Origin of the sequence: Hymenobacter elongatus (assembly GCF_004745955.1) — a bacterium.
Classification (GTDB): domain Bacteria; phylum Bacteroidota; class Bacteroidia; order Cytophagales; family Hymenobacteraceae; genus Hymenobacter; species Hymenobacter elongatus.
On sequence record NZ_SRLD01000019.1, the window covers coordinates 56,324 to 97,337 of the forward strand.

At 57.0% G+C, this 41,014-nt stretch carries 42 protein-coding genes (1 of these 42 only partly in view); 16 read left to right on the top strand and 26 right to left on the bottom strand.

The window, feature by feature from the left end:
• The 3 genes from E5J99_RS11075 to E5J99_RS11085 form a co-directional block, all read right to left on the bottom strand.
• Positions 1-564, bottom strand: partial view of a glycoside hydrolase family 13 protein gene (locus E5J99_RS11075; RefSeq protein ID WP_135497853.1) — the beginning only. It extends 1,332 nt beyond the left edge of the window; the window shows 564 of its 1,896 coding nt (coding positions 1-564); its start codon is at positions 562-564; its stop codon lies off the left edge, out of view.
• A 244-nt stretch (positions 565-808) separates the two neighbouring features.
• Positions 809-2,521 carry a helix-turn-helix domain-containing protein gene (locus E5J99_RS11080; RefSeq protein ID WP_135497855.1) on the bottom strand — a complete coding sequence of 571 codons (1,713 nt, stop codon included), beginning with the start codon at positions 2,519-2,521 and terminating at the stop codon, positions 809-811.
• Positions 2,522-2,620: 99 nt separating this feature from the next.
• Positions 2,621-2,836: a hypothetical protein gene (locus E5J99_RS11085; RefSeq protein WP_135497857.1), complete on the bottom strand. Its 216-nt coding sequence runs from the start codon at positions 2,834-2,836 to the stop codon at positions 2,621-2,623.
• Positions 2,837-2,987: 151 nt separating this feature from the next.
• Here E5J99_RS11085 and E5J99_RS11090 point away from each other — a divergent pair, with 151 nt between their 5' ends.
• The 5 genes from E5J99_RS11090 to E5J99_RS11110 all read left to right on the top strand — a co-directional run bounded on the left by E5J99_RS11090 (position 2,988) and on the right by E5J99_RS11110 (position 9,376).
• The gene (locus E5J99_RS11090) at positions 2,988-3,512 is read left to right on the top strand and encodes a thermonuclease family protein (RefSeq protein WP_245318899.1); all 525 of its coding nucleotides are present in this window, start codon (positions 2,988-2,990) and stop codon (positions 3,510-3,512) included.
• 65 nt (positions 3,513-3,577) lie between these two features.
• Positions 3,578-4,324, top strand: a complete 747-nt coding sequence (locus E5J99_RS11095; protein ID WP_135497861.1) for a hypothetical protein — start codon at positions 3,578-3,580, stop codon at positions 4,322-4,324.
• Between the two features lie 87 nt (positions 4,325-4,411).
• Complete coding sequence (locus E5J99_RS11100) at positions 4,412-4,855, top strand: hypothetical protein (RefSeq protein ID WP_135497863.1); 444 nt, start codon at positions 4,412-4,414, stop codon at positions 4,853-4,855.
• Positions 4,856-4,992: 137 nt separating this feature from the next.
• Entirely contained in the window at positions 4,993-6,027 is a 1,035-nt protein-coding gene (locus tag E5J99_RS11105; RefSeq protein WP_135497865.1) for a PDDEXK nuclease domain-containing protein, read from the top strand.
• Positions 6,028-6,193: 166 nt separating this feature from the next.
• Positions 6,194-9,376, top strand: coding sequence for a DUF3427 domain-containing protein (locus tag E5J99_RS11110; protein ID WP_167852081.1), 3,183 nt, complete (start codon positions 6,194-6,196; stop codon positions 9,374-9,376).
• Between the two features lie 196 nt (positions 9,377-9,572).
• Here the strand turns inward: E5J99_RS11110 and E5J99_RS11115 are convergent, their stop codons facing one another.
• Positions 9,573-10,577 (bottom strand): helix-turn-helix transcriptional regulator, encoded by a 1,005-nt coding sequence (locus E5J99_RS11115; protein WP_135497869.1) that lies wholly within the window; start codon positions 10,575-10,577, stop codon positions 9,573-9,575.
• Positions 10,578-10,927: 350 nt separating this feature from the next.
• On the opposite strand from E5J99_RS11115, the gene E5J99_RS11120 reads away from it, so the two are divergent.
• The 4 genes from E5J99_RS11120 to E5J99_RS11135 all read left to right on the top strand — a co-directional run bounded on the left by E5J99_RS11120 (position 10,928) and on the right by E5J99_RS11135 (position 14,064).
• Positions 10,928-11,341, top strand: a complete 414-nt coding sequence (locus E5J99_RS11120; RefSeq protein ID WP_135497870.1) for an exodeoxyribonuclease X C-terminal domain-containing protein — start codon at positions 10,928-10,930, stop codon at positions 11,339-11,341.
• A 321-nt stretch (positions 11,342-11,662) separates the two neighbouring features.
• Entirely contained in the window at positions 11,663-13,000 is a 1,338-nt protein-coding gene (locus E5J99_RS11125; RefSeq protein WP_135497872.1) for a reverse transcriptase domain-containing protein, read from the top strand.
• A 3-nt stretch (positions 13,001-13,003) separates the two neighbouring features.
• Complete coding sequence (locus E5J99_RS11130) at positions 13,004-13,804, top strand: hypothetical protein (RefSeq protein WP_135497874.1); 801 nt, start codon at positions 13,004-13,006, stop codon at positions 13,802-13,804.
• Positions 13,804-14,064 carry an AAA family ATPase gene (locus E5J99_RS11135; protein WP_135497876.1) on the top strand — a complete coding sequence of 87 codons (261 nt, stop codon included), beginning with the start codon at positions 13,804-13,806 and terminating at the stop codon, positions 14,062-14,064. Before E5J99_RS11130 ends, E5J99_RS11135 begins: the two co-directional genes overlap by 1 nt.
• Position 14,065: 1 nt before the next feature.
• Here E5J99_RS11135 and E5J99_RS11140 read toward each other — a convergent pair whose 3' ends face one another.
• The 7 genes from E5J99_RS11140 to E5J99_RS11170 all read right to left on the bottom strand — a co-directional run bounded on the left by E5J99_RS11140 (position 14,066) and on the right by E5J99_RS11170 (position 20,033).
• Entirely contained in the window at positions 14,066-17,074 is a 3,009-nt protein-coding gene (locus E5J99_RS11140; protein WP_135497878.1) for a WD40 repeat domain-containing protein, read from the bottom strand.
• 87 nt (positions 17,075-17,161) lie between these two features.
• Complete coding sequence (locus E5J99_RS11145; protein ID WP_135497880.1) at positions 17,162-17,803, bottom strand: PD-(D/E)XK nuclease-like domain-containing protein; 642 nt, start codon at positions 17,801-17,803, stop codon at positions 17,162-17,164.
• A 92-nt stretch (positions 17,804-17,895) separates the two neighbouring features.
• Positions 17,896-18,624: a hypothetical protein gene (locus E5J99_RS11150; RefSeq protein WP_245318901.1), complete on the bottom strand. Its 729-nt coding sequence runs from the start codon at positions 18,622-18,624 to the stop codon at positions 17,896-17,898.
• A gap of 64 nt (positions 18,625-18,688) precedes the next feature.
• Positions 18,689-19,003 (bottom strand): DUF3846 domain-containing protein, encoded by a 315-nt coding sequence (locus E5J99_RS11155; RefSeq protein WP_135497882.1) that lies wholly within the window; start codon positions 19,001-19,003, stop codon positions 18,689-18,691.
• A 70-nt stretch (positions 19,004-19,073) separates the two neighbouring features.
• On the bottom strand, positions 19,074-19,277 hold the full coding sequence (locus E5J99_RS11160) for a hypothetical protein (RefSeq protein ID WP_135497884.1): 204 nt from the start codon (positions 19,275-19,277) through the stop codon (positions 19,074-19,076).
• A 47-nt stretch (positions 19,278-19,324) separates the two neighbouring features.
• The gene (locus tag E5J99_RS11165; RefSeq protein WP_135497886.1) at positions 19,325-19,720 is read right to left on the bottom strand and encodes a hypothetical protein; all 396 of its coding nucleotides are present in this window, start codon (positions 19,718-19,720) and stop codon (positions 19,325-19,327) included.
• The gene (locus tag E5J99_RS11170; protein WP_135497887.1) at positions 19,713-20,033 is read right to left on the bottom strand and encodes a hypothetical protein; all 321 of its coding nucleotides are present in this window, start codon (positions 20,031-20,033) and stop codon (positions 19,713-19,715) included. Before E5J99_RS11170 ends, E5J99_RS11165 begins: the two co-directional genes overlap by 8 nt.
• Before the next feature lie 1,069 nt (positions 20,034-21,102).
• On the opposite strand from E5J99_RS11170, the gene E5J99_RS11175 reads away from it, so the two are divergent.
• Together E5J99_RS11175 and E5J99_RS11180 are read left to right on the top strand one after the other, a co-directional pair.
• Positions 21,103-21,384, top strand: coding sequence for a hypothetical protein (locus E5J99_RS11175; protein ID WP_135497888.1), 282 nt, complete (start codon positions 21,103-21,105; stop codon positions 21,382-21,384).
• Positions 21,371-21,832 (top strand): M15 family metallopeptidase, encoded by a 462-nt coding sequence (locus tag E5J99_RS11180; protein ID WP_135497889.1) that lies wholly within the window; start codon positions 21,371-21,373, stop codon positions 21,830-21,832. The genes E5J99_RS11175 and E5J99_RS11180 overlap by 14 nt, the downstream gene beginning before the upstream one ends.
• Before the next feature lie 61 nt (positions 21,833-21,893).
• Here E5J99_RS11180 and E5J99_RS11185 read toward each other — a convergent pair whose 3' ends face one another.
• Together E5J99_RS11185 and E5J99_RS11190 are read right to left on the bottom strand one after the other, a co-directional pair.
• Entirely contained in the window at positions 21,894-22,673 is a 780-nt protein-coding gene (locus E5J99_RS11185; RefSeq protein WP_135497890.1) for a nucleotidyl transferase AbiEii/AbiGii toxin family protein, read from the bottom strand.
• Positions 22,666-23,289 (bottom strand): type IV toxin-antitoxin system AbiEi family antitoxin domain-containing protein, encoded by a 624-nt coding sequence (locus E5J99_RS11190; protein ID WP_135497891.1) that lies wholly within the window; start codon positions 23,287-23,289, stop codon positions 22,666-22,668. The genes E5J99_RS11185 and E5J99_RS11190 overlap by 8 nt, the downstream gene beginning before the upstream one ends.
• 145 nt (positions 23,290-23,434) lie before the next feature.
• On the opposite strand from E5J99_RS11190, the gene E5J99_RS11195 reads away from it, so the two are divergent.
• Positions 23,435-24,385, top strand: coding sequence for an HNH endonuclease (locus E5J99_RS11195; RefSeq protein WP_135497892.1), 951 nt, complete (start codon positions 23,435-23,437; stop codon positions 24,383-24,385).
• 58 nt (positions 24,386-24,443) lie between these two features.
• Here the strand turns inward: E5J99_RS11195 and E5J99_RS11200 are convergent, their stop codons facing one another.
• The 10 genes from E5J99_RS11200 to E5J99_RS11245 form a co-directional block, all read right to left on the bottom strand.
• Positions 24,444-25,853, bottom strand: coding sequence for a hypothetical protein (locus tag E5J99_RS11200; RefSeq protein WP_135497893.1), 1,410 nt, complete (start codon positions 25,851-25,853; stop codon positions 24,444-24,446).
• On the bottom strand, positions 25,853-28,120 hold the full coding sequence (locus E5J99_RS11205; protein WP_135497894.1) for an ATP-binding protein: 2,268 nt from the start codon (positions 28,118-28,120) through the stop codon (positions 25,853-25,855). Before E5J99_RS11205 ends, E5J99_RS11200 begins: the two co-directional genes overlap by 1 nt.
• Position 28,121: 1 nt before the next feature.
• Positions 28,122-29,417 (bottom strand): DNA methyltransferase, encoded by a 1,296-nt coding sequence (locus tag E5J99_RS11210; RefSeq protein ID WP_167852083.1) that lies wholly within the window; start codon positions 29,415-29,417, stop codon positions 28,122-28,124.
• A gap of 268 nt (positions 29,418-29,685) precedes the next feature.
• Positions 29,686-30,315, bottom strand: a complete 630-nt coding sequence (locus tag E5J99_RS11215; protein ID WP_135497896.1) for a hypothetical protein — start codon at positions 30,313-30,315, stop codon at positions 29,686-29,688.
• A 67-nt stretch (positions 30,316-30,382) separates the two neighbouring features.
• Positions 30,383-31,828, bottom strand: coding sequence for a replicative DNA helicase (dnaB, locus tag E5J99_RS11220; protein WP_135497897.1), 1,446 nt, complete (start codon positions 31,826-31,828; stop codon positions 30,383-30,385).
• A 6-nt stretch (positions 31,829-31,834) separates the two neighbouring features.
• A complete protein-coding gene (locus E5J99_RS11225) occupies positions 31,835-32,686 on the bottom strand; it encodes a hypothetical protein (protein ID WP_135497898.1) in 852 nt (283 codons plus the stop codon).
• Positions 32,683-33,270 (bottom strand): hypothetical protein, encoded by a 588-nt coding sequence (locus E5J99_RS11230; protein WP_135497899.1) that lies wholly within the window; start codon positions 33,268-33,270, stop codon positions 32,683-32,685. The genes E5J99_RS11225 and E5J99_RS11230 overlap by 4 nt, the downstream gene beginning before the upstream one ends.
• 65 nt (positions 33,271-33,335) lie before the next feature.
• The gene (locus tag E5J99_RS11235; protein ID WP_135497900.1) at positions 33,336-33,731 is read right to left on the bottom strand and encodes a hypothetical protein; all 396 of its coding nucleotides are present in this window, start codon (positions 33,729-33,731) and stop codon (positions 33,336-33,338) included.
• A complete protein-coding gene (locus E5J99_RS11240) occupies positions 33,728-34,114 on the bottom strand; it encodes a hypothetical protein (protein ID WP_135497901.1) in 387 nt (128 codons plus the stop codon). The genes E5J99_RS11235 and E5J99_RS11240 overlap by 4 nt, the downstream gene beginning before the upstream one ends.
• 27 nt (positions 34,115-34,141) lie before the next feature.
• Positions 34,142-34,366 carry a hypothetical protein gene (locus E5J99_RS11245; protein ID WP_135497902.1) on the bottom strand — a complete coding sequence of 75 codons (225 nt, stop codon included), beginning with the start codon at positions 34,364-34,366 and terminating at the stop codon, positions 34,142-34,144.
• A 72-nt stretch (positions 34,367-34,438) separates the two neighbouring features.
• On the opposite strand from E5J99_RS11245, the gene E5J99_RS11250 reads away from it, so the two are divergent.
• Together E5J99_RS11250 and E5J99_RS11255 are read left to right on the top strand one after the other, a co-directional pair.
• Positions 34,439-35,185 carry an XRE family transcriptional regulator gene (locus E5J99_RS11250; protein WP_135497903.1) on the top strand — a complete coding sequence of 249 codons (747 nt, stop codon included), beginning with the start codon at positions 34,439-34,441 and terminating at the stop codon, positions 35,183-35,185.
• Between the two features lie 139 nt (positions 35,186-35,324).
• Positions 35,325-35,543: a type II toxin-antitoxin system Y4mF family antitoxin gene (locus tag E5J99_RS11255; RefSeq protein ID WP_135497904.1), complete on the top strand. Its 219-nt coding sequence runs from the start codon at positions 35,325-35,327 to the stop codon at positions 35,541-35,543.
• 399 nt (positions 35,544-35,942) lie between these two features.
• Here the strand turns inward: E5J99_RS11255 and E5J99_RS11260 are convergent, their stop codons facing one another.
• From E5J99_RS11260 to E5J99_RS11265, 3 genes are read right to left on the bottom strand one after another with little or no spacing between them, the layout of a single operon-like run.
• Complete coding sequence (locus E5J99_RS11260; RefSeq protein ID WP_167852084.1) at positions 35,943-36,230, bottom strand: DUF1376 domain-containing protein; 288 nt, start codon at positions 36,228-36,230, stop codon at positions 35,943-35,945.
• The gene (locus E5J99_RS21270) at positions 36,227-36,373 is read right to left on the bottom strand and encodes a hypothetical protein (RefSeq protein WP_167852085.1); all 147 of its coding nucleotides are present in this window, start codon (positions 36,371-36,373) and stop codon (positions 36,227-36,229) included. The genes E5J99_RS11260 and E5J99_RS21270 overlap by 4 nt, the downstream gene beginning before the upstream one ends.
• Before the next feature lie 32 nt (positions 36,374-36,405).
• On the bottom strand, positions 36,406-39,645 hold the full coding sequence (locus tag E5J99_RS11265) for a PAS domain S-box protein (protein ID WP_135497906.1): 3,240 nt from the start codon (positions 39,643-39,645) through the stop codon (positions 36,406-36,408).
• Positions 39,646-40,268: 623 nt separating this feature from the next.
• Between E5J99_RS11265 and E5J99_RS11270 the strand changes: the two genes are divergently transcribed.
• On the top strand, positions 40,269-40,670 hold the full coding sequence (locus E5J99_RS11270; protein ID WP_135497907.1) for a hypothetical protein: 402 nt from the start codon (positions 40,269-40,271) through the stop codon (positions 40,668-40,670).
• 42 nt (positions 40,671-40,712) lie between these two features.
• The coding region (locus E5J99_RS22260; RefSeq protein WP_135497908.1) for an IS1/IS1595 family N-terminal zinc-binding domain-containing protein at positions 40,713-41,014 on the top strand (302 nt) is incomplete at its 3' end.

Consider the following 41,014-nt stretch of genomic DNA (forward strand, 5'->3'; position numbering starts at 1 on the left):
CAGGTAATCAAAGTGCTGCTCGATGCCCTTCAGGTCGCCGCCGTGGCGGGCATACATGGAGTCGCGGGCAATGGTACGCGCCCGGTTGCCTTTTACCACGTCGTTGGTCGGGTCGCCGTTGGCAAACCGGTCGGGCATGAGCAGGTAAATGAAGTCGGCGCTGCTGATGCCCTGCACCTTGGTCTTGTCGCCGGGCGTGGTGCGCGCCCGCAGCTCGTAGGAGTAAGTGGTTTTCCGCTTTCCCCGGAATTCCAGCTGCAGCTTGCCGGGCTTCGCGGCAGGGTCTATGGTGAGATTGACGACCAGGTAGTTGGGGCTTTCCAGCCGCTGAAAGCCGTCCAGCGTGACGCCGGGGTAGCTGGCCAGGGTCACCTGGCTGGCGGCCAGGCCCGGCCCGTGCACCAGCAGCTGCAGCTTGGGGTTCTTCATGCCCACCCACCAGAACGTCGGGTCGATGCGGCTGATGGGCGGGGTGCCGGGGCCGGCGCCGTGCGCGGTGGCCGTGGCACGGAGGGGGCTGCCGGCGAGCAGCAGCAACAGAAGGAGCAGTCTGGCAAAGGACATGGGGCGTAAAAACAGCGCGGCATCAGGGGCCGCCGGGTGGGAGAAAGTGTGCGCCCTGCTTCGGCCGGCCAACGCCTTGCCAAATCGGGTCAGCAAACCTAGCCCCCTGTTTTTGGGGCCGCGCCCCACTTTGCAAAGCCGGGTCCTTATGCCCGACGATATTTACCAAACACGTGCTGGTGAATTATTTATCTGTTTTAAATTCTGGTACCTCTGTCCGAAAGTGGAACTTCGATGGCTGGCGCTACTCCTCGCGGATGCCGCTGAAATACTCGCGTGGCGTCTGGTCGGTTTGCTTTTTGAAGGCACGGTTGAAGGCCGTCTTGGAGTTGAAGCCCACCTCCAGGGCCAGGGCCAGCAGCGTGTACTGCCGGGCCTGCGGGACGGCCATCACCTGCTTAAACTCGTCGACCCGGTAGGAATTAACGAAGTCAAAGAAGTTCTGGCCGAAGCCCTCGTTGATGACCTTGGACAGCACGTGCGGCGGCAGCTGCAGCCCCATGGCCAGCTCGTGAATGGTCAGGCTCGGGTTGAGGTAGGGCTTGTGCTGCCGCATGTAACCGGCCACAGTGGCCTGCGCGGCAGGCAGGTCGAGCGACCCCGGCGCGCCCGGTGGGCGGGGTGGGCGAGGCAAAGCTGGCAGCGGCTCCGTAATGGCCACCCCGGCCACCTCGGCCATGACAGGCATTGGCGCCGAAACGGGTACCCCGGCAACCGCTGCCCCGGCCGGCAGCGCGCCCAGGTCCGCTGGGGCCGGTACCAGCCGGAAAATTTCGGGCTGATGCAGCACGACGTAGCCCAGAAAATAGGGCAGCGTGGAAAACACCAGCCAAATCAGGGCTTGGTTGCGGGCCACGAGGGTGTACACATCGAACGTGGCCCAGCGGCTGGCCAGCACAATGCCGAACAGAAAGCTCCACAGCAACAGGCACACCGCTTGAATACCGAGCACGGTGGTGAGGTAGCGCAGGTTCTGGGCATACGACACGCTTGCCTCGTACTGCCGGGTGTAGGCCCGGATAACCTGGCGGCACGCTAGCCAGTAGGCCGCGTTGGTGAGCAGCGCCACGAAGCCGGTGGTCAGCAGCACGGCCCGCAGGCCCGCTTCGTGACTCACCAGCCGCAGCTGAAACTCGTAGCTGTCGAGCAGAAAGTACGGCAGGTACACCAGCAGCTGCAGCACCGCGGGCAACAACTGCAGCCACTGCCGTGGCCGCGGCGCCTCGTTGAACAGCAGCCGGCGGATATAGCCGTAGAACAGCGGCCCGTAGACAAACCAGATGAAGTCGGGTACCAGCGTCAGCTGCGGGTAGGCATTGGCCACCGTTCGGTCGCTGCTGACCACCGTGAGCAGGGTGCAGCCGGCTCCCAGGCCCAGCAGCCAGAGCAGCCAGCGGTTAGCCGCCCGGTTGGCGTGCTGAAGGCTAGGAATGGCAATCAGCAGCAACACTCCCTGGAAGCACGAAAACAGCAGCAGCAGGTCGTAGAGCGAATAAAACTGGAAGGTGCCGGTCAGGTCTTCCCAGCTTTGCACGCGCACCTCCACGTCGCCGGCCTGCGCTTGCTGGCGCGTCGCTACGCGGTTGGCCCGCACCTGCCCGTGCCCGCTGCCCTCAATGGCCGCCCAGCTCCCCCGCGACACTTTGTATTCGAGCCGGGCCTGCTCCGTGCGCAGCGTAAGGCCAAACAGGCCGTTGGCCTGCCGCCGAAACCGATACTGCGTATCGGCGGGCTGCCAGTTGTTGAAGGACCCCACCAGGTAGAGCGCCGCATCGCCGGGGGTATTGGCCGGCAAGCTGGTGAGAACGAAGTGATAGGCTATCGGCCGCTGAACTGTGTCGCTGACAACCGGGACGAGCGGCGCGGGCGGCGAGGCTGCCTGCCCGGCCCCAGGCAGACCCACTACCAGTAGCAAGGCGAAGAAGAAACTAAATCGGGCCCGGGCAAACGCAAACACTGTGAAAGAAGATAACTGTTAGAGGAACCGCAAATTAGGCAAATAAGCAGACGGCAGCAGCGGCGCGGGAAGTGGCTGCAGATTGCCTCCGTCCTGCCTTCAGCCCCGGTTGGCTGATGCCGGCGACCCGTTGAGGGCCGCTTGTACTTCGGCCTCCGGCAGACGGGTGTAGGCGCAGAATTCGGCGACGGAAATGTAGGCGCGGGCGGGCTTGCGCAGCTGGGTGCGGATACGCTGCAGCAGGCGCTTGCCGGCGTCGTAGCCGGTACCGGTGAGCTGGGCAACGTCCTTGGGATAGAGGCAGACCTGGGGCATGTGGGGGCGAATTGGGACTACTTGGACAGACGAATATACAACGACTGAAAGTCGGCTGTAGGTTCGTGCCATGAAAGATAAAGCACTGTATATCAGCGGGTGGTTGCTTCTGGTTGCGACTGGTTTGACTAGCGTCTTCCTTCGGGTCGGGTTGGGTGAAACTGCTTTTCAAAGCCTGATTCCGGCCCGCTCTACGACCACCACGCTACCGGAAGAAGCGGGCCGGGTGGTGCGGGTGGTGGACGCCGATACTTACGACGTGCTGGCCGGTGGCACCACGTACCGGGTGCGGCTGCCGGGCGTGGATGCGCCGGAGCGAGACCAACCATTCGGGCACCAGGCGGCAGACTCGGTGGCACGGCTACTCGGCTCAGATCGAACGGTGCTGCTGACGCGGCGGGGCGTGGACCTCTACGGGCGGACCCTGGCCTCAGTGCGGCTGCCCGTAGCCGGCGGCCCGGCGCTGGCGCTGGATTCTTTGCTGGTGGTACGGGGCTGGGCGTGGGCCTTCGACCCAAAGCGCCGGGTAGCGGGCCGGGCTACGCAGCAGGCGGCGGCCGTAGCCGCCCGGCGCGGACTCTGGAAGTGTGGGGCGGTGGGCGTGCTCACGCCGCGGCAGTGGCGGCAATTCAACTACAAAAACAAGCGGCGTTACGGGGTGGGCTGCACCTGGTAGCAAAGTCGCGTAAGCGCAAGCAGCCAACAACACGGTTTTTTCACTCTTAACGACAACTTACCAGCATGGCACGTCAGACAGGTATCATTGGCATTCAGGGCACGGTCGGGGGCCTGGTGTTCAGCAAGAACGGGAACATCTCCCAAAAACCGGCCAGCGACAAAGCGGCTTTCGCCAACGCCCCGAGCCGGGCCCGGACCCGCGAAAACGCGGCCGAATTTGGCCTGGCTGCGAAATACAGCAAGCTGCTCCGCGACTCGCTGCGCGTGGCCATTGCTTCGGCCAGCGACAGTCAGCTGGCGGCCCGCCTCACGAAGGTGATGCGCGAAGTCATTGGGCTCGACGACACGAATGACCGGGGCCAGCGCGTGTTCGACTCGGGCAACTCGGCTCCCCTGCTGGGCTTCAACTTCAACGCCGGGGCCGGCATCGGGCAGACCATGTACTTCCCTTACGAAGTGACGGGCAACGGAACGGATGTGACCATGAGCATCCCGGCCCTGAACCCGGCCTCGGATATTGCCGCGCCGCAGGGCGCGACGCACTTCGAGGTGGTGTTTGCGGCTTCGGACCTGGACATGGAAACGCTGACCTACACCAACGCTGTGGTGGCCGCTCCGCTGGGCATCCTGCCCATCAACAGCGCGGCCCTGGTCAACCTGTCGGTGGTAGCCACCTTCCCGGCGGCTCCGGTGGCGGCTAATCTGGTGGTGGGCGTGGTAGGCATCAACTTCTACCAGCAGATCAACGGCAAGTTCTACGCCCTGAACAACAACAGCACGAACCCGCTGGCCATTGAGTATGTGGCTTAACCCTGGGCACACCCGGTAGGATGGCCGGCCGGTAGCGGCTGGCCATTTTTCTTTCTTCACCCTTTCATCCCCTAAACTTTTGTAATCATGGCACTCACTGCTTATCAAACTCAATTCAAGCGGCGCATGAAGCGCGCTATTCGCTTACGGGCCAAAGCCGACCAGAAGGCCCGGCGCTACACCAAGCTGCTCTCGGATGCCATCGGCGCGGCCGAGGACGCAGCTATGCAGATGAACGCGCTGAACCTGCTCTACAATGTCGACGTGAGCACCTACACTCTGCTCACGCAGGCGCTGCACGCCAACAGCGGTCAGGAAGTGCTGGAGGACCACCTGGCGCAGAGCACGCCCGGCGAGGAGGAGGTTATTTTCAACCAAGTGCCGGATGGGAACGGCGGGCAGCCTCTTCCGAATGACCCACTGTTTGGGGAGGTTGTGGCAGGCACGCCGATTATCGTGCCTGCGCAAGCGGTGGCTCCGGAAAGGGAGGCCGCGCCGATAGCTGCGCGGGAAACAGAAACGCTGGATTAGCCGCTTTCCCGGGTTTCCATAACTGGTAAGGCCGGCTCCTACTCGGTAGGGGCCGGCCTTTTGTATGCTGGGGTAATAAGACGGGGTAATTTCGGGGTAGGCTTTTGCTTGCCCTGGCCGCTTTCTATCTTCGCCGCATGTCGACTCTCACGCTACCATCTGACTACCCGCAGTTCTTAACCGAGCTGAAAGGCCATATCCGCGAGACGCAGGTGCGGGCGGCGCTGGCCGTGAATTCGGAGCTGGTGCAGCTGTACTGGCGCATTGGTCGCAGCATACTGCAGCAGGAACAACAGCAGGGCTGGGGAGCAAAAGTGGTTGCCCGGCTAGCAACTGACCTGCGCACTGAATTTCCGGCTATTACCGGCTTTTCTGCGCGTAACCTGCGGTATATGAAGGCTTTTGCAGAACAGTGGGCAGATGAAGCAATTTTGCAGCAGCTTGCTGCAAAATTACCCTGGTTCCACAACTGCATCCTATTGGACAAGGTGAAAAACCCGACCGAGCGGACCTGGTACGTCCAGCAGACCATTGAAAACGGCTGGAGCCGCAACGTGCTGGCCGCGCAGGTGGAAAGCGGCCTCTACCACCGGCAGGGTCGGGCGGTGAGCAACTTCAGCCGCACGCTGCCCGCGCCGCAGTCGGAGCTGGCGCAGCAGATTCTGAAAGACCCGTACACGTTCGATTTCCTCTCGCTGGGAGCCGAGGCACAGGAGCGGGATTTGGAACGGGGGCTGCTGGAGCATGTACGCTCGTTCCTACTAGAGCTAGGTAAGGGCTTTGCGCTGGTGGGCAGCCAGTATCACCTGGAAGTCGGCGGGCAGGATTATTATCTGGACCTGGTATTCTATCACCTCAAGCTGCGGTGCTTCGTTATCATCGACCTGAAGATGGGCGAGTTTAAGCCCGAGGACAGCGGCAAGATGAACTTCTATTTGGCAGCGGCCGACGACCTACTGCGCCACCCGACCGACCAGCCCACCATCGGGCTGGTGCTGTGCAAGAGTCAGAACCGGGTGGTGGCTGAATACGCGCTGCGCGGGCTGAGTCAGCCGATTGGAGTGGCCGAATGGCAGCTTACGCGGGCCCTGCCCGCTGAGCTGCGCCGCAGCCTGCCTACGTCGGAAGAACTGGATGCTGCCCTTGGGGAGTCAGAGCCCCCGGAGGCCTAGCGGCCAGCGCGGTGTAGCCAACGTAGTGGGAGCTCTGTAGTAGCAAAAGCCTGTCGGTAAACTAGTGGCGGCGCTTCTCAGGAGTACAGGCAGAGCTTATTCAAAATCGATTCATATTGCGCTGGGTACGCGAATTTGCGCGCACAGCTACTCTATCCATACTGTATTGGAAACTGGTCATTACGAAACCCTCGTCACGCAACAGCTGCGGGGCCAGCTGGCTACTTTGGAAACGGCGGTTTATGCCATTGCAGAGAAAAATTTAGGGGCCGATGATGCCGCCGTGTTTATCACGCGGCACCTGACGCAGCTGTTGGGCAGCGTGCTGGGGCAGCTGGCGAAGAATGAGGAGGTGGGCGAGCAGCTGGCGCTGGCTAACGGGATAATTGTTTACCTGCAGGAAAAGTCGGATGTGTTGGCGGCGGGTAGCCACCTGGCGCCGGAAGGGCAGCTGTTGCGGGCGGTGCTGCCGCGGCTGCAACTGCCGCTGGCGGCTCAAGGCGATTTGGGCAAGCACCTCGATGGGATAGAGCCGGCGCTGCGGTTTTCGCAAAGCGACCTATTCAGCGGGGGCAATTCGGAGTTGTCGTTGGAAGCGGAGTTGAAGAAGGAAATTGCCACGGCCGACCGCATCGACTTCATCGTAAGCTTTGTGAAGTGGAGCGGGTTGCGGCTGTTGCTGCCCGCGCTCCGGGCGTTTGCCGAGCAGGGCAAGCCGCTACGGCTGCTCACGACCACCTACATGGGGGCCACCGAACAGAAGGCGGTTGACGCCCTGGCTGCGCTGCCGGGGGCGGAACTGCGCATCAGCTACAATGCAGAGCACGAACGGCTGCACGCCAAGGCCTACCTATTCAGCCGCAACTCGGGGTTTGATACGGCCTACATTGGGTCGAGCAACATGAGCCGCTCGGCGCTGACCAGTGGGCTGGAGTGGAACGTGAAAGTGACAGCGCAGGACAACGTGGCCATTTTGAACAAGTTCCGGGGCACGTTTGAGACGTACTGGAACTCGCCGGAATTTGAAGAGTACAGCAGCTTGCCCGAACAGCGCCTAAAGCTGGCCCGGGCCCTGCGCCAGGAGAACAGCGGCGCGGCGGAGCCTGATTCACTGCCCAACTTTCGCATCCGGCCGTTTCCTTATCAGCAGGAAATTCTGGACCGGCTGGCGGTGGAACGCAGCCTGCGCGGGCATTTTCGCAACCTGGTGGTAGCGGCGACGGGCACGGGGAAAACCGTGGTATCGGCGTTTGACTATGCCCGGTTTGCCAAGCAGTTTACCACGCTGCCGCGGCTATTGTTTGTGGCGCACCGGGAGGAGATTTTGCGGCAGGCCCGCGCCACGTTTCGGCACATTCTGGGGGAAGCCAACTTTGGGGAATTGTGGGTAGGCACCGAGCAACCTGTTCAGTTTGAGTACCTGTTTGTGTCGGTGCAAACCTTCGCGTCGCGGCTGGATTTCTTTCAGCAAACCATCCCGCAGGACTACTACCATTACCTGGTGATTGACGAGGTGCATCACCTGGCGGCGGCTTCTTACCGGCCCATTCTGGCGTGGTTTCAGCCCACTATTCTACTGGGGCTAACGGCAACGCCGGAGCGGGCCGACGGGGAGAGCATCCTGCCGGATTTTGATAACACCATTGCGGCGGAAATCCGGCTGCCGGAAGCCATTGCGCGCGGGTTGCTGGTGCCGTTTCAATATTTCTGCATCACGGACCCGGTGGACTACCGCAACGTGCGGTGGACCAATGGACGCTATGCCGCTGAAGACCTGACCAACGTGTACACCGGCAACGATGTGCGGGTGAGTGCCATTTTAGAGGCGCTGCAGCACTATTTGCTGGCGCCTCACCAGGCGCGGGCGCTGGGTTTCTGCGCCACGCGGGAGCATGCGCGGCTGATGGCGGCCAAGTTCCAGGCGGCGGGCCTGAATGCCAGCTACCTGGCCAGCGGCGACACCACGGCCGAGCAGCGGCGGGCGGCGGTGGCGCAGCTGCGGCGCGGGGAGCTCAACTATCTGTTCGTAGTGGATATTTTCAACGAGGGCGTTGATATTCCCGAGGTGGACACGCTGCTGTTTTTGCGGCCCACGGAAAGCCTGACGGTGTTTTTGCAGCAGCTGGGCCGGGGGCTGCGCCTGCACGAAAGCAAGGAGTGCCTGACGGTGCTGGACTTCGTGGGGCAGGCCCGGCAGGAATACAGCTACGAGCAGAAGTTCCGGGCGCTGCTGGGCCGCACCGGCGGCTCGGTGCTGAGCGAAGCGGAGGCCGGCTTTCCGCGCCTGCCCGTGGGGTGCAGCATCCAGATGGAGCGCGAAGCCATGAAATTTATTCTCGACAACATCCGGGCGGCCACCGGCGAGAATGTGCGCGTGCTGGAACGGCGGATACGCATCTTCCCGCAGGAAAGCGCGCTGCCCCTCACGCTGGCCACCTTTTTGGCGCATACGCATTTTGCGCTGGTGGACATTTACCGTTCGCGCGGTGACCGGGGCTGGACGGCGCTGAAAGTACGGGCGGGGGTGCTGGCCCCGCCGGAGCTGGCGGCTACGGAAAAGCAGCTGGTGAGCAGTGTCTGGCGGTTGGCGCAAGCCAACGGGCCCGCTTTTCTGGCGTTTGTGCGGCGGGTATTTGAGGGCGTGGAAGAATTGCCGCAGCTACTGAAGTTTCCGCTGGGCTCGGAAATGGGGCTGATGCTGCACTACCTACTGTACCAGAAGCCGGGGCCCAAGCTGGACCTGGATTCGTTGCTGGACAGCCTGGGCACGCTGCGAGCCATGCCGACCCTCACGGCGGAGGTGCTGGAGGTAGTCGAGGTCTGCGAAGCGCAAATCAGCATTCCGCCCGTGGCCCTTGAGCTACCCTACCCCTGCGCGCTGCAGCTGCACAGCCGCTATGGCCGCGACGAAATTCTGTGCGCTTTCGGCGTGTGGACGTTTGAGCGTAATCCGTCGGTGCGCGAAGGGGTGTGCTACATCGCGCCCCTAAACACGGAACTGCTGTTCGTTACACTCGAAAAGTCGAGCCGCAACTACTCGCCTACCACGCTCTACCACGATTATGCCATCAGCGACACGCTGTTTCATTGGGAGTCGCAGAACAGCACGGCGGAAGATACGCCGAAGGGCATCAGCTACATTCAGCACCAGGCACAAGGCAAGACCATTCTGCTATTTGTGCGCGAGCGAAATCAGGATGCGGCGGGGCTAACCATGCCCTACGTGTTCCTGGGGCCTGTGCGGTACGTGAGCCATAAGGGTAACCGGCCCATGGCCATTACCTGGGAGTTGGCGACGCCGCTACCAGGTTTTCTGTGGCACGAGGCGGGCAAGATGGCCGTGGGGTAAGTAGTGCCTTCGCAGCGGGCATATTTAAATGTACACACGGAAAGAAGCCTCTGTATCCACTAAAGCCTTGCGTTGCACGCGAGAGTTGTAATAGGTGATGCGGGGACTTCTGCTATTGATGAGGTTTCGGTTCATTACTGCAATAAGCTGCTGTACTATTATGCGGCTTTACAAGCAGGAAGCCAGGTACTCGTTTTTATCCTACTGAATAGTTTGCACAGGCCTTATCCAACTGCTGTCGAAGATACTCGCGCAGGCTTGCGGGGGCTAATACCTCAACGTCTGCGCCGAAGCTTAGAAGCAGGGTGATGAACTCACGGGTAGGAATCAGCTGAAGTGTGAATTCAGTGCTCTGTGATGTTTCGGCTACTAAAAGCTGCGTGGGGTGCAACGGCTTGGTTAACACGTACGGGGACCGGGCCGGGGAAAAACGCAAGTGAATTTCTACTACCTCTCCATTGGGTGGTACCGAGGCACCAATCACGTGTTGGAAGTAGGCTTTGGGGTCAAGCTCGCCGGGCCGATAGGGGGCATTGGCAGGCTCGATTGCCACAATCCGGTCGAGGGCATACGTGCTGGTGACGTGGACATTCTGGGCATTGAGCCCAAGCAGGAACCAACGATGATTAAACTCCTTCAGCAGATGCGGATGCACCAACTCGCGCCGAGCACTGGAAGCCTGGAAAGGCTGATAGGTAAGCCACAATACTTCCCGCTGCCGGATGGCCTGATATAGGGGTCGCAGCCAAGTTAAGCCGGTGTAGGCCGGCACCTGCTCAAAATGCACAACATCCGGTGCAGGAGCCGCACCAGGCTGCGTGAGGCGCTGCTCGATGCGCTGCACGACTTCATCCAGCTCATCGGATACGCCCAGGGCCTGGAGCTGGCGCAGCACCGCGAGGCTCTGATGCAGCACGGGCAGATCGTCGAGAGTAAGGGGCGTGTTGGAGATGGAAAAGCCAGGATCAGTGTAGTAATAGCCCCGCCCCGACTCAGTTTCAATGGGGGCCTGATAATTCAGGCGTAGGTTCTTGATGTCTTCCTGAATAGTGCGTTTGCTGACGCTGGCGGGGCCGCCATCCTCCCGCAGGGCTTCGCCTACTTTTTCCATCAGGACTTCCACAGGCCAATAGCGGCCCCGGCGTTTGAAGCAGTCGTCGAGGACTTTATAGCGGAGCAGCGCGTTTTTATTGGCGGGCATCAGGAATTTTTGAAAAGAAATTATCGGACGCAGATAGGCTGCATTTGGGGGGAGCACCTTTGTTGCAACAATACGCACAAAAGCATTCCGATGAGCCAAACTACTGTTCTTCCCCGCCCCTCCGCAACTGCTGAATTGCCGCGCACCGTTGAATGCGGTCGGTGTGGAGGCCGAGGCACTCTGCCCGTGTTCCGGCACGTAGAAGGCGGCATCTGCTTCGCCTGCCGGGGGGCGAAACGGATAGTTGTACGAGGCTGAAAAAATAGTTGAAGAAAAATTTCCTGACGCAGATAGGCTGCATTCCGGGCCCGCACCTTTGCAACACCTACCACCCCAAAGCCAGTGCAATTATGAAGTTCTACACTCTGGATACCGTTTTTTCCTTCGGCCGTCACCAGGGCCAGACCGTAGCGGAAATGCTGGTTGAGAACCCGGGCTACCTGAACTTCTGCGTGCAGGTGCTGGACCACTTTGCCCTGTCCCGGGCCAATGTAGAAGCCTGGCAGCAGCAGTTTCCCAAGCTAAGCGAGCAAATGACCGATGCTGCCTGGAACAAACTGGATGAGAAGGAAAGCCAGCACCAGGCTGAACTGATGCGGCAACAGGTAGCAGATGAAGAAGACGACTCCTACGATTCCGGTGACTATTACAGCCGCGACGATGCGGACCGGGATACCTTCGATGCCCTCACCGATGGGCAGTACGGGGACTACGACGACTTCGGCGGCGACATGGATTCACTGCGCGATGCCATGGGCTACTGAGGTAATTCCACAGCGGCTGCGTAACTAGCACCGCTATCCTGATATTTCTGCGAAGGCCAGACTGCGGCCTTCCTCGCTCTTTGAAAGTACCTGTGACTGGGGTTTTGACCTTGTGCGGCGTTGCGCCGCGCCCGTTCTGACAACGGCATCATTGACAGTTGACTCGATTGATTAATTTGATTTAATTAATTGATTTGATTGACTCTGAATTGAGTTTTAATTCAGAATTTATTTTTTGAATTATTATCTGCTTCTTAAGTAGAAGACGCAAAGAAAACTCCCGGCAGGCACTTTCAATTTTTATTATCCTTTACTGCCCCAATGCCTGAAGACCTACCTCCTGATGCCATTTCTGCTACCCCTGACCAACCGGACGCGGGGACAGAAGAGGCGGCCGGGCAGGCGCTGGAGGCAGTCCAACACGCGGAGTTGCTGCGCGTCTTGTCGCCGGAGTATCAGGCTGGGTTCTGGGCCATGCTGAACGCGCAAAAGGGCCGCCAGCCACGTCCCGCGCCGCTGCTTGAAATTATCGATACTGCTGGTTTGGCTGTGCCTTTCCGGGAAGTAATGGATGCAGATACATTGGCGCGGGTGCTGAACGCTGCTCTGGCACTAGACGTGGCCGAAAACCCACAGCACAAACCCAAACCTCTCATCGGGAAAGTGCTCAACTATTACGCCTTTCATAAAAAAACCACACGTTACAGCACCTTCGAGATTCCGAAGCGAACCCGGGGCGAAATGCGCGTCATCAAAGCTCCTGACCATGGTCTGCGACGCATACAACGGCTGCTGCTGCTTTGCCTGACCGCTGCTTTCACCACTTGTGATAAAGCGGCTCACGGCTTTGTACCAGGCCGTAGCGTACTCACTAATGCGCAGCCTCACGCGGGTCGCCGGTTTGTGCTGAATCTGGACTTGAAGGATTTCTTCACGAATACTCATTACGGGCGAGTAGAGCGGGTGCTTCAACTCCCCCCTTTCAGCTTGTTACCGGCTGTAGCCCGGTTGGTGGCCAATCTGTGCTGCGACCAAGGCAGCCTGCCGCAAGGTGCGCCCACCTCGCCGCTACTCACCAATGCCGTCTGCCAGCGCCTCGACCGCCGCCTACGGCAGTTAGCTAAGTGCCACAGAGCCACCTATACCCGCTACGCCGACGACCTCACGTTTTCGAGTCAGCGCCCAGCCTTTCGGGAGCCGTTTTATGCGGAGCTAAAGGTGATTTTGGATGCAGAAGGCTATCAGGAAAACGCCCAAAAACGGCGATTACAACTGCCTAATGCTCGGCAGGAGGTAACCGGCATCGTGGTGAATGATCAGCCAAACGTGCCCCGCGAATACGTGCGGCAAATACGGGCCATGCTGCACAACTGGGAAACCAAAGGTTACGAAGCAGCAAGTACTACTTTGCGGGCACACTACCGCGAAAGCAAGGCTGGGGCACGTCATAAGGGCACGGCACCGAAGTTGGAGCAAGTGCTGGCCGGTAAGATTGCCTACTTGGGCATGGTTAGGGGCAGTGACAGTGTTGAGTATACCGTTTTTAGTCAAAAGTTAAAATCACTTGGATTTGACAAAGAAAACTTGGCTATTATGGGAATATTAAAAGTCATCAAAGAGAAGGGTGTAAAAGAAGCAATTGCTTCCAAGCAAGTATAAATTATGGCAACGGAGACTAGAAATTTCTACAAAAGCCTTATTGACACCCTGCTCGAAGCACGAAGCAGAGGCAATCCTCACTACGATGATATTTACGAAAACACCTTATCAATTCTAGTTCAAGCCACAGCAAATGGCGAGGAAAATATTTATTCTATTTTAAATAATGTGGCTAAGATATCAGACATACTGAGTTTAGACACAAAAATATCTATTGATTACATTTCTATTGATGACTCCAGAACTCGCCATCAACTACGACTTGACAATCTAGCAATGGGGCGGTCTAGATATGGACTAAACCAACATACAGAAGGAAGTTCATTTGATGACTATTGCCGATTCGCTCAATTACAGGCTGAAGAATTGATCAATTTTTTTTATACACAAAAATTCAGTACACCTGTATTAATTCAGCAGTTCGTGATTAATAACAATAAAAACTACAGAGAAAATATAGCAAGCAGAACGGTCGCAAACAAAGTAACAGACATAACATATTTTTACAAGTTATTTGCATTCAATCAAATATATCAGTTTAAGGAATATTGGACGCTACTCCAAGTTTCTTACGTTAGAAACCAAGCTTCGCATCGATGCAGTATCACAGGAGATAAAGAGGACGAGCTAATGTGCGACTACGAAATCAAACAACTGCCTGGAAAAATGCGGAATTCTCTTACTTATTCAGACCAGAAACTCTATGACAAGTGCGAAAAGATTATGTTTCGCCGCGAAGCAGATTACGAAAAGGTATCTATTGCCTTGCATGCGCTTTATAAAACTGTAACCACTAATTTGTAATGGTTCTAACCGCTGTCCAAACCGCTACCCTTACTTCTTTCTGCAAATTTTTAGAGCGGCCCGACGAGCCAGTGCTCCTGCTCCGCGGTTATGCCGGCACGGGCAAAAAACACCTCCTGCAAGCTCTTCTGGCGGAACTGGCGGGGCGGCAGATGCGGGCTGTACTGCTGGCCCCGACGGGCCGGGCGGAGCGGGTAATGGCGCAACAGACCGGGCGCAAGGAGACAGCAATTATACACCGGGGAATTTATGATTGCTAGTTTAGGCTGGGGCAACTGGCTGTAAACCGGTATTCCTGACTACAACCACCCCGTCATTGCTGATAGTCATTAGTTGGGTTTCATCTTCGGAGAAGGCTACGGCCTTGATTCCGCTTTTGGTGTCGGTTCCTTTTTTCCCGTGCTCAGTGAAGGTGGACACTACTGACGCTTCCGGAACAGTAACCAAGTATACTGCACTGGACTGCTTATGACCGTAGCCACCCAGAGTAATAGGATCATAGCTTTGGTGGGAAAGTGCCATGTGTGTACCGGAGGGGCTGAAGCCTAGAAAGCTTTTCCCCTTCACCGTATGTGAAATAGTTACCTGATGCTGCTTTTCGGTATCGATTCTTGCCAAGTCAATCAGGTATGTGTGACCATTGCTGTCATAGGTGGCGAAATAGTTGGTTTGTGAAATACCACAGAGCCACGCAGCTGTTTCTGGTTCGGAGTTGATATAGAAGCTATGCAGCGTTGGCTGTGAGTTGCTTTTGTTTAAATGTAAGCGGGCAAGGATAATCAGACCTCCACTGCTACCAGGCTTGCCAACTAAGCCTAGCCATTTGCTATCATGGGAGAAAGCTGCATAGTTGAAGAACTTTGTGAATTCTGGCAGCGGAATTTCTATGGACGGCGGCGAGTTGACTAACCCAGCTTCGACCACTTTCACAATGCGAATCAGGCACCCACTACTTATCCATTCGCTTCTTATACCCAGCATTTCGAGTGCTGTGCAGTGGGTATTGAACAGCTCATTACGATTTTTAGGATCATCATACAGATTCCTGTAATGCTCAAGCTGACTGGGAGAAATGTTACGCTTCAGCAACCGGTCATAATATCGGATTGAACACGATGTATGAGCGTACAAGCGGCCATCAGGACTCTTGAAACGATAGTAGTGGTGAGCCAGCGCGGGCACATATTCCATTGTTAGCGGATCCAGCACGCGAGTATTGCGAGAAGCGTTCTGCTCGAAAACTAAATTACCGGACTTATCGAACTCCACAAACTTATCGGTGAAGAACCGCACCGACGTGTTGGTTCTCAAATCGTAATAATTATACTTATTGCCGCCTTCCGAAAGCATAAGAAAATTCCCGTCCGGTGCCAGATGCGCCTCTCGATAGTTTTCCGAAGCCATACTTGGCAACATTGTTTCCTCATACTGTCCATTCTGTTCACAGTAGCGCAATAGGTACAGTTGCTGGGCGCGCCGGACGAGGACCTTGTGCAGGGAGCGGGAGGTAGCCTCAATGCTACCCGGAACAGCGGGGAAAACTTTGCCGGTAACCGGATGCGCCAGAGCCCTGTGAGTTGCTAATGTGGATTTGGCAGTCAACTGCAGACAGCCTGGCTCGTCACTGATTAAAGGGTGCTGGCCTAAAATTTCCTGCAGACCAGTGTTTGTGGGGGGAATGCTTGTGGCAGCGGTATCCAGATTGAATATTCTAAGCTCGCCATCAGGTGCTTCCGGCTGGTACCATATTACTCGTTGCGTCTTGATAGTGGCGCTAGTGAGCTTCTGGCCTCTGCGCTCCCAGGAAGATGGCTCTTTGTGCGTGAGAGGAATGCAGACAGTAGTGTGGGGCGTTTGTGCATATTGGTCGGCTATTACGTAACAACCTCCATCGGCTGTAAACAAAGGATTTATGTTATTGACCGAAGACGGTAATACCTTGACTACTGGCCCCAGAACGGCGTAGTTGATTTGATCGAACCATGCTCTCAACATTCCTCCCATCCAAGTAACCGAACTAATGGCCCCCGTCAGTAATTGCTGACCGATCCTGGAATTGGTCGCATGATAGACTAAGGATCCTTGGTTTATGCAATTTTCCTGCAGGCGCCCATTCCACTCACGGGCGGAGTTACGTGAATAATGTATCCCAGTGACGTGAGAAGACACGCTCACTGTAAACAGGTGTGTGCCTCCGGCAGTGGGAATGAGCGTGCAATCTTCATATTGGAAATCCTCATCACAAGCTACTACTCCCCAACCTTTGACTGAGAAGTTTTGTGATTCCGTGACGGGATAACGCTCCGATAGTATGCGCGTTATTTGCTCCTTGTTTTTCTGTTGGACAAGTTCGAAGGCCATTCCGCATCGGAACATTCCTTTCGTATCCAGACCACATTCGTTGGGTAGCGCGCATAATAACTGCTCCGTGCCGGCTACAACATAATCGGTGACGTATAATTGGTATCCTTCCCTGCGATACAGATGGCCATTAAGGCCGATGGCACTATCCAGTGATATTGGCACCTGTTTGATTTCGAGAGTTTCAGGGTTAATAAGGTGAGCTAATTGCCCGTGGCAACCAAATAGAAGAGCGGCGCCAGGGCTATATAGAACGTCTGCTTCGGTAACAAATCTGAAGTCAACCTGCCAACGTGTTTCTTCGGAGCACCAGATATGCTGCTCAAGCTGCTGTTGCCCCTGATTATAAACCCAGAGTTGCTGGTTATGGGGTGCATGTACAAGAGAATAGCCTTGCACCAGTTCATGCACAATCGTGAAACTGTGCAAGGAAAAGGTGGCGAAATTAGATAGTTGCCGCCCAGTAATCTGGTCAACACCCACGTCTGTGCGTAGCAGTAGGTGGTCCGTATCGAGAAGAGATATATTGGTAGGACTTAACGAGTTTTCTTCCCATACCTGATCTCCACCATCCCGCACGATGCTTAACCGGTCAGACATAAGCAAGAAAGTATAGGACACCTCATCAAATATGTATGCCTGTTTTAACTCGCCGGAACCTAGGCGAACAGAGTCTGACACGCTTACTTCCTGTTGCCAGGTCTGACTCTGAGATTCACCAGTGAACAGGTAACGCCCTGGCTGATCAAGACCCAGAAACGTAGTAGATTCATTTGCCTCCAGAGCTACCTCATTTATGAGTTTGTGATCATAAAAAACTTTTACGGTCGTTTTCAAACCCAACCCTACCAATTGAAATTGGGAATTGCGGAAGCCCTCAGAGGGAAACACTTTGAATAATGGGGTCATAATTACGTCTTCACAGTACAGCAGCAGGAAGCCATTTCCTATCAGGGAGGCTAATCTACCTTATAAACACCGGTTAGCGCTGAACACTTAGGCCTTCTGCCCGACGTAGGCGCATAGTAGCCGACAGTACTTCTTGCGGCCCTGCTCGATGAGGCCGGGCGTGGCCGTCAACTCAACGCGCCAAACGTCGTGTGGGGCCTTCTTCTGCACGCCGATGATGAGGAAGCGCGTGGCGCCGAGCACGTCGAGGTATAGGGCGGCCTGGCGGTCGTAGTCGTATTTTTCAATGGTGGTCAGGAAGTGGGCCAGGTCGGGGCTGCTGGTGGTCTTGAAGTCGATGAGCGTGAGCTGGCGGCCGGCGCGGCTACGCACCAACAGGTCGGGGCGCAGCTTCACCCCTACCCCGGTGGCTGTATGCACGGCGGTGTAGGACTGTTCGGCCTGGCCGCGGTAGAGCAGGTCGCGGCAGTAGCGCTGGCGGCGCACCTGGCGGGCTAGCTGCTCCAGGTCGGCCCACTTGATGCCGCGCTCGTCGGTGCGGGCGTAGGCGGCGGGTTCGAGGGTGGCGGTATGAAAATAGCTACCGTAGGCCAGCGCCACGGGGTTGGGTTGGCGGGTGAGGCCCAGCAACTCGTTTTTGAGGTTGCTTAAATCGGTGTTGCTGACCTGGGGTAGGGCGCGGTGCTGGACCTGGGTCAGGTCGGGGTGATGGATCAGGGTATGGAACATGAGGCTGGGCTTATGGAGGAGGAAGAAAAGAGGTTCTGGCCCGGTGGGGCCGCCCGCCTGTGGGCGGGACGGGCGGCCGGTGGCCTGGGCTATTAGGCAGCGGGCGGCAAGGCCGCCACTTCGGCGGCGGGCTGCTCGTCAGAGTGCTCTTGCTCAGTGGGCACGGTGTAGCCGTGCTGGATGCGCAGGTCGGCGGCCCCGGTGTAGGTTTCGGCGCGCCAGATGGGGAAGTCGCGGGCGTAGTCGCGGCGAGCGGCTACTTCGGCAGGGTCGGCGGCTTCGTAGCTGAACTGGGCAATGTAGTAGGTGGCCGTCTTGCCGTCCTTGGTGGTTTGCTTCTTCTCGGCCGTGACCTTTACAACCACGTCGGCTAGGGTCAGGTCGTCGTAAAACAGGGGCTCGATGAGGCGGTACAGGTTTTCGACGCTGTAGCCGTGGAAGAGCACGGCGCAAACTGCGCCCTTGTCGTCGGCAAAAAACAGCTCGGCCCACAGCTTGCGGCCCATGTTCAGAATATCATCCTGGAAAATGCGCCAGGCCAGCGGAATAAAGCGGAGCGAGTTGCCGAGCGGCGTAGTGCCGCCGATGTTGAACTGGCCGGCCTTGGCATCGAAACGCACCTGGCGGGGGTGGCCGGGCAGGTAGCGGAAGCGCGACACCTGGGCCAGCTCGCCGGTAGCCTCGTCCAGCTTCTCAATGAGGTAAGCAGCCCCACCCCCAGCCCCTCCCCGGTTGGGAGGGGTGAGTTCTAAAGTAGCCGTGGTTGGGACGGCGGCTTCTTCAGGGGCAGCGCTGCGTTGGGCTTTTACTTTGGTTGACATGAGGTAAGGGGTAAAGGGTGAAAAAGCGGGGCCGGCGGCGGGCCGGCCCCGTTGCTGTTGGTGGTTATTTGAATTGCTTGTCGTGGCACAGAATGGCGCGGCCCACGATGGAGTCCTGGCCGCGGGCGGCGGGCTGGTGCTGGTACCAGAGGTAGGTAGCCAGCAGGTTGAGGTAGCAGGGGTTGCAGAACTTGCCCTCTTCGTCGACGATTAAAATCAGCTCGGGCGTAAGGCGTATCACCTCGACCAGCTGGCAATCGAGCAGGCTGTATAGTTCCGCCAGCTTGAAGTTGCGGCCGTTTTTGGGGCTGATGGGCTGGGGCTCGGCACTGTGCGGGTCGAGGAGTTGGGGCTGGTAAGTAGTAGCAGATTTAGGCATGATGAAGCTGTTTAATGGGGCCAGCCTGGCTCGGCGGCCCCTGGTTGAAAAATTGATTTGGCGGGGTAGGCTAGTAGCCTTCGACCTCGAACATCATCTGTTCGTACTCGCCATCGTCCCACCCCTGCTGCTCGTGCTCGTGGTGGTACCAGGCCTGCCGCTCCCACTCCTGGCGGGCGGCCAGCTGATTGTAATGGGCGGCCTGGGCTTCATCGGCGGCCATGGCTTCGCCGATCAGGCCGTTCAGCTCGGCCTCCGTTGGGTGATATTCCATGAATAGTAGGCTTGTGGCCCGCACCGCAGCTGGCGCGGGCCGTTTGGCTAAAAGCGGGGGTAGCGGGCACGGGCGGCCTGCAAAGCAGCGCCGGCCGGGCTGGCGTGGAAGGCCGCGGCGGCGGCAGCGTAGGCGGCAAGGGCCTCTCGATAACGCACAATGGCGACGCGCAGCTGGCCAAAGCGGCCGGGCCGGGGGCGGTAGTCATCGCGCAGCGCATACCTGGCGGCGCGGGCGTCAAACATGACCGAGTGGGCGAGGGCCAACGCAAGGCGGGCCGCTATGGCGGCGGGGTCGATGGGAGCCGGCGCGGGCTGGGGAGGAGTGGCCGGGCGAGGCGGATACAGTGCCTGCAGCTGGTCCAGAGTGGCCTGCAGGGCAGCCCGCCGGCCGGCAGCCGCGCCCACAGTAGGCGCGGCTGGGGCAGTGGCTACACTAGGCATGAGCGGGTACCCCGGCAAACTCATCCTCAGCCTGGATAACCTGCCACACGGCGGCGAAGGCATAGCCGGGGGCCACGGCGCGCAGGGCACGGAAAGCCTGGCGCAGGGCCTCAAACGGGCAGGGTGAGGAGCCGGCGAAGCCACCGGACGGCTGACACGCGGGCCTTTCGGCCAGGCTGAGCATGACGTGCCAAGTGGAACTGCCCTGACCATAGGTAGCGGCAGACTGCGCAACATAGATGCCCGAGAACTGACACAGGGCGGGGCCTTTCCAGGCGGCAGCGGCAAGCTGCAAAAGTTGATTGGGTTGCATGGCTGTATGTGTTAGCCGTGGGGTGCCCGCGCCGTAGGCCTCCGGCTGGGGCAGTAGCCGGGTCTCTCCCGACTTGCTACCCTAATATACGAAATAAAGTAACACTTTGTTACATTTAGGAATGATATTTCAAGGTGGTAAACGCCTTTAGTTTCGCGGTGTTCAATCACAAAAAGTACAATAAAGACACCTGGCGCGGCTCGTTGCCAGGGCCGCCCCGCCAGAACGACTAGATGCCTTGCCCAGGGGGGTTGGGGGGGCGGGCTGAGGCCCCCAATGGATGCTCGGCGAAGCCGGCCTTGTGAGGCGGTAGTGGCCGACCAGCGGGAGGCTGCGGAAGCCGAGGCAGATGACTAGGCGTTAGCCTGGGCATGATGGCGGGGGCTTGGGGTACTCCCCAATGAAACCCTCCGCGAAGCGGGCCTTATTCTTTGGCCTGCGTGGCCTGAACGCAGATAGTACCAGCGGGCGGCAGGCTTTTCGGCCTGGGGCCTGCTCCTACTCCGGGGGAGCGGACTCGCGGTGTGGGCCTTTTTCAGGCCCGGCACGGCGGGGCCGTGGTGCGGTGGGCTGGCATTAGCGCTGTATCACAAGGCACTATTGCAGCTGTTGTGGCGGTGTGGTGGGGAGAGGGCCGGGACGGCGTGGAGCGGAGGAGCGGACGCCGCGTAGTGGGGTTTTGGGCGGAGGCACGGAGTCCAAAACCCTGCGGAGCAAGGTAGCAACGGAGTGGAACGGCGGCCGGGGCCGGGGCGGGGTTGGTGGGGACGGACGGGCGGCCCGTCCTGGAAGGCGGGCGGTGCGGCCGGCGGTGGGCGGGCGGAGCGTCAGGGGTTGCAGAGTGAGTGGATCAGTATCCGGATGGCGCTGGCTGCAGCAGGGATAGTAGCCAAGCCGACCAGCGGGAGGCTGCCCGTAGGGCCGTAGCGAAGCGAAGTGGCGGATAGCCCGGCCCGAAGGGGCTGCCCTAAAAAACACAAACTTCACGCAACGAATACCCAACAACTATGTAGCAAAATGTTACGTAAATTTGTAACACACTTTGCATCTATAACCAACCTCTTCCATCATGTTTAGTAGCACGAAAGCGGGACACCTGGCGCACATCCTGACAACGGCCCTCGTCGGACAAATGGCCAGCAATGAGCTGACGCCGCCGGACCCCGATAAGATTGAGAACTACGGGCACCTCATTATTCAGGCGTTGGTGGCTATCGTGACGATTTGGGCGACGGTGCGCAAGGCGCTGCAGAAACCTGAAAACGTGGTAAAGGGTCCGGTGGTGGGGGTGGTGACGGCCCCGGCAACGGCTGAGCCTACTGTTAGCACGGGAACTGATGGTACTGAATAAGGCACGACCTGGGGTGGATCGGGCGGCACCGCGGTTGAGCGGGGTTCAGCTGAAGGTGCAGGCGGCCCGGCTGGGGCAGGCGATGCCGAGCCTGGCGGCGGCTTACGCGCAGGCGCTGGCGCGGTGGTTGGGTGACCCGGTGCTCCGGCTGGCGGGGCGGCCGATTATTACGGAGTGCTACCGGAGCCCGGAGCGGCAGGATGAGCTATATAAGCAGGGGCGCAGCAAGCCAGGGCCGGTGGTGACGTACAAGCGCGGCGGGGAGTCGAAGCACAACCAGCTGCCGGCGCCGGCGCTGGATGTGGCCTTTCTGCTGCCGGATGGGGAGGTATCGTGGTCGGGGCTGCTGCTAGGCAAATTTGCGCGGCTGATGAAGGCAGCTGATGCGCGAGTGCATTGGGGCGGCGACTGGCCGAGGTTTAAGGACCGGCCGCATTTCGAGGTGTAGGGTGGAGATGAAACGAGCGGGCCAGGTGGTCCGCTCGTTTTGGTTTCGGAGGTAGTCCGTTTCAGCTTAACACCTGCCGGATGTATTGGGGGAACATAGTGACCAAGCGGTCTTCGCGGGGGTTGAAGAGGAAGGGGCGCACGTCGTCGGCCATGGCCTGCATATCGAGGGTTTGACAGTGGGCCAGCAGCTGGTCTTTGAGGTCGGCGGGAGTTTCGATGCCGCGCTTCTGGGTGAGGTAGGCGTAGTTGGGGGTGACCTGGCGGCCGAGCAGGAACACGGCGTCGTAGAAGTCGCGGCCCTTGTTGCGGACGCGGTTGAGAATGGCGTAGAACTTCTGGGCCAGCAGCAGGTCGGGCGGGGTAGTCTGAATTTGAGTGAAGACGTCGAAGCGGTTGAGCAAATGCAGCTCCGGCTCGAAGGCAAAGTGCTGGGGCTCGGTGTCGAGCTGGATGAGAATCTTCTCCTCGCGGTAGCCGCTCAGGCCCTCATTGAACAGCAACTCGGGAAAGCGGACGTGGCAGTGGTAGGCGTCTTTGAGCACCATCTTCATTTCAACATCGTAGCCCTCCAACTCCATGCCGCGGGCCACGATGTTGGCCAACTCGCCGAACTCGGCGGCGGTGACGCCGGTGTTGTCGAAATCGAGGTCTTCGGAAAAGCGGTTGTTGCCGTGGACGATGCGCAGGCAGGTTCCACCCAGGAAGAAGAACCGGTCGGCCAGCGGGCTGTCGTAGATGAGCTGGAGCAGCTTGTGCTGGAGGTACTCGCGCAGGATGAAGCGGCTGAAGGGCCGGAGCGCGGCCGGGTACTGGGCCTGAATCTGGGCGAGGCTAAGCATGGACCGGGAGGAGGGAAAGTAGCGCCTGGATGCGCTGGTTGAGGCGCTGGTGGGCGAACAGGGTTTGGTAGTCGGCGAGGCGGGCGAAGTTGAGCTTGTCGCGCAGTACGTCGGGGTTGAGGCGCAGGGCGGCGAAGTCGGCGGCGGTGCGCAGCTCAGGGTGCAGGTAGCAGTAGTCGAGCAGGGCCTTTTCGAGGTCGGCCATGAGCACGGGCCGGTTACCGGCGGGCCGCAGCACTTCGTAGCCGAAGTATAGGCGGGGCAGCAGGTGCTGGTATCGGAACGTACCGAGGGGCGTGTGGTACTCCTGGGTTTTGCGCGGGCTCACGGAGGTAAGCGTGTACACGCCTTCGGGAATCAGGCCGTGGTAGGAAAAAGCTGTTTCCAAAGACAGGTAGGCGGGCTGGTAGATGCGGTTGGCGGTGAACCAGAGCAGGGCCTCATCGACGGGTGTCTCGGTGAAGCGGTACCAGCGGTTGACGATGCGCTGCAGATAGCCACGGGCCTGCCATTCGACCAGGCGGCGCTTGTCGAAATCGGGAAAAGCCTGGCGCAACTCGTGGCTGGATACGAGGCCCTGGGCGGCGAAGCGGGAACGGACGGCGAGGTAGTTCATTTCTAAAAGTTGTTAAATATAACATCTTTTAGAAATGAAGTCAATAAGGTTGTCGCTTATATCTAGGCGTACTCGGCGCAAGGTGCTAGTATTGTGGTAGCAACCACTTCTACTTTCAGCTACATCCTCTGCTATTTTGAGTTACTTGGCATCATACCTGGCCCGGCTTACCAAGCTAAAAGTAGATGCCCGCACGGTGGCGGGGGTAAGCCTAGAGTCGCCCTACAAGCCGGCGCTGCTACTGGCCGTGCTGGAAGGTATCGAGGAGCAGACCATCCGGGATAACCGCATTGCTATTACGCCAGAACTGATTGCGGGCTTCAAGGCGTACTGCCAGCTGCTGAGCCCGGGGCCGGAGTACGGTGGGTGTCCGTTTCAGCTGCCGTTTTTCCATTTGCGGAGCAGTGGGTTCTGGCATCTGCACGCCCGGCCAGGCCGGGAGCTGGTACCAACGGCGTCGAAGTCGGTGCGCAGCTTCGGGCATCTGCGGGACGTAATCAACTATGCTTCGTTAGATGCGGCGCTGTGGGAACTGCTGTTGCAGCCAGTAGCCCGCGAAGAAATCAGGCAGGCGCTACTGGTACGCTACTTCCCTCTGACTCGGCATTACTTTCGGCCGCGGGCGGGCCTGGAGCGGCTGGATGAAATGGGCCGGCAGATGCTGGAGGAACCGGCGGCCGTGTACAACCGCGCAGTGGACGTTGCCGATGAAACGGCCCTGGCGGAACGCAGTGGGGTGTTTGTCCGGGAAGTGCTGCGGGCTTATCAGTCGACGTGTGCGGTGTCAGGGCTGCAGCTGGTGAGCACCACGGGGGCGGCGCCGTTGCTGGATGCCTGCCACATTGTGCCATGGTCGGTGAGCCGCGATGACACGATTGGGAACGGGCTGGCGCTATGCCCAAACCTGCACCGCGCCTTCGACCGGCACCTGTTCTGGATTGATGAAGACTACCGGGTTCGCGTGTCTGAGGGGTTCGGAGAACTGGGCGGGCACGAGTATGGCGTGCAGCGATTCAATGGGCAAACGCTGCGGCTGCCGAAGGCGCGGGCATGGTGGCCGCGGGTGGAGAACCTGGCGGCGCAACAAAAGCTATAAGCTAAACCGCTTCTCCAAAAGCAAGAGGAAGAAAACTTGCTTTTGGAGAAGCGATTCCTTATTTCTGCTCTGGTGCCGCCTGCTCTGGTGCCGCCTGCTCTGCTACGCTAGCGGCTTGTTCCAGGCGTTTCTTCTCTTCGTAGGCAGCTTTCCTCAATGCACCACTAGCGTCTTTTTCCTGCTTTGCAAGGGCTTTTTTAAGGGCTATTTCTTCCGGACTTGCTTTAGGCTTTTCGTGCTCCAAACGTTTGTTGTAAGCATCTACTTGACTAGCATTAAACGTTTTGATAAGGTCATTGACGGCTGGAACACCTACCCGACCATGCCAAGATGAATAACGTTGACGAAGTTGCTGTATATATGGCGAGTTAAGCTTATAGTGACGTGCCAAATCTGTAAGAAAGTCTTTGGATACAGTTTCAAGTGCAGTCAAGAAAACGATGCAAGCTGGAAGAAGCATTGCCTCATTCCTGTAAGGGAACGAGGGTAAATAATGCTTTGCTGTAGCATTCTGGTTGAACTTGTCCAATCCCTTGTCAATGCCAAATTCTGCAGTAATATCCTTTTTAGAAAACCTGAGGATTTCCAAATTGCTCTTCGGGATAGCAGGTACACTGTCACGAATATAAACTTCACATTCTGGTGTAATCAGTATTGCATACTCATCATCTGAAATCTCAAATATATCACCAGTAGCAAAAGGCACCTCAGTGCCGTGAATTTTCGTGTAGTAGATACGTTGAAAAAGCTTTGCTGCTGCCAGTTCAGATGTATTGGTCCCGTTTTCATTGCCTTGAGTTAAAATCATGGCTTTTAATCCTGGGTTCTGAACTAGTTGCTCAGCCAAAAGATTGTTCAAAAGTTCGATGACTTCTGAAATAGCGTTGCTATTATCCTTTACACTTGATTTATAGATATCCCTAACCCAATGCTTATTAACTGCAGCTAATTCACCAAAAATGGATTGTAATGACTGATTAATCGCGCGGCCCCAAGCAACTGAAAAATCTAAGTTTTGGTTTGCAAGTGCGAACTCTTTTAATTCTTTTTTTATTTCTTCAAATTCGGCAAGTAATGCGTCTCGCTCATCTATTTTGATGACTTTCTGTTTTATTACTACTCGTCCTGGAAAAAGAATATGCAATCTGTCTACTGCATCTGCAGGTATATCGGCAGCTGAATAAACGAAAATCTTTGAGAAGAGCTTCAACTCCTCTAAAATCGACAAGGGGTTTTGAGGAGGTGCATCAACAAAGTCTGGGTCATGGGATAAGAATTCCCAATCTAAAATTATAACGTCGAAAGTAGAAACTGAAGTAAGCGCCTGCTTCAAATGGTCTAGATTGTCTACTGGAAGTACTACGAACTCCTTTTTAAACAACTTGTAGAGCTCATACTCTGGTTCATCGTCTGAATGAACCCGGTCATCTGCGAACAGTACGACTCCTTTGATATCAATCGTATCCATTACGCTTCTTGGGTTTCGAATTGGATTAGGAAATTAGCTCCCTTCAGCAAACGTTCCGGGCTGCTGTATACTACGCTTATGGTAGCCCCCATTCGGGCCAGTAACTCTCGGGCGATATACAGGCCTAACCCGCGTCCTGAGGCTTTTCTAGAATAAAAAGCTTCGAATACAGCGTCGGCGAGTTCGGGGCTAATACCAATACCACTGTCTGCTACAAGAAGAGTTTTTTGGTTCCCATCAACTCGAAAAAGAAGCTCTTTCTGCACATTTGGCGCGCTTCCTTTTTCCTTCAACCAGTAGAGTGCGTTATCTACCAAGTTTATTAGAACTTGCAATATTAAGCCTTGTGGGGTAGTCAGCAGCAAATCTTTTCCTACTACCTCTACTGTAACTTGAATGTCAGAACGCAATTCATGTCGGAAGTAACGGACCGTTTTGTCAACAATTTCCTTTACATTGACGATATCATCAGTACGCTTAGAAATGCGGAATAAAGGTTGTATGATTTGCATTTCGTTGTAGACAATGTCTACGTTGTCGCGCATTTCAGTCAGCAAGTCCTTTATTCTTCTGGTAACAGGACCATCTTGCTCTAAGCGCCGCCGTAATTCATCAATAGTTCTAAATAGCCTACCAAGAACCATAATGGCATCATGGGATGACTTTTCCACCGCTAAACCTAGACCTGCTAAGTCTTCGTATGTTTCCACCCGTTCCTTCATCAGGGCATTGTGGGTTCCGTAGACCTGCAAAAACTTATTAGTAGACTCTAAAAGCTGCTGTTGCTCTTTCGGGTCGGTTACTACCTGATTTATTCTTTTGACTAAGTCCTCGTGTGCTAGTTCTAAACTTCCTTCTGTTGACTTAAGGTTTTGGTTTTTAATTATTTCCTCCTTAACAATATCCAAATCGGATTCTGCTTTCATTGCATTTAATGCGCCAATAAGCAGTGTTTTGAAGTCGTCATAAGCGCCTTCTACGTCCATCATGCCATATCGGCTGGTCGTATCCTTCAGCTTTGGATTTTCTTGGCCAGTAATATAAACGAAACCGATAATCTGGTTTATGTTATAATAATCTCCGGCTTTGTCGGTTGCGCGACGTTGTGAAAGTTCAAGCCAATCATAATCCTTTTCACCAAATGGATACACGCGGATACCATCACGAAATACAAATACGTTATGGGCAGCTAAAAATTCCTTTTGTCGACTATTTAACAAGCGTGTTTTAGGACGCATGTCATATACGTAGAAGGAGAAATGTATTTTTCCTTGCTTAGGTAGCCGCTTTAGCTTCCTGCCCCCGGCTTCCTTTACCTCTTGAGCTTCAAACCTGGCTTTAATAGCTTTTGAAGAAAAAGTGTAATCGCCGTAGTTTAAAAGGTTAATGGTTCTTTTGCTTTCGCGCTTCTTGAATGGGCCTGAAGCTAAATAATCGTATTCCAGTACACCTTTTTCGCTAATCGTCCCTATCATTTGAAAAGGCGCAAGACTAAGCATTTGGCTCCAATGAGTCTCCGCTTTCTCTACCTCTTCGCCATTAACAATTAGCTTGAATTCGAAGTCAGCTAATACCTCATAAGTATCGGGATTGTGTTCCTGCTGTAGAATGTCTGGAGGCGCTACAAGCTTTTGTAGGGATGCAGAAAGCGACGCAAAGTCATCATCGCTCCAATTTTGCTTAAGCTTATTTATCCGAATAAGTGTGCCTGGGCCTCCTGTGAATACGACAGGTGGTTCATTAATGACGTAGTCATTGCTGATTTCACTCAGTAATTTATACTCCTCTGGAGCGGCCTCATCTTCATTGTCGTAATCAGCGAAGTCAACATGCAGTTGTACTTCTGGGTCATTCGGGGTTTTACTAAAAATAGAGATGTCTTGTCCTAGCTTATTAATTGCAAAGCGCCCAATTCCTTTCTCGCCCTGCATTGTCCGGTTCATAACCGGCGTTTTCAGGTTCTGCTTCTTTAAAAGAAGTTTATTGGGTGTGCCTGGATTCAAGTAAACGTTTAGTAAAACGTCCTCATTCATGCCTAGACCATCGTCCCGAATTTCAATATAAGATTTAGGGTTTGGTGGCTGTTCACCATTTTGGGGAGTCCAGTTTTTAAACTCAATTGTTACGGAAGTAGCATCCGCATCATAAGAGTTTTTTACAATTTCCACCAAAGCCACAATCTTATCTGTGATGAGTTGGTCACCCAATATGCTCATTAGCCGTGCATATGGCTTAAATGAAGCTGTGCCCTTCTTGATTACTGGCATATTATTTTCTCAAGATAAGTATGTGCTCGGTGGGATAAACTTCAATTGCATTTTCGGTTCCCTCAAACACTTTAGGTAAAATTCGACCCGTTACCGCATGTCGCAGAGAGGTTAATCGTTTATTGGGAATGGGGCGCTCCCATACATTCTCAATAGAGAAGCCTAGGGGCTCTAGTAGCTCCAAGAAGACTTTGTGATTGTCGATTTCATACCCTCTAAAACGACTATTGCCGATTACTATGCAGAAGTGCCCCCCTGGTTTCAGCGCTTCATATGTAGTTGCAAAACAACGTTGCATTGAAGCAAAGTACCGCTCCACTCTTTTCTGTGCAAGCGGTTTCATAACCTTACGCATCAGGTCCAAAGACGCACTTGTAACAAGTGTTTCTTCTACCATTCTCTCTTCATAGAGCTGTGTGCCTATGAATCCCAATTTTTTGAAACTGGTGACTGTCTGAGTGTTCCATAACCAGTATGCTGTAAGCTGATGCAAGTCAGCGTACTCATAGGAGGTAAGGTAAGGAGGACTTGTGATTACAGCATCAAATCGGTCCTTGCCGAGTGAGTGTCTGTTAATGTCGTCACAGATTACTTCTGGCCGGTAGCAGGCTTGTTGACGCAGATGTTCAGCTGATGCTGAATAACGCCTTGCTACCTCTTTCGCCTTTCTGGTAAACACTTCAGCGACCCCTGGCACTTGCCGGCGATAACGCACATTAGGTTGTCTATCTGCTGGGTCAGTTGGCAGCAATGGACGACAATCCAACTGTGGCTTAACACTCCAGTCGAGCCAGTTAGAAGCGGGCTTCAAAGAGCTTGAAAAGATTAGCAACAGTAAGTCCTGTAAATCAATATCTTCTTCTTTCTGAATCTCTTCCAGTAGAAATGCTAGGGTTACTATGTTTTCTGGTGAAAACCAATGAAGCAAGCGCTCCATGTTCTTGCCCTTCAATAGTTCTATTACTCGCTCAGACTCTATAGATTGATTTCGTGCGGAATCCAGCGCATTCGCTAATACTTGCGCAGATGCTAGAATCAAGACTTCCGGCTCTACAATAGCAGTTTTAGCCCGTGTAATGAGAGATGCTACCGGATTCACATCAACGGCTAGCGAATGCCTGCCCAAGCACATTGCTTCTAGGTTCGTAGTACCACTCCCTGCAAAAATGTCGGCGATTAAGTCCCCCGGTTTGCTAAAAGATTTTATTAACTCGTTAACCAGCTGAGGAATGAATTTAGCTGGATAAGAGTGAAGGGCATGTGTTCTTTCATCTGTATTCGCACTGCGAAAACCCAAGTCCTCTCGGGTTATGGTAGTAATGGTTCGCACGCAGTAGCTTTATGAGGCAGTGGATAGTGGCTATCCGTGTAGTACAAGAAGAAAAAAGCCTCCCTCTGACTCGTTTAAGAAGAGTAGGGGCAGTTTGCTACAAACATACACAGGAATACAGTGCACAACCTAAAGCAATGTGCTGTTTTCTGTGAAGGGTTTTCTATATGCATATGCCGTTGTCGTGCTCGCTAGAGCAGAAAATTCGTGCGGCTGCTTGGTCAATCTAATACCGCTATCCTGGCTTTTCGTTAGCCTCAAATACGGCGCGGGCGAAGCCGGCGGGCGTGGCGGAACGCAGATTGGCGCGGTTCTTTGAGTCGGGCAGGTTGTGCATTTTGGAGCCGAGGATGGGCACTACGGCCTTGTGCTCGGGGAGCTGAAAGCCACCGCCGGTCCACAGGCAGGTGCGCTTGGTATAGGCTTCGCTGAGCTGGCGCTCGGGTGGTAGGTAACCGGCGTAATCGCAGGGGTCGAAACGGAAGTCCGGGGGACGCCAATAGGTGCTGACGGTGCTCACCGGGTTCTCGATGAAGTAGGGGGCCTGGCACCAGGCGGCGAGACGGGCGGACCATTCGAACAACTGCAGGGCCTTGATGACGCTGCCGAGGCCTTTGCGGCGGAAGTGGGCGCGGCCGGAAATGGCGGTGTCGGTGCAGGGCGGGAAGAAGGCGGCGAAGGCCACGGGGCCGTAGGGCGGCAGCCATTCGCGCACGTCGATGCCGACGCGGATGATGTTGCCCTCGCGGGTTTCGCCGGGCGGGTGCTGGAGGTCGACGCAGTAGCAGAGGTAGCCGGCATCGGCCCACGGCTGCACGAGCGTGGTGGTGAGGTCGAAGCAGCTGATAACGATGGGGGTTGGCATATGGTTTTGAGCTGTTAGCCTATGGCTTTTAGCTATTGGGTTTTGGGAAGAGGCTACAAGTCAGCCGTTAGAAACTGACAGCGTGAGAGTGCAAGTCACTGAACACGCCCCGGCGGAGGTTGCAGGCGGCTACTACCTCGTCGGTGGCGCCGTTGCGGTGTTTGGCCATGTCGAACAAGATGGTATCGGCGGTGGGAGTGCCGTCGTCGTACTCGGGGATGCTGTAGTACTCGCCGCGCCAGAGGAAGACGATGCAGTCGGCATCCTGCTCCAGGCTGCCGGACTCGCGCAGGTCGGAGAGCATGGGGCGTTTGTCTCCTCCCCTTTTCTCCACGTCGCGGGAAAGTTGGCTGAGGGCGATGACCGGGGCATTTAGTTCCTTGGCCAGTTCCTTGAGGCCGCGGCTAATGCTGCCGACTTCCTGCTCCCGGTTGCCTTTGGTGTCGCCGCGCATAAGCTGGATGTAGTCGACCAACACCAGGCTCAGCGGGTGCTGGGCGTGGAGGCGGGCGCACTTGGCGCGCAGCTGCTGGATGCTCAGGCCGGGAGTGTCGTCAATGTGGAGCTGGTGGCCGTGGGTTTGGAGGCGCTGGGCCTGCTGGCGGATATGGGCTACCTGGTCGAGGCCGCCGGGAAGGTTGCCGCGGCGCAGGTCGGAATTGCTGTAGCCGGGGACTTCGCTGGCCACCATGCGCTGCATGAGTTGCAGGGTGGGCATTTCGAGGCTGAAAATGGCGGTGTGGTGGCCGTAGTCGAGGGCGGCGGTTCGGGCAAAATGCAGCAGGGCGGCAGTTTTGCCCATCGCGGGCCGGGCGGCGAGAATGATGAGGTCGGAGGGCTGCCAGCCGCCGGTAAGGCCGTCGAGCTGGGTGAGGCCGGTGGGAATACCGGTGAGGCCGTGCTGCTGTACGGCTTGGGCCAAACGGTCGAAGGTGGCGTCGAAAGCGGCGGCGGCCGTTTGGCCGGGGCGGGTTTCAAGGGTGCGGTGGAGGCTGGTGAGGTGAGTTTGGGCGGTGGCCAGCAATTCGAGCGGGTCGCGGGTGTTGTCGTAGCCATAGGCGGCCAGCTCCGAGCCGGCGCGGATGACCACGCGGCGGGCGTGCTGCTCCTGCAGGATGCGGCAATGGCTATCGAGGTGGGCGGCGGAGTTGATGCGGCTGGTGAGGCCGGCCACGAAGGCTGGGCCGCCGGTACGTTCCAGCGTGCCACGGTGGCGCAGCTGCTGCACGACGGTGAGGAGGTCGGCGTGCTGGCCGGCCTGCACCAGGTCGCGGATGGCCAGGTACACCTGCTGGTGGGCAGCGGAATAGAATACTTCCTCGGTAGGCAGCGTGGCCAGCAAAGTGCGCTGGGCGGGAGCTTCGAGCAGGGCAGCACCGAGTACGGCGGCTTCCAGGTCGAGGGCCTGGGGCGGCAGAGCCCCACCCCCAACTGCAAATGCTTGATTCGCATTACCCCGGTAAGGAGGGGGGCCAGACGTTGCAGAGAAACGGGCGGGTTGGGTTGGGGTCATAGTGGGTTAGCTCCAGCGGGTGGGGTCGGTGGGTTTGGGGGCGGTGCGGGCGCGAGCCGGGGGCGCAGCCTGGCTGGTGCCGTGGGGGCCGGCAGCCTGGAATTGGAGGCGGCGGCGCATCCAGCCGCGGAACGCGGCGCGCCAGTCGGCCATGGGGGTTTTGCCGCTCACGCGCCAGCCGTTGCTTTCGTAGTGGTCGTGGAAGGCAGCGGCTTCGGTTTGGGCGTCGGGGCTGCCGGGGTGTTGGTCGGCAGCGTAGGCCTGGACGTCGGCGAGCGTGGGAGCCCCTCCCCCAGCCCACCCTCGCTTGATGCGCGACATCCGGTAGGGAGGGGAGCCTGACGACTTTTTTTCTTTTGACTCTGACTTCTCAGCGGTGGGCGCGGGCGGGGCGGCGTCAGCCGCCTCTCCCTCTATTATTGAAGTTGTAAGTGAAGTTGAAAATGAAGGGGTTGGGATTTGCTTATCCCCGATGGTTGGGGTTTGGTTGGGCTTTTGGTTAAGCAAATTGGGGTTACCGCCCTTTTTACCGGCGGCGGTGCGTACCCGGCGCAGCTTCTCATCTTTAACCATGCGGCGACAGAACAGCGCGCCGTCGGACTCGCGGCGGCTGACCACGCCGTAGTCGAGCAGGGTGGTTAGAATTTGGTTAGCCGTTTGGTTATCCAAACCCAGGCGGCGGGCAATGACGGCATCGGGCATGGGCTGGCCGTTGACGAGGAGCACGCCGCGCTCGTCGCTGTCGTGCATCATCAACAGCAGCTCAAACCAGGCCCCACGCTGCGCGAGGTCGAGGGCCTGGACGCCCTGGTCCTTGTGCCAGTCGCCGGGGTAGAATTGGATAGCCGGGAGTTTCATGCGCGCGGTGGCGTGGGCACCAGCAGGGCACTAGTGGTGGCAGGCTGTTCGAACAGGTCGAGTTGGCGGTACTCGGTGCCTTTACCGCGTAGGGCGGCTTCCACTTCGGCCAGGGCAGCCTGGAGTGTGGTTTCGAGCAAACCGGTGTAGGGATAGGTGGCCTGCTCGTCGTCGAAGGATTGGTAGGGTGAAGTCAGGTTGAGCACCTTGCCGCCAGTGAGCTGGCGCTGGCCAATAAGGGTGACGCCGCCCTGGTGGCGGCCCACCGAGAAGCCAGTGACGGTGAAGGGCTCGAACAGAGCGGGTAGCTCCTCGGCCTCGTCGGGCCAGAAGTCGGATGTCTCAGTCAGCTGCTCGGCCAGCAGGCAGAGGTGCGGCACCAGGCGGCTGAGGGCATGGGTCAGGTCAGGGTGAACCTGATCGGTGCACGTCAGGGCGAAGGCGCGGGGTGGGGCCTCGTCGGTTCGCTGCTCGGTAAATTCGCAGGTGAGGTGCTGGTCTTTGAGCTTGACCTTCTGGATAGTGATGAGGGAAGTAGTAGCCTCCGGACTATCCGGGCCGACGATTGGCAGTAGCTGGGACATTGGGGAACGGGGAATTGAGCCGCCTGTACTGGCGGCGGGTGAGTCTACTGTTTTTGAGTAGCGGATTAAGCGGGGCGGAAGGGGGAGCGGCGGCCGCGCTTAGCGCGGGGAGCAGCGGCGGCTACCGGCTCGGCATCGGTGCGGTTGCGGCACTGCCAGTCGTGGATCTGGGACAGCAGCACCCGGTCGCCGCGGCTGGACTCGCCCGCGAGGTAGTGCAGGCGGCGCGGGTGGTGCTCGGGCAGGCGCATGTAGTCGCGCAGAGTCTCGGGGTGCAGATCGAGCAGGGCGGCCGTGCGGGGCACGGAGTAGGCCGGGTCAGGCGTGGGGGCGGTTTCGAGCTGGCGGCGGGCCTCGGCGGCGCAGGCTTTCTCCAGCGACTCGCGCACCCAGGCGTGGTCGTCGGGCAGGCGCACGGTGATGTGCAGGCCGTCGGCGGTGGTGGTGGATAGCTCGGTCATGGCTGCGGGGGCGTGAGTCGTTCGGGGAAGAAGCAGCCACCCTTCTGCGCTACCGGGGCAATGCCTGAGGCCTGGCGGTGGCCGAGGATGAGGGGAAGTTGCGTGAGGACCTTGGCGGCAGTGGCGGTGTCGAACTCATAGCGCCACAGTTCCAGCCAGACAGCTTCGCGGTGAGTCAGGAAGGAACTGTCGAGAAGGACGCTCAGCTCGTAGCGCTGGGTGGGCGTCGGGCGGGAAGAGTAGGCGGTAGTGTCTTTGGGAGGACAGGCCCGGATAGCGGCCTCCAGGGCCGCCATGGCCGCACGGGGCTCTTCGCGCAGGTAGGGCGCCAACGGCAGCGGGCGGTGCGGGTAGGGCTGATTGGCTTCGATAAAGAGCATCATAATCAAAGGGGTAGTGAGGTGAATGGGCTAGGACTTGAGCTGAGTGAGGTCGTGCTGGACCTGCTGGCTGCCGGCGGCCTTGATGAGGCGCACGGCTTCGGCTACGGCGGGATGCGCGGGCTTCCCCTTCTGTAAGGCCTTCGACACGGCCGCGTGGGAGATGTTGAGCTGGCGGGCGATGTTTGAAATAGCGCCGTGGGGCAGCAACGCCCGGAGGTCGGGCGGCGTAGTGATGGTTTCAAGTGGTTGCATTTGGAATTTTATTGTTACATTTGAAGGCGGACAATCAATCCAAATGTAAGTAAAAGTTACCAAAAGTTGCAAATGATACCTGCCGAGAAGAAAAAAATCAGTGCGGTTACCCCGATGCCGTCGCTGACTATTGGTGAGCGACTAAAAGTGGTGCGCCAGTCGCGGGGCATGACGCAGCAGGAAATGGCGGACTTGCTGGGTGTTTCACGTCCGTTGATAACGCAACTGGAGGGGGGCCGCCATCAACCCAGCAGTGAGGCGCTGGAAACCATCGTGGACAAGTTGGGCATCAGTCGCAACTGGCTGTGGTTTGGCAGCGGCCCGATGGAGGAGTTTAGTCCGGTGGGCGGCAACGTGCAGATACTGGGCGACCTGGAGGAGGCCGATTACCTGGACGTGAAGCTGGTGACCTGCAAGGTGCGCGGCGGCTTCATGGATCTGATGGATGATCGGGAACTGGACGCCTACGAGAACCTGACCAACGTGCGCATCTATGACCCGACGCCCGAGATGCGCAAGCCGGGGACGCTGGGCTTCGAAATTGACGGCGACTCGATGGAGCCGCAGTTGCGGTCGGGAATGCGCGTGGTGGGCGTGCGGGTCGGGCTGGACAATGTGAAGTATGCCACCAGCGGCGTGTACGTAATAGCCTTCGCCGATCAGCTGACGATTAAGCGCATCAAGGACAATGATATTCTGGAGCGGGGGCTGCTGATGCTTCACGCGGATAATCCCTTGGCGGGCAGCTTGCCGGTAGCGGCAGAAGACATCCGGGCCATGTGGAAGGTGAGCCGAATTATTTACGGCGACGTTATCTGATTGGGAGGCTAGGCAGACTACGGTGTCAGCCTACGTATACCCGATTGGGTATAATCATGCTCTTAATTCCTGTATTTATACCTCATCGGGTATAATACTCATGTATCAGGCCGTTATTACACCCGAACGGGTACATCTCATGACAGTGACACTGGCAGCCTTCGTGAAGGAGCGCCGCCGCCTGCTCCGGCTTTCGCAGCCCGACCTGGCGGCCAAGGCGGGCGTGGGCCTGCGCTTTGTGCGCGAGTTGGAACAGGGGAAAGTAACCCTGCGCCTGGACAAGGTCAACGCCGTGCTGCAGCTGTTCGGGCACGTAGTGGGGCCGGTGCCCATGAACCGCTTACTAGAACCGGTATAACCCCATGCGCCAGGCCGAAGTATGGATGCACGAGCAGGTAGTGGATTGGCAGGAAAATAATTATCTTCCGTTAACTATTTCTCAGGGAGCGGACCGGACGAACAAAACCGGGACAGAGGCTGATACCGGGACATAAACCGGGACAATTTCCTGCCTAAAACCGCTTTTAAAGCTTAAATAAGCAATTCCGCGTTCCCAGGAGGGAGCGCCACAGCTTAGAAAGTCCGCCCATCCAGGCGGACTTTCTTCGTTTTCAGGCCTGTTTTTGAATTTGCATCTGCGGGACGTAATCGACTATGCTTCGTTGGATGATATGCTGTGGAAAATACTGTTGCAGCCAGTAGCTAGCAAAGAAATCAGGCAGACGCTACTGACACGCTACTTCCCACTGACCCGGCACTACTTTACTTCCTGCACTAGACGTGGGCTGCAGCGCAAGCTGGGTTCTTCGGCGGCCAGCGGAAACTTGCCAAGCAGCAGCTCGCGGCTGTCAGCCCACTGGTCAGCGGAGAGGCGGGCGGTGCGGCGAAGGCGGTTTGCGTCGGCGGTCAGGTAGCCAGGACGGTCGGACTGCCAGGAATTGAACAACAGCAAACAGTAAGCTCCCACTTCGTGGGCCTCCATCGGTTGCACGTCGGGCGAGCTTAGAAAGTCACCCGTGTGGAAGAGAAAGACGGAGGCCTTCATGCCAAGGAGGGAATGGGGATGTAGGGAACGGCAACCGTGGGCTCGAACAGGTCGAGCTGGCGGTAGTCGGTGCATTGGCCGCGTAGGGCGGCTTCTACTTCAATAAAGTATTTGCCCCGACCCCGAGGATTTAACCAGGACACTTTGCCACATCTGTCTTCTGTTCACAGCTTGCCTAATTAGATGAACTCTCATTCGCTCGCGCCGCAGAGAAGGTTTGCGCAAGCAACAGCAGCTTTTCCTCTAACTCCTGAGCGGCCAAGGCGCAGGCCACTTCTATCTTCGAAAACAAGGACAACAGGCTGCTCATGGTTTCCTGGCTGGCCCCATCGCCGACGGAAATCAGGGTAACCGCCATACTCTGAATGGATTTGGTGATGTCCTCCAATTCCGGGTCCATACCCATCGTGGCGAAAGTAGGGATGATGGAATGCGTAGCACGTTTCAGGGCAATCCAGTCCTTTTCAGCAATGGCCTTTTTCATGGTCTGCACCAACTGTGGAATTTCCTGCAGGTAAAGGCCAATCATCTCGGCCATACGAGCGTCGCTTTTAGTTATCCGTTTCAGGTACTCAAAGTTGACGCAGGTGAGGGGCTGGGGTTGCAAATCGCGCGGAGTCGGTGCAACGGTAGCTTTGTCGGAGTCGGACTGCTTCAGATACTTGATAATTTTGCTGTAGAGCAGCTTGTCATCGATGGGTTTCGAGATATAGTCGTTCATGCCCACGGCCTTGCACTTCTCTACGTCCACCGTTGTCACGTCGGCCGTCAGGGCGATGATAGGCACCGTCAAGCGCAGCTCATTGCGGATGTATTCCGTGGCCTCGAAGCCGTTCATGACCGGCATCTGCAAGTCCATGAGCACAATGTCGTAGCGGGTGGTGCGCAGCTTTTCGAGGGCAATTTTTCCGTTGCCGGCCACGTCCATATCAAAGCCGAAATCCTCCATCAGCGTCCTCATCAGCAGCTGGTTCAAGGCAATGTCTTCCACCACTAGGATTTTAACATCTTTGAAGCCGGTTTCCAACTCAACGGGCAGGCCCAATTCGGCGTCGGCTTTCTCGGTGGTTTTGCCAAAGCTCAGGATGAAGCTGAACGTGGAGCCTACCCCTACCCTGCTTTTCACGTTGATGGTGCCGCCCTGGGGCTCCACTAGGTTCTTGACGATGGCCAAGCCCAGCCCCGTGCCACCGTACAGGCGGCTAGTGCCGCTGGTAGCCTGCTGAAAATCGTCGAATACCGTGCTCAGCTTGGCCTCCTCTATACCAATGCCGGTATCAGTAACCGAGAACTCCAGGATGACCTTCTCCGCGTCCTGCACCAGCATCCGCACCCCCATCGTGATGGTGCCTTCGCTGGTGAATTTTACGGCATTGCTCACCAAATTCAGAATAACCTGGTGCAGGCGCACCGGGTCGCCCACCAGCACCTCCGGAATTTTGGCGTCGTAGTCCATCACCAAGGCTAGGTTTTTCTCCTGAATCTTAGTTTCGAACAGATGCACCATAGCCGACACCGACGCGGCGAGCTTAAACGGGATTTTCTCAAACGTCATCTTGCCCGCGTCCACCTTGGCCAAGTCCAGAATGTCGTTGATGAGCACAATCAGCGTGTCGCCGCTGAGCTTGATGGCCGTCAGGTATTCCTTTTGCTTCTCCGTCAGCTGCGTCTTCAGCACCACCTTCGTGAAGCCAATGATGGCGTTCATGGGCGTCCGGATTTCGTGGCTCATGTTACTGAGAAACTGTTGCTTCGCCTTCACCGCGTTTTCGGCAATGCCGGTGGCGCTTTCGGCTTTGGCCTGGGCTTCCACGGCCAGCACGGTGGCGCGCTCAGCCGCGAATTTGGCCTCGATTAGCTCCGTCGCAATACGCTTCTGGTCCGTCACGTCGCGGGCCACAATCACCACGCCCAGCACCTTGCCCTCGTCGTTCTTGTACACCGACCCGTTGAAGAGCACGTCCGTCAGCTTGCCGTCTTTGTGGCACAGCGTAAGGGGCGAATCGGCCACCGTGCCCTTGGCAAAAACTTCCTGATACACTTCGCGCGCCATCTGCGGGTCAGTGAAGTAGACGAAGAAATCGGAGCCAATCAGCTGGGCACGGTCCATACCCGTGATGTTCACCGTGGCCTGGTTCATGTCCGTAATCTTCCCTTCCGGGCTGATGGTCACCAGCGGGTCGCGGCTGGCCTCAATCAGGCCCCGGGCGTAGTTGGCGACACGCAGTTCAGCAGCCCGCTTCACTTTCTCGTCGTTCTGGAAGGCCAGCTCCTTGTTGGCAATGACCAGCTCGGCCGCCCGCTTTTCCTTCTCATCGTTTTGGAAGGCCAGCTCAATGTTGGCAATACTTAGCTCCTGGGCCCGCTTCTCCTTTTCATCATTCTGAAAGGCCAGCTCCGCATTGGCAATAATCAACTCCTGCGCCCGCTTCTCCTTCTCGTCGTTCTGAAACGCCAGTTCAGTGTTGGCGATACTAAGCTCAGCCGCGCGCTTCTCTTTCTCATCGTTCTGAAACGCCAATTCGGTATTGGCGATGCTCAGCTCCTGAGCCCGCTTTTCCTTCTCATCGTTCTGAAAGGCCAGTTCGGTATTCGCTACGCTCAACTCCTGGGCCCGCTTCTCCTTCTCGTCGTTCTGAAACGCCAGCTCCTTGTTAGCAATACTGAGCTCGGCCGCCCGTTTTTCCTTCTCGTCGTTTTGGAAGGCCAGCTCTTCATTCGCAATGCCGAGCTCGGCCGCGCGCTTCTCCTTTTCGTTGTTTTGGAAGGCCAGCTCTTCGTTAGCAATACTTAACTCGGCGGCGCGCTTTTCCTTCTCGTCGTTCTGAAAGGCTAGCTCTTCGTTGGCTACGCTTAGCTCCTGGGCGCGCTTTTCCTTCTCATCATTCTGAAAGGCCAGCTCTTCGTTGGCAATGCCAAGCTCCGCCGCTCGTTTTTCTTTCTCATTATTCTGGAATGCCAGCTCTTCATTGGCAATGCTGAGCTCGTCGGCGCGCTTCTCCTTCTCGTTGTGCTGGAAGGCGAGTTCTTTGTTAGCAATACTCAGCTCCGTCGCCCAGTTTTTCTCGGCCACTTCTCGGGCCACTATCACTGCGCCGAGCACTGCGCCCTGCTCGTCCTTGTTCACGGAGCCATCGAACGACACTTCGGTTAGAGTGCCATTGGCGTGCCGGAGCGTGAAGGATACATTGCTGAGCGTCCCGTTGGCCACAACCTCCCGGTAGGCATCCCGCACCAATTCTGGTTCGGTGAAAAGGGCGAAAAAATCGGCCCCCATCAACGTGTCGCGGCCCATGCCCGTCAAGGTTACAGCTGCCTCATTGATATCGAGGATGCTGCCCTTCAGATTAACAGTAACCAATAAATCCTGGCTTGCTTCAATCAGCCGACGGTACTTTTTTTCGCTTTCCTTCATCGTGGGGAGGGGCCACCGGCCTCACAGGCCAGCATTGACTTATTTAAAGTTGGAGGCAAGTGTACCGGGTGCTCAAGAAATGGAAATCCCCCGGCTTAATACAGGCTGGCAAATATAGACTTGCTGCACAACAGCGCCCAAGCGGAGGCTTAACCCAAAACTGAGGCCCATGTAAGGTACCGATTTTTTATTTCAGGAATATTTGTATTCCGAGCTGCTTAACGGGTCCTACCGTCAAAGGGTCTAGCCTACTAACACAGTAGGCCCGTGGGCGGTGAGCCGCTGCCGGGAAGTGGCCATAGCCACCCCAGCGCGGATGGAGTCTAGCTCTTGCGCAACCTCAGCACCGGAGGCAACGTGGCAAGTCATAGCGTAGCGCGTTGAGGAGACTAGCAAAGGGGTGCCGACGCGCCAACTGTCAGGTTCCCCTTCCTGTCTGTGAGCTTCCGGTGTGGAAAACAACCCCCGCAACCCTGCAGGAAATTTCGCACCTTACTCCGACATCCATAACCTCTTGCCTTTGGCAGAAAATGTTAGCCAAAAGGCAGTAAACTTGCCGACCATAAGCAAAGGGCGGGGCTGGCAGCCTTCCTCCGTCCGAACGTCCTTCTGTCTCTCTCAGCATGCATCTTCTAGCTACCTATCCGTATCTGAACCTTTACCTCTACGAGGGGACTTCCCGCGCTATCGAGGCCCAATGGCTAGGCTTCGTCAGCAGCAGCTTGCTGCGGCAGGCTACGCTGGATTGCGTCGAGCATGCCCGTCAGCAACGTATTACCGGCTGGATAGCGGACGACCGGCTGCTGGGACCAGTGCGCCCGGTAGATCTGGAATGGATTGCGCAGCAGGTATTTCCCCGCCTAATTGAGCTGGGGGTGCAGCGGTTCGCTCGCCTTGAGGGTGTTGATCCTCTCAACAAACTGCTTATTGGCCAAGCGCAGGAGACAGCTCAGCAACAAATGCCGTTTGAGCTACTGGCCTTCACAAACCTGACGGCGGCGCGGAACTGGGCCTGTGGTGATTAGCACTTGTTTTAGTGGACAAACAATACTAAAAACGTTTCTCCCTTGGGCGGTGGTCTAAAAGGCGGTTTTTGCGTAGCTTGGCAGCTGATCCAGAACACGTTATACTGTGGCAAGTGCGGTAGCACGGCCCTGCGCAAGAACGGCAGCAGTAAAGGCAAAGCCAAGTACCGGTGTACGAGCTGCCGTCACCAGGCCGTTTTTACCCCGGCCGCGCCGATACGGGCGGTCCGCTACGCCCAGGTCGAAAGGCTGCTGCTCGAACGCGTCTCGCAGCGCGCCATCGTGCGCCCGAGCGGCGTGGCGCGCATGACGGTGGCCACGCTGGCAAAAAAAAGCCCGGACGC

Excerpts from the sequence above, each read along its gene's own strand:
- E5J99_RS11085 (WP_135497857.1), bottom strand. The coding sequence starts at position 2,836 with ATGCCCCAGGTCTGCCTCTATCCCAAGGACGTTGCCCAGCTCACCGGT.
- E5J99_RS11095 (WP_135497861.1), top strand. The coding sequence starts at position 3,578 with ATGGCACGTCAGACAGGTATCATTGGCATTCAGGGCACGGTCGGGGGC.
- E5J99_RS11100 (WP_135497863.1), top strand. The coding sequence starts at position 4,412 with ATGGCACTCACTGCTTATCAAACTCAATTCAAGCGGCGCATGAAGCGC.
- E5J99_RS11105 (WP_135497865.1), top strand. The coding sequence starts at position 4,993 with ATGTCGACTCTCACGCTACCATCTGACTACCCGCAGTTCTTAACCGAG.
- E5J99_RS11115 (WP_135497869.1), bottom strand. The coding sequence starts at position 10,577 with ATGCCCGCCAATAAAAACGCGCTGCTCCGCTATAAAGTCCTCGACGAC.
- E5J99_RS11120 (WP_135497870.1), top strand. The coding sequence starts at position 10,928 with ATGAAGTTCTACACTCTGGATACCGTTTTTTCCTTCGGCCGTCACCAG.
- E5J99_RS11125 (WP_135497872.1), top strand. The coding sequence starts at position 11,663 with ATGCCTGAAGACCTACCTCCTGATGCCATTTCTGCTACCCCTGACCAA.
- E5J99_RS11130 (WP_135497874.1), top strand. The coding sequence starts at position 13,004 with ATGGCAACGGAGACTAGAAATTTCTACAAAAGCCTTATTGACACCCTG.
- E5J99_RS11135 (WP_135497876.1), top strand. The coding sequence starts at position 13,804 with ATGGTTCTAACCGCTGTCCAAACCGCTACCCTTACTTCTTTCTGCAAA.
- E5J99_RS11140 (WP_135497878.1), bottom strand. The coding sequence starts at position 17,074 with ATGACCCCATTATTCAAAGTGTTTCCCTCTGAGGGCTTCCGCAATTCC.
- E5J99_RS11145 (WP_135497880.1), bottom strand. The coding sequence starts at position 17,803 with ATGTTCCATACCCTGATCCATCACCCCGACCTGACCCAGGTCCAGCAC.
- E5J99_RS11150 (WP_245318901.1), bottom strand. The coding sequence starts at position 18,624 with ATGTCAACCAAAGTAAAAGCCCAACGCAGCGCTGCCCCTGAAGAAGCC.
- E5J99_RS11155 (WP_135497882.1), bottom strand. The coding sequence starts at position 19,003 with ATGCCTAAATCTGCTACTACTTACCAGCCCCAACTCCTCGACCCGCAC.
- E5J99_RS11160 (WP_135497884.1), bottom strand. The coding sequence starts at position 19,277 with ATGGAATATCACCCAACGGAGGCCGAGCTGAACGGCCTGATCGGCGAA.
- E5J99_RS11165 (WP_135497886.1), bottom strand. The coding sequence starts at position 19,720 with ATGCCTAGTGTAGCCACTGCCCCAGCCGCGCCTACTGTGGGCGCGGCT.
- E5J99_RS11170 (WP_135497887.1), bottom strand. The coding sequence starts at position 20,033 with ATGCAACCCAATCAACTTTTGCAGCTTGCCGCTGCCGCCTGGAAAGGC.
- E5J99_RS11175 (WP_135497888.1), top strand. The coding sequence starts at position 21,103 with ATGTTTAGTAGCACGAAAGCGGGACACCTGGCGCACATCCTGACAACG.
- E5J99_RS11180 (WP_135497889.1), top strand. The coding sequence starts at position 21,371 with ATGGTACTGAATAAGGCACGACCTGGGGTGGATCGGGCGGCACCGCGG.
- E5J99_RS11185 (WP_135497890.1), bottom strand. The coding sequence starts at position 22,673 with ATGCTTAGCCTCGCCCAGATTCAGGCCCAGTACCCGGCCGCGCTCCGG.
- E5J99_RS11190 (WP_135497891.1), bottom strand. The coding sequence starts at position 23,289 with ATGAACTACCTCGCCGTCCGTTCCCGCTTCGCCGCCCAGGGCCTCGTA.
- E5J99_RS11200 (WP_135497893.1), bottom strand. The coding sequence starts at position 25,853 with ATGGATACGATTGATATCAAAGGAGTCGTACTGTTCGCAGATGACCGG.
- E5J99_RS11205 (WP_135497894.1), bottom strand. The coding sequence starts at position 28,120 with ATGCCAGTAATCAAGAAGGGCACAGCTTCATTTAAGCCATATGCACGG.
- E5J99_RS11215 (WP_135497896.1), bottom strand. The coding sequence starts at position 30,315 with ATGCCAACCCCCATCGTTATCAGCTGCTTCGACCTCACCACCACGCTC.
- dnaB (WP_135497897.1), bottom strand. The coding sequence starts at position 31,828 with ATGACCCCAACCCAACCCGCCCGTTTCTCTGCAACGTCTGGCCCCCCT.
- E5J99_RS11225 (WP_135497898.1), bottom strand. The coding sequence starts at position 32,686 with ATGAAACTCCCGGCTATCCAATTCTACCCCGGCGACTGGCACAAGGAC.
- E5J99_RS11230 (WP_135497899.1), bottom strand. The coding sequence starts at position 33,270 with ATGTCCCAGCTACTGCCAATCGTCGGCCCGGATAGTCCGGAGGCTACT.
- E5J99_RS11235 (WP_135497900.1), bottom strand. The coding sequence starts at position 33,731 with ATGACCGAGCTATCCACCACCACCGCCGACGGCCTGCACATCACCGTG.
- E5J99_RS11240 (WP_135497901.1), bottom strand. The coding sequence starts at position 34,114 with ATGATGCTCTTTATCGAAGCCAATCAGCCCTACCCGCACCGCCCGCTG.
- E5J99_RS11245 (WP_135497902.1), bottom strand. The coding sequence starts at position 34,366 with ATGCAACCACTTGAAACCATCACTACGCCGCCCGACCTCCGGGCGTTG.
- E5J99_RS11250 (WP_135497903.1), top strand. The coding sequence starts at position 34,439 with ATGATACCTGCCGAGAAGAAAAAAATCAGTGCGGTTACCCCGATGCCG.
- E5J99_RS11255 (WP_135497904.1), top strand. The coding sequence starts at position 35,325 with ATGACAGTGACACTGGCAGCCTTCGTGAAGGAGCGCCGCCGCCTGCTC.
- E5J99_RS11260 (WP_167852084.1), bottom strand. The coding sequence starts at position 36,230 with ATGAAGGCCTCCGTCTTTCTCTTCCACACGGGTGACTTTCTAAGCTCG.
- E5J99_RS11265 (WP_135497906.1), bottom strand. The coding sequence starts at position 39,645 with ATGAAGGAAAGCGAAAAAAAGTACCGTCGGCTGATTGAAGCAAGCCAG.
- E5J99_RS11270 (WP_135497907.1), top strand. The coding sequence starts at position 40,269 with ATGCATCTTCTAGCTACCTATCCGTATCTGAACCTTTACCTCTACGAG.